We start from the raw sequence: 53,215 nt of genomic DNA, 5'->3' as shown, positions 1-53,215 counted from the left end.
CACGGCGGCCTTCGCGGCCGCTGGTGCCGCTGGTGCCGCTGCTGCCGCCGGCGCGCTGGCGGCAGTGGCGCCGCGCCACTCCTTCACGCCGCCGTGGCCGGCGCAGGCGCCCTGCTTGGTGGCGCCGAAGTAATTGCTGCCGTCCTTGCAGATGCCAGTGGGCGCCTGCGCCGCCKGCGCGGTCTGCGCGCGCGCCAGCAGCGGCACGCCGACGCACACGGCGGCGGCCAGCAGCATGGGCAGGCCCAGGCGCATGAACAAGGCTTGCCCKGGGGGGCGKGCGGAGACAGCGACTGCGGACTTCGTGGCTTTCGTKGCGGGCATGACGGGCTCCTGCAGTGACAATGCCATTGGGAACATCGAAAACGACAACCAGAAACAACCAGAACGAAACGACCGCGGCCGCGATCGGGGAGACGGCGGCGCCGGGCACGCGCAGCCGCCATCTGCCCGGCAGGCAATACTCCACTCAACGGCCCGTGGCACGCTTGCGTTGACGCCGGGCCGATGTGGTGCCGGCTGCCCCCGCCGCAAGGCGCGCCGTTTGTGCAATGCGCTACAGTGTCAGGCATGTCCGGCCGCGGCCGGAGGCTCACCACGCTCCTGCGATGACGCTACTGAACAGACCGTCGACAACGATCGCCATGCGGCTGCTGGCGGCATGGTGGCTGACGCTGGCCGGTGCCTKGCTCGCGCCAGCGGCGAGCGCMGCCCCCGGCCTGGCCGCGCTGCAAGCGGCCGTGACGGCCGCGCCGGCCTCGCAGCCCGCGGCCAGCGAGCCACTCGCGCAGTCGCTCGACCAGGTCATCACGACGCTGCAGAGCGACAAGGACCGCAAGGCGCTGGTCGAGCAGTTGCAGACGCTGCGCAAGGGGGTGGGCGCCAGCGATGCGTCGGCGCCGAAGCCCGGCCTGCTGGGCGCGCTGGCGGAGGCGGTCGACCATCTCGACAACAAGCTGCGCAAGGACATGGGCCCATGGCACTACTGGCGCTGGCGCGCCGAATTCGCCGTCGAAGAGTGGCGCATGGCGCTCACGGTCAATGGCAGCCGGCCCGCCTCGCAGTCGCTCAGGGAATTCGGCGCGGTGCTGGCAGCGTGGTTCCTGGCCGGCTGGCTGCTGTGGGAGACCGGCAAGCGCGTGCGCCACCGGCTGGTGCAGCACACCCCGCGCGCCGAACTGCCGGCGGTGCCATCCTGGATGGACGTKGGGCTCTACATGCTGCGCCGGGTGATTCCGTGGGTGCTGGCCCTGGGCCTGGCCATGCTGCTCTCGGTMAGCGTCTTCAACCGCTCGCCGGCAAGCATGGCCGGCATGGTGATCGCCTATTCGGTGGCGGCCGGCGCGGTGCTCGGCGCGGTGTGCCAGGTCATCTTCGCGCTGTTCAGCTCGGCCCATCGCGCCCGCGCGGTGCGCGAACTGCTGCGGCATTCGCGCGGCCTGCTGTTCGCCACCGGCGCACTTGCGGCGCTGGGCGACGTGGCCACCGACGCGCGCGTGGTCGCCTCGCTCGGCACCAACCTGTMGGCGCTGGTCTCCACCGTGGCCAATATCGCCGCGGCCCTGCTGATCGGCTGCTTCACGCTGCGCTTTCGCCGCCAGATCGGCCAGCTCATCACCAACCGCCCGCTTGCGTTCCGCCAGGCGTATCCGGGGGTGGCCGACCTGCTGCGCCTGATCGGGGCCACCTGGCACTTGCCGGTGCTGGCGGTGGTGGTGGCCTCGGTGGCCGGCACGCTGCTGGCCACCGGCAATGCCGACATCTTCCTGCGGCGCACCGTGGCCTCGGTGGCGCTGTTCGTCGCCGCCCTGCTGCTGACGCTGGTGAGCGGGCGCTCGCCCAAGTCTACCCGCCGCGCGCCGCGCTTTCGCGACCGCCAGCGCTCGGCCTATGTGGCGCGCTTCGGGCGCTTCGCCAAGGCGGTGGTGCKGGTGGTGATCTGGTTCGCGTACTTCGAGCTGGGCAGCCGCATCTGGGGCACCTCGCTACTGTCGATCATGGAATCATCGCCGGTGGGCCGGCGCATCGGCGAAGCGGTGTTCAGCGTGACCGCCACGGTGCTGCTGGCGTGGCTGGTCTGGCTGCTGATCGATACCGCCATCACGCAGACGCTGACGCCCGCGCACGGACGCGGGCCGGCGCCGAGCCTGCGCGCCAAGACCATCMTGCCGCTGGTGCGCAACGCCTTGTTCGTGGCGCTGCTGGTGATCACGCTGATCGTGGTGCTGGCCAACCTCGGCGTCAACGTGACGCCGCTGCTGGCCGGCGCCGGCGTGGTCGGCCTGGCGATCGGCTTCGGCGCGCAGAGCCTGGTGCAGGACCTGATCACCGGCCTGTTCATCGTGGTGGAAGACTCCATCGCCATCGGTGATTCGGTGGAGCTGCCCGACCACGCCGGCACGGTGGAGGCCATGACCATCCGCACCGTCAAGCTGCGCGACGGCAAGGGCGCGCTGCACGTGCTGCCGTACAGCCAGATCAAGGCCATCAAGAACCTGTCGCGCGGCTACGCCTTCGCGGTCTTCAATATCGGCGTGGCCTACGGCAGCGATCTCGATCGCGCCATGGAACTGATCCGCGAAACCGGCAACGAGGTCTCGCGCGATTTCCGCTATGCGCGCAACCTGCTGTCCGGGCTCGACATCCTCGGCCTGGACCGCTTCGATCCCGGCGGCTCGGTGGTGCTGGCCCAGTTCAAGACGCGGCCGCTGACGCAGGCGGAAATCACGCGCGCCTTCAATGTCCGCCTCAAGCGCAAGTTCGACCAGAACGGCATCAGCATGGCTACCCAGCGCGTGACGGTGCAGGTCGATGGCGCAGCGCCGGCGCGCGCCCAGGCTGCGCAGGCCGGCGCGGCCGCCGCCGCGCTGCCGGCKAGCGCACCCGGGAATGGCTGAGCGCCGGGCCGGGCTTCGCGTGTACGCAGAAACGGGTACGGTCCGTGCCCCATGTTACGCCGAAGATACATTTCAGCGCTGAAAAATTCATATGCATCGGGGAAACAACATTCGCAATTTGCGAAGTTATGCACCGATGCGCATAATGCCGCTACGCGGTAACGCGGGCAGCCCGGATTTCGCCATGTGCGGCGGGCCGATCCCGTCCGGTGGCGATGGCCACAGTGAAGCCGGCCGACACGAGCCAGCCGTACCAGCAAACCAAAAATAATAGCGAGTACTTGGCAGAACTGGCGCAAGCCACCGGGGAGAAACACCATGGGCGAACATCCGTCGGCGGATGAAGATCTTCACCGCCTGATCGATTCGATCTACGAGTCCGCGCTCGACGTCACGGCCATGCCGCAGGCGCTCGACCTCTTCTCGCGCTACACCGGCACCGAGAGCCCGCATTACCTGGTCTGGGACAAGGTGGCCGGGCGCGCGCGGCTCGGCGTGACCCCGCACGGCTGCTTCTCGGCGCAGGGCGCGCATATCCCCGAAGACCTGCGCGCGCTGGCCACCCTGCCGTCGCACGCACTGGCCGGCGCCCATGCCGGCGGCCCCATGGAGGACGCATCGCACTACGCGCACGGCGCCGACCTCGAACGCGGCGTACGCCTGCTCGATACCGAAGAGGTGTGCGTGCTGATGGGCGGATCGGGCGACGGCCAGTCCCCGGATATCCGCTTCGACGGCATGGAAGGCTCCGCGCACCGCCGCAGCCGCCTGGCCCGCGTGCTGCCGCACTGGGCCCGCGCCGCGCGCATGCAGCAGCGCAATGCCGAACTGAGCGGCCTGGCGGCGCTCGGCCTGGCCGGGCTCGATACGCTCGACTTCGGCGTGATGGTGCTGCAGGCCGACATGCGCGTGCGCTACGCCAATATCTGGGCGGAGGCGCTGGTGCAGGCCGACAGCCAGCTCGCGCTGGACAATGGCGTGCTCCGGCCGCGCGAGCCGGCGCTGCAAGCCACCCTGCACAAGCTGCTCGAACGCGCCATGCAGCCACACGGGCCCGAGCGCGCGGCGGGCTCCTGGATGCATATCACGTCGGGCGGCCAGCCGGTGCCCATCATCGTGTTGCCGCTGGTTTCGCGCCAGCCGGTGGAGGGCCCCTGGCAACTGCCGTTCGCCATGGTGCTGATGGGCAATTCCGAGTCGCGCTCGGTGCTGGACAGCTCGGTGCTGACCTCGCTGTTCGGCCTGTCGCGCAAGGAAAGCCTGGTCGCCATCCGGCTTGCCGCCGGCGAGACCCTCAGCGAGATCGCCGAGCACGAGTTCGTCTCCCCCCACACCGTACGCGTGCATATCCGCGACATCCTGCGCAAGACCGGCACGCATCGCCAGAGCGAGCTGGTGCGGCTGCTGCATCTGCTGCCGGGCGTGGCGCTGGAGCGGGTGGCGCCGGCGCGCGGCGCGCCGCCGGCCTGAGCCCGCGCCCGCCCCGCGCCMGCCCCCTTCCCGGTMACGGCTTCTGCCGGACATCCTCCCCCAAGGCCGCTAAGCCGCGGCTGTCTGCCTCGCCACCGCCATCAGCCGCTGGACCTGCCGGTCGTCGCTGTCGGCGGGCGTGGCCAGCGCGATGCCGATGCGCGCCGACGGACGCGGGCTGCTCAGGCGCAGGAAGCGCACGCGGCGGTTGACATAGCGCGCCGCCACGCTGGGCACCAGCGCCACGCCCAGCCCGCTTTCCACCAGGCTGATGATGGTCTGCACCTGCACCGCTTCCTGCGTCACGCGCGGCACGAAGCCGGCCTGCTGGCACAGCAGCATGGCGATGGCCTGCAGGTTKGGCACATCGGCGCTCGGATGCATGATGAAGGGCTCTGCCGCCAGCGCCTTGAGCGCCACGGTGTCCTGCTGCGCGAATTCGCTGTCGGCCGGTACCGCGGCCACGAACTCGTCGGTCTCCAGCGGCATCAGCGTGTAGCCGCCAGCCTGGAGGATCGGGAAGCGCACCAGCCCGGCATCGAGCTGGTGGCGCTCGAGCCGCTCCAGGATCGACGCCGAGGTGGATTCGTGCAGGATCAGCTCGATACCCGGATGGGCTGCCCGAAAGGCCGGGATCAGCCTGGGCAGCAGCGCATAAGTGGCCGAGCMGACAAAGCCCACCCGCAGCGCGCCGCGTTCGCCATGGGCCGCGGCCACCGCGGCCGCGCGTGCCTGCGCTGCATGGAACAGCGCGCGGCGCGCGTCGTGCAGCGCGGCCTCGCCCGCCTGCGTGAGCCGCACGCCGCGCGACGTGCGCACGAACAGCGGGGTGCCGAGCGAGTCCTCCAGCTTGCGGATCGAGATCGACAGCGGCGGTTGCGCCATGTGCAGGCGCTCGGCCGCGCGGTGGAAGTTGCCGGTCTCGGCGAGAGCGACGAACTGCTGGAGCTGGCGCAGGTCCACGGTGATATCCCAAACGTATCGGATACTAAAAATCTAATATTAGACGCAAAGCTCTCGCCTGATCTACCCTGTTGCCATCCGATGTCGCGCCGGCCGCGCAGGCCTGGCCTGCCGGGCGCCGGGAAAGACACAGAACAGATCAGGAGACCGTCCAGCATGTTGCCTCTCTCAGGCGTGCGCGTGATCGACCTTTCCACGGTCGTGATGGGCCCCTATGCCAGCCAGTGGCTGGCCGACCTGGGCGCCGAAGTGATCAAGGTGGAGCCGCCCGGGGGCGATTCCACGCGGCACACCGGCCCGGCTGCCGAGGACGGCATGTCGGCCATCTTCCTCGGCGTCAACCGCAGCAAGAAAAGCGTGGTGCTCAACCTCAAGCAGCCGGCCGCGCAGGCCGCGCTGGAGCGGCTGCTGGCAAGCGCGGACGTATTCGTGCACAGCATGCGCCCGCAGAAGCTCGCGGGACTGGGGCTGGACCCCGCTGCCGTGATGGCGCGCCATCCCCGCCTGGTCTACGTGAGCCTGCTGGGCTTTGCCGAAGACGGCCCCTACGGCGGCCGCCCGGCCTACGACGACATCATCCAGGGGCTGTCCGGCAACGCCGCCCTGATGGCGGCGCAGACCGGCACCGTGCGCTACTTCCCCACCATCGCCGCCGACAAGACCAGCGGCCTGGTGGCGGCGCTGTCGATCGCGGCGGCGCTGGCCGGGCGCGAGCGCCAGGGCGGCAAGGGCACGCTGGTGGAAGTGCCGATGTTCGAGTMGATGACGGCCTTCAACCTGGTCGAACACCTGTATGGACAGCACTTCGAGCCGCCGCGCGGCCCGACCGGCTATCCGCGCGTGCTGGCCCCGCTGCGCCGGCCTTACCAGACCGCCGACGGCCACGTCTGCATGATGCCGTACACCGATGCGCACTGGCGTGACTTCTTCACCGCCGCCGGCCGCCCGGACCTGGCGGCCGATGCGCGCTTTGCCGGCATCGCCGCGCGCACGCAGCATATCGAGACGCTCTACGAGCTGACCGGCGAGATCGTGCGCGCGCGCACCACCGGCGCGTGGCTGGCGCTGTGCGAGACCCTGCAGATCCCGGTCGCCCGCGTGAATGGGCTGGACGATCTCGTGGACGACCCGCACCTGCAGGCCACCGGATTCTTCGACACGCTGGAGGATCCGGCCATGGGCACGCTACGCTTTCCCGGCGCGCCGGTGCGCTTCGACGGCCAGCGCGCGGTGCCCGGCCTGCCCCCGCGGCTGGGCCAGCATACCCGCGGCCTGCTKGGCGAGGCAGGGCTGAGCGAAACGCAGATCGACGCGCTTGGGCAAGCCGGCGCGGCATACTGCGCGCCGGCCGCCGAGGCCTGAGAATCCGGCGCCCGGATCATGGCAGAGACCCTGAACGCAAGCCCGGAAGCGGTGCCGGACAGCACAGTTCCATCTTCCGCTCCATCCACTCMTAACATAAAGGATGCCGGCCACACGGGCCGGCCATCACCAGGAGACGCCGTGCCGCATACCCACTACCCCCGCCTCGGCCAGGGCTTTTACTGGCAGGACATCAAGGAAGGCCAGACCTTCGAGACCTTCCGCCGCACCGTGACCGAGACCGACCTGGTCAACTTCATCTCGGTCACCGGCATGCTGGAAGCCATCTTCATCGAAAAGGGCTACGAGGGCAGCGCCATCCAGGGACGGCCGGTGCCGGCCGCGCTCACCTATGCGCTGATCGAGGGCTTCATCCTGCAGACCATGATCCAGGGCACCGGACTGGCCATGCTCGAGCTGACCCAGAAGATCCTGGCGCCTGTGGTGGTGGGCGACACGATCTGGGCCACGGTMACGGTGGGCGACATCCGCCCCACCTCGCGCAGCGGGCGCGCGGTGGTGGACTCGGCCATCGAGGTATTCAACCAGCGCAACGAGCTGGTCATGAAGTACACCGCCAGGCGCCTGCTGGCGGGGCGATAGCGGCCAAACCGGAGGAGACAGAGTGAAAAAACAAGACAAAGAAACGAGCAATTGCACCGGCACCGGCACCGGCACCGGCATCGGCGGCAAGCCGGCACGTCCCGCGCGCGGCCTGCCGCCGCTCCTGCCGGTCCTCCTGGCGCTTGGCCTGGCCGCCGGGCCGGCCTGCGCGGCAACGGACTACCCCGCGCACCCGGTCAGGCTGGTGGTGCCGTTCCCGCCGGGCGGGCCGACCGACCTGGTGTCGCGCGTCATCGCCAKGAAGATGTCGGACGAACTGGGCCAGCAGGTGCTGGTGGACAACCGGCCGGGCGCCAACGGCAATATCGCCGCCGAGCTGGTCGCCAAGTCGCCGGCGGACGGCTACACGGTGCTCTACAACACCTCGTCGATCGCGCTGAGCCCGGCGCTGTACAAGAAGCTGTCCTACGACGTGAAGCGCGACTTCGCCCCGGTGGCGATGACGGCGATGGTGCCACTGGTGCTCGAAGTCAACGCGCAGGTACCGGCCGCCAACCTCGGCGAGTTCATCCACTACCTGAAAGCCAACCCGGGCAAGCTGACCTATGGCTCGGCCGGCAACGGCAACGTGACCCACCTCGCCGCCTTCCTGTTCCTGCAGGCCAACGGGCTGTCGGCKGTGCACGCGCCGTACAAGGGCAGCGCGCCGGCGCTGACCGACCTGGCCGGCGGCCAGGTGCAGTTCATGACCGACACCATCAACTCCTCGCTGCCGTTCATCCGCGACAAGCGCATGAAGGCGCTGGCGGTGACCAGCATGTCGCGCAGCTCGCAGTTGCCCGACGTGCCGACCGTGGCCGAGACCGTGATGCCGGGCTTCGAAGTGGGCGCGTGGCAGGGCATGCTGGTGCCGGCCAGGACCCCGGCCGAGGTGGTGCGCAAGCTCAACGCCGCCACGCAGCAGGCCCTGGCCGCGCCCGATGTGCGCGCCAGCCTGGCGGCGCAGGGCGCCGAGCCGCGCGGCAGCAGCCCGGACGCCTACGGCCGCTACCTGGCCCAGGAGATCGACCGCTGGCAGAAGGTGGTGAAGGATTMCGGCGTGACGCTGGACTGACCCGCCGCCTGGCCAGCCGCCAGCCRCATCCCCGGAGATTCGCTTTGACTTCCCTGATCGACACGTTCCAGCTTACCGCCCTGCCCGCGGCCGCCGCCGCCTTCCGGCAAGAGGTGAAGGCGTTCCTGACTGAGCACCTGCCCCCGCTGCCACCCGAGACGCGGGCGCGCTCGTGGATGGGCTTCAACGCCGATTTCAGCCGTGCGCTGGCGCGGCGAGGCTGGGTGGGCATCACGCTGCCCGCGCAATACGGCGGCGCCGGGCTCGACCCGTTCTCGCGCTTCGTGCTGGTGGAGGAGCTGCTGGCCTGCGGCGCGCCGGTCTCTGCACACTGGATTGCCGACCGCCAGAGCGGGCCGCTGATCCTGCGCTACGGCAGCGATGCGCAGAAGCGTTTCTACCTGCCCCGCATCTGCCGCGGCGAGGCCTTCTTCTGCATCGGCATGAGCGAGCCCAATGCCGGCTCGGACCTGGCCAGCGTGGCTACGCGCGCGCTGCCGCAGGAGGATGGCACGTGGCGCCTGAACGGACGCAAGATCTGGACGACCAATGCCGACCGCTGCCATTACATGCTGGCGCTGGTGCGCACCTCGGGCAGCGCGGAAGACCGCCAGCGCGGCCTGTCGCAGGTCATCGTGGACCTGTCCGCCCCGGGCGTGACGGTGCGGCCCATCCACGACCTGGCAGGCGACGCGCATTTCTCGGAGGTCAGCTTCGACGACGTGCTGTTGCCGGCCGGCGCGCTGGTCGGCAAGGAAGGCAGCGGCTGGGAGCAGGTCAATGCCGAGCTGGCCTTCGAGCGTAGCGGACCCGAGCGCCTGTACTCCAGCGTGGTGCTGCTCGATACCTGGATCGCCGCGCTGCGGCGCGCGCCGGCCGCCCGGCGCGACACCGTCACCATCGGCCGGCTGGCCGCGCGGCTGGCCGTGCTGCGCACCATGTCGCTGGCGGTCACCGCGCGGCTGGCGGCGGGCGAAAGCCCGGTGGTGGAAGCCGCGCTGGTCAAGGACCTCGGCACCGGATTCGAGCAGTCCATCCCCGCGCTGGCGGAAGCCGCCCTCGGCGACGACCCGCACCTGGCCGCCGACGCCGAGCTGTACCGCACCCTGGCCTACGTCAGCCAGGTGGCACCGTCCTATTCGCTGCGCGGCGGCACGCGCGAKATCCTGCGCGGCATGATCGCCCGGGGCCTTGGCCTGCGCTGATACGGAGTTCCCACATGCATAACGCTTATTCCGACGCGCTCGAAGCCCTGCTGCGCGACTGTTGTACCCCCGCCGTGGTGCGCGCCGTGGAACGCGGCGGCGATCCGCAGCCGCTCTGGCAGGCGCTGCAGGAAAGTGGCTTCGCCGATTGCCTGCTGCCCGAGGAGGCCGGCAGCGCCGGCCTGCCGCTGGCGGAACTGGCGCCGGTGCTGTTCGCGCTGGGACGCCACGCGCTGCCGCTGCCGCTGGGCCAGACCCTGTTCGCACGCGCGCTGCTGCACGCCGCGGGGCGCGCGGTGCCCGCCGGCCCGATTKCGCTGGCGAGCTTCGACGGCGATGAGGCGCAGACCACGCTGGTCGCCGGCGGCGCGCCGGCGGCGTGGTTCCTGGTGCAGKAAGGCGCGCGCTGCGTACTGCTGCCGCGCGCGCAGGCGCAAGTGCGCGCCACCGGCGCCCATGCCGACCTGACCGTGATCCTGCCGCGACCCGCGCCGCAAGGGCCGGACGCCTTCATGCTGCCGGCCGGCGCCCTGCGCGAGATCGGCGCCTGCGTGCACGCCGCGCAGATGGCCGGCGCGATGTCCCATGTGTTCGACATCACGCTGCGATACGCCAACGACCGCCAGCAGTTCGGCCGCGCCATCGGCAAGTTCCAGGCSATCCAGCATCAGATCAGCGTCATGGCCGAGCATGTCGGCGCCGCGCGCATGGCCGCGCAACTGGCCTGCGCGGGCGGCGGACAGGACAATGCGTGGCGACCGGACCCGCTGCGCGCCGCCATCGGCAAGCTCAACGCCAGCGAAGCCGTCACGCCGGTGGCCGCCATCGCCCATGCCGTGCACGGCGCGATCGGCATCACCGAGGAATACGACCTGCAGCTCTACACCCGCCGCCTGCATGCCTGGCGGCTGGCGGACGGCACGGAAACCTACTGGGGCCGGGTGGTCGGAGAGGCGGTGTGCGCCGCCCCCGGCGATGGCGTGGTCGCGCTCGCGCGGCGCTGGAGCACGGACGCAGCCTAGCTCGCAACCGCCATGGGCCCGCGCGGCCAAGGTGCGCGAAAATGCCCGCCGGAGGCCGCGMCCAGGCGCATCCTGCCCGGCGGCGCCGGCCCGGCGCCAGTCCGGGAAAGCCGGGCCTGCGTGTGTCCTTTCCCATCGCCCGCATGGCCAAGACCGCAGAATCAGAGTACCTCCTACACTACAGTGAGATTCGAGGAAGTAACGCAGTGCGCCGGCCGATGAAAGGATAAGTCGCCGGCATCCTTGCGGTGCCCGCTCCGGCGACGTTGTTCCGATCCACCCGAGATTCGGTGTCTGCCCGCAACCGGGATACGGAGGCTGATGTGTCGACAATCCAAGCAAGCCTTGCCGGCGCCGCGTATTGCCGCCGCTGGCGGTCTGCCGCCATTGCGCTGCTTAGCCCGATCGTGGCCGCGATGGCTTTCCTGCTGGCGCCGCAAGCGCGCGCCCAGACGCCTTCGCCGGCGCCGGAATGGCAGTATTCGGTCGGCATCCCGCTGGAAAAGATGTTCGAGCCGGAAACGCCGACATGGGCGGTGCGCATCGGCGCGGCCGCCATCTATCGCCCGCGCTATGACGGCGCCTCGAACTACTACGTGCTGGGCGGTCCCTCCCTGGACGTGCGCTATCGCGACCTGTTCTTCGCATCCACCGGCGAGGGCATCGGTGTCAACCTCGTCAGCACGCCAAACTGGCGTGCCGGCCTGGCCATCTCCTACAACATCGGCCGGCGCGAGGCTGACGATCACGATCACCTGCGCGGCATGGGCAACATCAACTTTGCGCCCGAGGCCAAGGTGTTCGTCGACTACGTGGTTTCGAAGGAATTCCMGCTGGTGATCCGCGCCAATATCCGGCGCGCCATGGGCGGGGCCGACGGCTGGACCGGCGACGTCGGCGCCTATCTGCCGCTGCCGGGCAGCTCCGAGAAGTTCTATTGGTTCATCGGGCCTACCATGAGCTTCGCGGACTCGCGCTACATGAACACCTGGTTCGGCGTCAGCGCAGAGCAGTCGGCGCGCTCCGGCTATGCCCAGCATCAAGCCGGCGCGGGCATCAAGTCCTATGGCGCCGGCCTGAGCGCGATGTGGTTCTTCCACAAGCACTGGTTCATCACGAGCGACGTCAGCGTGTCGCAGCTGGTGGGCAGCGCCGCCAGCAGTCCGGTCGTGCAGCGCGCCACCAGCTTCTCGGGAGATATGTCGTTCAACTATCAGTTCTGAGCACTCCGGGGCGTTCCGGGCGCCCGCGCCGGCTTTCGCCGGCATTGCCACGCGGCGCAGGTCGCGCTGGCGGGGCCGGGCGGGCCCGGCCCGCCCGTGCGATGCTCAGGCCGCCTTGCGGTGCCTGCGTTCGGGCTTGCACTCGTACTTGGATTCGCGCCGGCCGTCTTCGTAGGCCACCTCCAGCCGCACCGTGAAGCCCCACAGCCGCGTCACGTGGCGGATCACCTCGTCGAAGTTCTGCGCCAGCGGACGGCGGTCGTTCTGCAGGTGCCGCAGCGTCAGCGAGCGGTCGCCGCCGACATCCACATTGGTAATCTGGATGTTCGGCTCCATGTTCGACAGGTCGTACTGGTTKGCCAGCAGCTGCCGGATATTGCGATAGCCCTCGTCGTTATGGATGGCGGTCACGCGCAGCTTGCCTTCGCGGTCGTCGTCGAGCACCGAGAACAGCTTGAGCTCGCGGATCACGCGTGGCGACAGGAACTGCAGCAGGAAGCTCTCGTCCTTGAAGTTGCGCATGGCGAAGTCGAGCGTCTTGCGCCAGTCGCTGCCGGCGAACTCCGGCGCCCAGCGGTAATCTTCCTCGGTCGGGTTCTCGCACATGCGGCGCAGGTCCTGGAATATCAGGAAACCGACCGTGTACGGATTCAGGCCGCTGTAGTACGGGCTGTTGTACGGCGGCTGGTAGATCACGTTGGTATGCGCCTGCAGCAACTCMATCATGAAGGCGTCGTTGACCAGGCCCTCCTCGTAGAGCTGGTGCAGGATGGTGTAGTGCCAGAACGTGGCCCAGCCTTCGTTCATGACCTTGGTCTGGCGCTGCGGGTAGAAGTACTGCGCGATCTTGCGCACGATGCGCACGATCTCGCGCTGCCAGGGTGCGAGCTTCGGCGCATTCTTCTCGATGAAGTACAGCAGGTTCTCCTGCGGCTCTGGCGGAAAGGACGGTTCCCGCTCAAAGGCGTCGTCGTCTTCGAGCGCGTGCGCGCGGTGCTTCGGCAGCGTGCGCCACAGATCGTTGACCTGCGTCTGCAGGTAGCTTTCGCGCTCGTTCTGGCGCGCCTGCTCTTCGGTGATGGAGAGCTTCTTGGGCCGCTTGTAGCGGTCCACGCCGTAGTTCTGCAGGGCGTGGCAGGAATCCAGCAGCAGCTCCACCTCCTGCTCGCCATAGCGCTGCTCGCACTCGGCCACGTAGTTCTTGGCSAACAGCAGGTAATCGATGATGGCGTCCGCATTGGTCCAGGTGCGGAACAGGTAGTTGCCCTTGAAGAAAGAGTTGTGGCCATAGCAGGCGTGCGCGATGGTCAGCGCCTGCATGGGCATGGTGTTCTCTTCCATCAGGTAGGCGATGCACGGATTCGAGTTGATGACGATCTCGTACGCCAGCCCCATGTGGCCGCGCTGGTAGCTGCGCTCCGATGCGAGGAAATGCTTGCCGTAGGACCAGTGGCTGTAGCCAACCGGCAGGCCGGACGATGCGTAGGCATCGAGCATCTGTTCGRCGGTGATGATTTCTACCTGGTTGGGATAAGTATCCAGGCCGAAGTCGCCTGCGATGCGGGCKATTTCGCGGTCATAGCGGTTGATCAGCTCGAAGGTCCACTCCGAGCCGGTAGACAGATATGCCATTTACGACCCCCGTTGCGGGTGAAGGGTGCGCCCGCGTCTTGCTCAACTGGAACCAGTGCCGCTGCCCGCAGGGCGGGAGACGGGCACGTTCGCCGCCGGCATGCTCCGCGTCAGCGGCTCGCAGGCCAGGCCGCCTTCTTCTGGAACAGGTCGTGCAGCACGGGATAGATCTCCTCCGCCCCGATGATGCGCTGCATGGCGAAGTTCTCGTACCGGTCCCTGACCATCAGATACTCTTCCCAGAGATTCTGCGGTTCCTCCGAAGCCACCTCCACATAGGCGTAGTACTGCACCAGTGGCAGGATGGACTCGCGCAGCAGGCGCCCGCACAACTCCGAATCGCCCGCCCAGTTGTCGCCGTCGGATGCCTGCGCCACGTAGATATTCCACTGGCTGGCCGGATAGCGGTCGTGGATCACCTCGACCATCAGCTTGAGCGCGCTGGATACAACCGTACCACCGGATTCGCGCGAATGGAAGAAGTCCTCCTCGTTGACTTCCTTGGCCACCGTGTGATGGCGGATGAACACCACGTCGATGCGCTCGTAGTTGCGCTTGAGGAAAAGGTACAAGAGCATGAAGAAGCGCTTGGCGAGATCCTTGCGGCTCTCGTCCATCGAGCCGGACACGTCCATCAGGCAGAACATGACCGCCTGCGCCTGCGGCCGCTTCTTCAGCACGCGGTTGTTGTAGCGCAGGTCGAGCTTCTCGATGAAGGGCACGCGCTCCACGCAGGCGCGCAGGTGACGCATCTCCTTCATCATCTCGAGCGCGCGCGCCGAGTACGGCCCGTCCTGTTCCAGTACCTCGCCGTACTCCCGCTCGAGCACGTCGAGCTTTTTCTGGTAAGGGCTGGACAGCGCGATGCGGCGCCCGAGCGAGCTGCGCATGGTGCGCAGGATGGAAAGGTTGGAAGGCGTGCCGTCGATGGAAAAGCCGGCGCGCACCTTGCGGACCTCGGCGATCTTGGCAAGGTGGCGCTTGGCCATGTCCGGCAGCGCCATGTCCTCGAAGAAGAAATTGAGGAAATCCTCGCGCGACAGGGTGAAGACGAAATCGTCCTCGCCCTCGCCCGAGTCGCTGGCCTTCGAGCCGCCCCCGCCGCCGCCTTGCTGCTGGCGGTCGAAGCTGTCCCCCCGGATGAACTTCTTGTTGCCCGGGTGGATCCACTCCCGCCGGCCGCCCTGGCCGTGGTGGAAGGCGGGTTCGGAGATGTCCTTGACCGGAATGGACACCTGGCCGCTCTGCTCGATGTCCATGATCTTCCGGCCGGACACCGCCTTCGCTACCGCCTGGCGTATCTGTTCGCGGTAGCGTTTGATGAAGCGTTGCTGGTTGACGGCACTCTTGTTGCCGCCGTTCTCGCGCCGATCGATGACCGTGGCCATATGCATGCCCTCTTGGAGAGGCCTCGTCCAGGCGCCGTTACGATGATTTTCTGACGCGCAAATACCACTCCACAAGTAGGCGGACCTGCTTCGCCGTGTAGCCCTTCTCAACCATGCGGTTGACGAAGTTCGCGTGCTTGTCCTGGTCCTCGCGGGAGGACTTGGCGTTGAACGAGATCACGGGCAGCAAGTCTTCGGTGGTGGAGAACATGCGCTTCTCKATCACCATGCGCAGCTTCTCGTAGCTGGTCCACGCAGGATTCTTCCCCGCGTTGTTGGCCCGCGCGCGCAGCACGAAGTTGACGATCTCGTTGCGGAAGTCCTTGGGATTGGATATCCCCGCGGGCTTCTCCACTTTCTCGAGTTCGTCGTTCAGTGCGTTGCGGTCGAGAATCTCTCCGGTATTCGGGTCGCGATATTCCTGGTCCTGTATCCAGAGGTCGGCGAACACCACGTAGCGATCAAAGATGTTCTGTCCATACTCKGAATACGACTCGAGGTAGGCGGTCTGGATCTCCTTGCCGATGAACTCCACKAACGGCGTGGTCAGGTACTCCTTGATGTACGACAGCAGCTTGGCTTCCTGTTCCGGCGGGAACTGCTCGCGCTCGATCTGCTGTTCGAGCACGTAGAGCAGGTGCACCGGATTGGCGGCCACCTCGGTGTTGTCGAAGTTGAAGACCTTGGACAGGACCTTGAACGCGAAGCGCGTGGACAGGCCGTTCATGCCTTCGTCGATGCCGGCGTAGTCGCGGTACTCCTGGTACGACTTTGCCTTCGGGTCGACGTCCTTCAGGCTTTCGCCGTCATACACCCGCATCTTGGAGAAGATGTTCGAATTCTCCGGCTCCTTGATGCGCGTGAGCACGGCGAACTGCCCCATCATCTTCAGGGTGTTGGGCGCGCACGGCGCGGCCGACAGCGAACTGCTGCGCAGCAGCTTGTCGTAGATCTTCACCTCGTCCGACACGCGCAGGCAATACGGCACCTTTACGATGTAGATACGGTCGAGGAAAGCCTCGTTGTTCTTGTCGGCCTTGAAGGTCTGCCACTCGGCTTCGTTCGAGTGCGCCAGGATGACGCCGTCGAACGGGATCGCGCCGAAGCCCTCGGTACCCTTGTAGTTGCCTTCCTGCGTCGCGGTCAGCAGCGGGTGCAGGACCTTGATGGGCGCCTTGAACATTTCCACGAACTCGAGCAGCCCGCGGTTGGCCAGGCACAGCCCGCCGGAATACGAGTAAGCGTCCGGATMATCCTGCGGGAAATCCTCGAGCTTGCGGATATCGACCTTGCCGACCAGCGAGGAGATGTCCTGGTTGTTCTCGTCGCCCGGCTCCGTCTTGGAGATGGCGATCTGCGAAAGCACGGAGGGCCGCAGCTTGACCACGMGGAAGCGCGTGATGTCGCCGTTGAACTCGTGCAGGCGCTTGACCGCCCAGGGCGAGGCGATGGTGTTGATATAGCGTACGGGAATGCCGTAGTCCTCTTCCAGGATCTTGCCGTCTTCCTCGGGCGAGAACAGCCCGAGCGGAGATTCATGGATGGGCGAGCCCTGCAAGGCGTAGATGGGAATCTGCTCCATCAAGGCCTTGAGTTTCTCCGCCAGCGAGGACTTGCCCCCGCCGGGAGGGCCGAGCAGGTAGAGGATCTGCTTGCGTTCCTCGAGGCCTTGCGCGGCATGCTTGAAGAAGGCGACGATCTGCTCGATCGTGTCCTCCATGCCGTAGAACTCGCGGAAGGCCGGATAGATCCTAATGACCTTGTTGAAGAACAGGCGGGACAGCCGCGGGTCGTGGTGGGTATCCACCAGTTCGGGCTGGCCGATGGCGGCGAGCATGCGCTCGGCCGCGGTCGCGTAGGCGGAAGGATCCTTCTTGCAGATATCCAGATACTCCTGGATGCTGTATTCCTCTTCCTTGCGAGCTTCGAAGCGTGTGGCGAAGTGGCCGAAAATGTCCATACCTCACTCCCGTCAGATTCCCGTCCGAGGCGAAGGCACAACCGCTACATCCAAAGATCCCGCGCCAGCGATTTGCGGCTCCGCCACCCCGGCTTGGCGGTGCTGGCCATGTTGCGAGGCCTTTACTTCATCATAGTCAAATAACGGCGAAGGCTGAGAGCCGGTTGACGAACTTTGCAACTGCGTCTGCAACTGGTTTTGCAAGCGCGCAACAGAGGTTTCGACTCACCGTACCGCTGCTCCAGGCCCCACTCGCGACGGGCATTTGGACCATGTCTTGTGACACACATTACACCTTTCCCGCTCTCCATGCACAGTTGGTTTTGTAACCAGAGGCACGCTCCAGAACCTGCAAGCCGCGCCACACGGGGCATTGCGGGCAGGCCTACAGCCAACGTCCTACGACGTCGGCATGAGGGCCTTGCGCAACCTCCGCGCGCATGCGCGCGCCGCACTGCGCATGTGGCCACACAGGTGGCCACACAAGCCGCCACATCGGCGGCCACATGCGCGCGTCACAGCGTGCGCGCCACCAGCTCCTTCATGATCTCGTTGGAGCCGCCGTAGATCTTGCTCACGCGTGCGTTGGCGTACATTCGCGCGATCGGGTACTCCAGCATGTAGCCGTAGCCGCCATGCAGCTGCAGGCATTCGTCGATGATTTCGCAGTTCTTCTGCGAGCACCACCACTTGGCCATGGCCGCGGTGGGCGCATCGAGTTCGCCCGCGAGCAGGCGCATCATGCAATCGTCGACGAAGGTCGCGGCAATGGTTGCCTCGGTCTTGCACTCCGCCAGCTTGAAGCGCGTGTTCTGCATATCGATCAGCGGTTTTCCGAACACCTGGCGCTCGCGCACATACTCCGTCGTCAGCTCGATGGCGCGCTGCATGCTCGCCACCGCGCCGAGCGCGATGATCATGCGTTCCTGCGGCAACTGCTGCATCAACTGATAGAAGCCCTGTCCCTCCTCTGCACCAAGCAGGTTTTCCACCGGCACGCAGACATCGTCGAAGAACAGCTCCGCGGTGTCCTGCCCTTTCTGTCCGATTTTTTCCAGGATGCGGCCGCGCCTGAAGCCTGCCAGGTCACGGGTCTCGACCATGATGAGCGAGACCCCGCGCGAGCCGGCTTCGGCATCGGTCTTGGCCACTACGCAGATCAGGTCGGCGTGGTAGCCGTTCGTAATAAAGGTCTTTGCACCGTTGATGCGATAGATGTCTCCGTTCTGGTTCTTTTCACGCACCGCGCGGGTGCGTACTGACTTGAGGTCGGACCCCGCGCCGGGCTCCGACATGGCGATGGCGGCCACCATGGCGCCAGAAGCCATCTGCGGCAGCCATTTGCGCTTCTGCGCCTCGGTGCCGTAGTTGAGCAAGTAATGGGCCACGATGCCGCTGTGCACGCCATTGCCAAGGCTGGTGGCAATGGCACGGGCCATTTCGTTACAGATTACGGCCTCGTGAGCAAAGTTCCCGCCGCCGCCGCCGTACTCCTCGGGAATGCTGGCGCACAGCAGGCCGACTTCCCCGGCCCGGTTCCAGACCTCGCGGTCGATATAGCCGCGCTCGGCCCAGCGCGCTTCGTTCGGCACCAGCTCGCGCTCGACGAAACGCCGCACGGTGTCCTGAAACATCGTCAGCTCTTCGTTCATCCAGGGCACCTTGCGTGCCGCCATCGCCGTATTCTTGTCCGTGGCTTTCATATTGGTCTTCGTCTCCGAGGGGGATTGGTTCTTCGGCGCGCAGTAATGCGTCGCCATACCTTCTGCGGGCGGTCAGTCCGGCCAGCGATAACGCGGGGGCTGTTTCTCCAGGAATCGCGTGGCGGCCTCCTTGCGGTAGTCGGTGGCGAACGCAATGCCCTGGCCGTCCGCCTCCATCTCCAGCATGCTGTGCAGGTCCTGGTTGAGCGAGGCGTTGAGCGCCTTCTTGGTCAGCGCCACCGCCACCGGCGATGCCTCGGTGAAAGCCGAGGCCAGCGCCAGCGCGCGCGCCTGTAGTGCATCCTCGGGCACGATCTCCATCACGATGCCCTGCTCCAGTGCCGCCTGCGCACTGAGTTCGCGCATCGAGAACATCAGCGCCTTGGCACGCTGCAGGCCGATCATGCGCGGCAGCGTGTAGAACACGCCGCAATCCGGGATCAGGCCCAGCCGCAGGAACGGCAGCCCGAAGCGCGCGCGCGGCGTGGCCAGGATGATGTCGGCCACCAGGGCCAGGCTGAAGCCGGCGCCGTAGGCCGCGCCGTCCACCGCGGCGATGACCGGGCGGTCGAGGTGGATCAGGTCTTCCAGCCAGGGATGGATCGCCGCCAGGCGCTGGCGGCCCTGGTCGGCACTGATGTCGCCCTGCATCGAACTGATGTCGCCGCCCGAGCAGAAGTCCGTGCCCGCGCCGGTGAGGATCAGGGCGCGCACGCTGCTGTCCTGGCGGAGCTGGTGGACCACGTCGCCGATTTCGCGGCGCATGGTGCCGTTAAGCGCGTTCTTGCGCTTCGGGTAGTCCAGGGTCAGGGTGGCAATGCCGTCAGCGACGGCGTAGCGGATGGTCTCMATGGCGGATTCCTTCAGTATCAGACAAGCGATGATGTATCGGATAAGGCGCCCGACGACGGCGCCCGCAGACTTGGCGCGGCCGCTCAGTMGAGCTGGATGTGCGCGTCCTGGACAATGCGCGCCCACTTGGGCGTATMGGTGGCGATCACCGAAGCCAGCTCCTCGGCCGACGATCCCACCGGCTGCAGGCCCATCGCCGCCAGCTTCTGCGAGATCTCGGGCAGGCGCACGATGCGCCCGATCTCGGCCGACATCTTGTTCACCACGTCGCGCGGCGTCTTGGCCGGCAGGAACACGGAGAACCAGCCGCTCGGCTCGAAGCCGGCAAAGCCTGCCTCKGCAAAAGTGGGCACCGCGGGGATGGATTTGTAGCGCTGCGCGCCGGTGATGGCCAGGATCTTGAATTTGCCGCTATTTAAATAGCTGTTCGCGGACGTCACATCGACGAAAGCCGAATCCACCTGCCCGCCCAGCACGTCGCTCATCAGTGGCGCGGCGCCCTTGTACGGGATATGCGCCAGGTCCAGCCCGGCCTGCATCTTGAGCAGTTMGCCGTGCAGGTGCGAGGAAGTGCCGTTGCCGTAGGAACCGTAGCTGAGCTTGCCGGGGCTGGCCTTGGCCAGGGCCACGAACTCCGCCAGGGTGCTGGCCGGYACCCGGTTGGGCACCACGAACAGGTCGGACGACCGCGCCAGCAGCGAGACGGGCTGGAAATCGCGCGCCACGTCGTACGGAATGCGCTTGTACAGGCTCGGAGACTGGATCATGGCGGTGATGCCGAGCAGCACCGTGTAGCCATCCGGAGCCGCCTTGGCGACGATATCGTTGCCCAGCATGCCGCTGGCGCCGGGCTTGTTGTCCACCACCACGGGCTGGCCCCAGGCTTCGGTCAGGCGCTGGCCGATCATGCGCGCCACKGTGTCGGTGCCGCCGCCGGCCGGATACGGCACCACCATGCGGAGGGGCCTGGCCGGGTAGTTGCCCTGCGCCAGCACCGGCAGTTGCCATCCGCCCAGCAGCGCACCGCCACCGAGTGCCGCCGCCTGGCCCAGCCAGGTTCGCCGAGTTGCCTTCATCGTTGTCTCCCCCATTCGTTTCGGTGATCTCTTGTCTTTGCCATGCTTGCCGTACTTGCCGTGCCTGCCTTGTTCCGCCTCAGTCCGGGCCGGAGGCGCCCACGCCCGCGGCGGCGGCCGTGCCGCCTTGCGCTTGTTCCTGCTCCTGCAGCGCCCGCCACTGGATCTTGCCGGTGGCGGACTTGGGCAGCGCATCGACGAAGCTGACGATGCGCGGCACCTTGTAGGCGGCGAGCCGCTCGCGGCACCACGCCATGATCTGTTCGGCGCTGGCCTCGGGCGTGCCGCGCGCGGCGGCCTTGAGCGCGACTACCGCCTTGACCGTCTCGCCGCGGCGCTCGTCGCGCGCGGCGATCACGCAGGCCTCGTGGATGGCCGGATGGCCGTAGAGCAGGTTCTCCACTTCGGCCGGCCAGACCTTGAAGCCGGAGGCGTTGATCATGCGCTTGAGCCGGTCGCGCATGAAGAAATAGCCGTCCGCGTCCATGAAGCCCAGGTCGCCGGTACGCAGGAAGCGCTTGCCCCCGATCTCGATGAACGATTCGGCGTTGGCCTGCGGGTTGCGCCAGTAGCCCAGCATGATCTGCGCGCCGTGCGTGATGATCTCGCCCACTTCGCCCTGCGGCAGCTCGGCCAGCGTATGCGGGTCGATCACGCGCGCGTCCACGCCGAAGGTGGCGATGCCCAGGCATTCGCGCTTGGGCCGGTGGCGCGGGTTGGACAGCAGGAAGGCCGCGCTCTCGGTCAGGCCATAGGCCTCGACATAGGGCAGTCCGAAGCGCTCCTGCAGCATGGTCGCCACCGCGTCGGGCATGGCCGCGCCGCCGCCGCCCAGGTAGGCAAGGCTGGAAAGATCACGCTGCGCGATGTCGGGCTGCGCGAAGAAGTCCACCAGCATGGCCGGCGGCGCGCCCCAGGTGGTGACCTGGTAGCGCTCGATCAGCTCTGCTGCCAGCGCGCGGTCCCAGCGCGGCAGCAGGACGATGGTGGCGCCCAGGTAGAGCGGGGCATGGATGCCGTTCTGCATGCCAAGCAGGTGGAACATCGGCGCCACCGACAGGGTCACGCTGTCGGGACTGGCGCTGCGCCACAGCTGCGAGCCCACGGCCGCGCTCATCAGCGTGCCGTGCGTATGCATGCAGCCCTTCGGGTGGCCGGTGGTGCCGGAGGTATAGGCCAGCATGCACAGGGTGTCGTAGCCGGCCTCGTCMGCGCGCGGGCGATGGCCCGCGGCGTCGGCCTGCATCCATTGCGCGAGCGTGGCGCCGGCGGGCGCGGATGCCGGCAGCGGCGCGCGCTCGTGAAGCCATGCGGGCACCAGCGGGCCGGCGTCGCCGAGCAGGTCGCCGTACTGGTGCACGATCAGATGCGGCAGGCGGGCGCCATGCAACGGTGCGATGCGCGGATACAGCTCGGCCGCGACGAACGCCGCCACCGCCCCACTGTCTTCCACCACATGCTCGAGCTCCGCGGTCAGCCACATCGGATTGGCCGGCACCACCACCGCCCCGGCGCGCAGGATGGCGTAGTAGGCCACGATGAACTGCGGGCAGTTCTGGCTGAACAGCACCACGCGCTCGCCCGCGGCCACKCCGCAGGCGTGCTGCAGGTAGCCCGCCATGCGCTCGATCTGCGCCTGCAGGCTGGCGTAGGTGATGGCGTTGCCGAAATACTGGATCGCGGTMTTGTCCGGATAGCGCCGCGCGGCAACCTCCACGTTGTAGGCCAGGCTGGTGCGCGGCACCCGTACCTGGCCGGGCATGCCGGGCGGCCAGAAGGCAGAGCGGTAGGCGGGAGCGGAGGAAGCGTGCGTGGGAACGGAATCGGCTGGGGTCATCGGAAGACGGGTAAGGGTAAGGCGCCGGCCGCCGCCGGCACGGCGCTAGTCAAGGCGGATATTGCGGGTGCGGATCACCTTGCCCCAGCGGGCATAGTCGCTGCGCATGGTGTCGGCGAAGGCGTCCGGCGTGCTGCCCGAAAGCACCACGCCCATGTCGTTCATGCGCCCGCGCACGGCGGGCAACGCCAGCACGCGGTTGACGTCGGCGGAGAACTTCTCCACCACCGGGCGCGGGGCGGCCGCGGGCAGCAGCAGCCCGAACCAGCCCATCGAATCCATGCCCGCGATGCCGCATTCGCGGAAGGTGGGCACGTCGGGCAGTTGTGGCGCGCGCGCCGGGCCGGTCACCGCCAGCGCGCGCAGGCGGCCCGAGGCCATATGCGGGCGCGCGCCCATCACCGAGATGATGGCCGCCGGCACCTGGCCGCCGAGCAGGTCGTTCAGCTCGGGCGCCTCGCCCTTGTATGAGACATGGGTCATGTCCAGCCCGGCTGCTTCGTTGAAGACCTCGCCGTAGAGATGGCCGCTCGAGCCGGTGCCGAAGGAGCCGTAGTTGAACTGCCGCGGCCTGGACTTCACCAGCGCGATGAACTCGGCCAGCGTGGTGGCCTGCACCGAGTTGTGCACAGCGAACACCAGGCTGGTGGTGCCGAGCTGCGACACCGGGGCGAAATCGCGCACCGGGTCGAACGGCGCCTTGGTGTAGAGGCTGGGCGCCTGGACCAGCGTGGTGATGGTCAGCAGCGCGGTATGGCCATCCGGGTMGGCCTTGGCCACGGCATCCGCGCCGATCATGCCGCTGGCGCCCGGGCGGTTCTCCACCACAATGGGCTTCTGCCACAGCTTGCCGAGCGACTCGCCGACGGCACGCGCCAGCACGTCGGTGGCGCCGCCAGCCGGGTAAGGCACCACCAGGCGGACCGGCTTGGACGGGAAAGCCTGGGCGCGCGCCGGCGCCAGGCCCAGCCCGAGACCGCCGGCGGCGAGGGCGCCGGCGCCGATCTGCTGCAATGCCTTGCGGCGTGTTTGCTGCATCGCTGCTCCTGAATGACGTGCACGGAAATGCGTCCGCGGGGGACGGCGGGAAGGGCGCCGGAGGATGGCGCGCGGCCGATGCTCAGATTGCGCGATGCTGCGCTGCGTGGACAATGACCATTCGGCCCAAAATGATTGGCCGAATCGCTCAGGCAAAAGCCTGCCTTTGGTAAATCCGGATTGTCGGCGCCCGTGGCGTCAGGCTTACTGGCGCCATAGCCGGCAGAGATCCGGCATCGCCAGACGGGTCCGCTTCAGCGGCCATGCCGCGGCGCAACAAAGCGCGCGCATGCCGAAACCGACGGCAACGAGGACGAGGAGACCATGCATATCGTCGCATCCGGCGCGGGCACACCCGCGCCGCTACCCGTTTCGTTCGCGGCACGCCCACGGCTCGACGCCGCCGGGAAGCCCGCGCCGATCGCGCAGCCCACCCGGCATGCCGGCGCGCGGCCCGCCGCGCGCCACACCCATACCATTTCCGTGCTGCAGCTCCAGCAGATCCTGCTGGGCGCGCGCCGCCTCGGCTGCGATATCGACGCCCTGCTGCGTCGCGCCGGGATCTCCCCCGCCCTGCTGCAGTCGGCCAGCGCGCGCGTGACCGAGGACCAGTTCGCCGCGCTGATGCGCAGCATGCGCCGCGTCACCCGCGACGAATTCTGGGGCCTGCTGAACCGGCCGCTCAAGCCGGGCGTGTTCGCCCAGTCATGCCGCGCGCTCATCCATTGCGCCACGCTCGAAGACGCGCTGCGCGTCGGCCTGCAGCAATACCGGCTGCACCTGGATGATTTCGTACCGCGCCTGCAGCAGCACGCCGGCATCGCCACCCTGCTGCTGGTGCCGCGCGCGCCCGCCACGGCGTGCCGCCTGTATGCCGAATCGACCTTCGCCTTCCAGGCCTATGGCGTGGCCAACTGGCTGGTGGCCCAGCGCATCCCGCTGACCGGCGTGGACCTGGCCGCCCCCGCCCCGGAGCGCGGCGGCAGGCCCGCAAAGCGCACCGACACGGAACGCGTGTTCAACACACAGGTCCGCTATGGCCAGCCACATACCGCGCTGCATTTCGACGCCGGCTGGCTGCGCCTGCCGGTGGTGCAGGACGCCGCCAGCTTGCAGGCCTTCCTGCAGGACACGCCGCGCAACCTGCTGACCCGCTACCGCGACGACTCCTGCCTGGCCGAGCGCATCCGCCGGCACCTGCGCTGCCATCTCGACGGCGAACTGCCTTCGCTGGAACAAATGGCCGAAACCCTGCGGCTGACCCCGCAAACCCTGCGCCGCCGGCTGCGCGACGAGGGCCGGGGCTACCAGAGCATCAAGGACAGCCTGCGGCGCGATGCGGCCATCGGCTTCCTGGAGCACACCGACCTGCCACTGCAGCAGGTGGCGCTACGGGTGGGGTTTTCGGAGCCGAGCACGTTCCACCGGGCGTTCAAGAAGTGGACGGGCGTGGCGCCCGGGGAGTATMGGCAGCGGCAGATGATGGGGTGCGCGGCGTAGGGGTTGGCGTTGCTCGGGGAGTGTTAGCTGTGCCTGGCCAGGCTGGGGCATTGCCGTGCCGCGCTGGCATCGACACCGGTCGATTGCCGCATTCAAGTTACGCGACTCGGGACATTGATTGACTTCCTCGCGCTGGCTGCGCCAGAATTCACCCGTCATCACACAATGGTGACCGGGCGTGGAAACCCGAAGAAATGAAAGACGGACAGCCGCATTTGTGGCTTTTTTGTGTCCGATGCGTTCGCGCGCGCCTACAATCCCGAGGCGGGCCGGGCGAGGCAGCCTTCGGGCTGGCCGGTTGCTTTCATTCCCCGGTATTTCCACCCTCGCTGCGGGCCCGCCACCCTCACGTGGAAATGAGCGGCGGGCCTTTCGATGGAATGAAAGGAGCCTGAAATGCCGAACACCGCCGCTCGCTCAGAGCAATCCACCGTTAATCCCGCGACACCGGCCTTGGCTATTTCCCGCCAATCACCCTTGATCGCCGAACTGATCGAACTCACCTTTCCCGCCGACACACCGGACAAGCTCCGAGTGCAGGAGCTCGCTTACCAACTGGACGAACTCCGAGACAGTATTCACGGCGCGGCGGCAGATGGCTGCGATACCTTGTTGCGCGTCAGCGCCGCCCTGGGCGCAGTGCTGCAATTATTGGATGGCGACAACGCTTCCTCCTTGGAGGCTCATGGCATCCATTGCCTGCTAGCACCGCTTAAGCAGCAACTGGACGGTGCCGTGAGCCGAGTACAGGGGATGATCTAGAAATTGAGGCGGAGTGAKGTTTACGTGATCGCTCACGCCGGCGCTCTCGTCGATCCCTCCCCTGCTTGCGGGAGAGGGATCGACGATCTTTATTAAGAAAAAATCAAAATCAACATCTAAATCAAAGTCAACATCTAAATCAAAGTCAACATCTAAATCAAAGTCAACATCTAAATCAAAGTCAACGTCAACGGCTTTCGCTCCCCCGGAGCGACCTACTTTCTTTTCCCCGAAAAGAAAGTAGGCAAAGAAAGCGGGCTGCCTGGCCGGCAGGGGCAGAAACGTTGGGGTTTCCTGTTATGGTGGTTTCGTCGTGGGGCCTGCGGTTCTGCTGGCATCCTGCCGTTACCGGTTTTGGCGGCCACTATMCAGCAAGCGACGCTGGATTCGTGGTGGCGCTGCATGATGGCGTTGGTCCAGGTGATTCAAGCTGCTGCCGCGACCGGGGCGGATGGGCACGACATGGGAACGGCACTGGTTTCGTGGTGGGCGCGGTGGCTCCCGCGCGGGAGTACCCGCCGACACCCGCGCCCCGGTCCACCACGCCCACCACGAAACCAAGAGGGTGCTATGTCGTGGTCGCTTAAGCCGGTAACGGCAGATGGCCGGACAGGCAGTGTGCTCGCCATCATAGGTCTGACCCCGAAACCAACACCGCTAGCAAGATCGTGGCCGCCCGCACCGGTAACGGCAGGATGCCAGCAGAACCACGGTCCCCACGACGAAACCACMGACAACCAGCAACCCCAATGTTTCTGCCCCTTGATTTTGACGTCGAATTTGAAGTCGAAGTTGACTTTAAAGTTGAAGTTGACTTTAAAAAGGCCTTTGACTTTTAAGTTAAAACCTCAAAGCCATTTCCCCCTCATATCACCCCCTTCCCCCGCAACCCCTCGATCCGCTCCGCCGACATCCCCAAAATATCGCCAAGCACACTATCCGTATGCTCGCCCAGCCGCGGCGCAGCCGCGTCGTAGCGCACCGGCGTGGCCGACAGCCGCAGCGGGCTTTTCACCGTGGGACATACGCCGCCATCGCTGCGCACCATGTCGACCTGCAGTTCGCGGTACCTGACCTGCGGGTCTTCCAGCACCTGGGCGTAGTCGTTGATGGGGCCGCACGGAATGCCTTCGCGCTCCAGCGCTTCCACCCAGTGCGCGGTGCCGCGCGTGCGCATATGCGCTTCGAGCAGGGGCACCAGCACGGCGCGGTTGACGATGCGCCCCGGCCCCGTGACGAAGCGTTCGTCCTGTGCCAGGTCCGGGCGCGCCACGCCGCGGCAGTATCCCTGCCACTGGCCGTCATTGCCGGCTGCCACGATCATGTAGCCGTCGGCKGTGGCGAACACGTGGTACGGCACCATGTTGGCGTGCGCATTGCCGAAGCGGCCCGGCACCTTGCCGGTGACGCGCTGGGAGATGATGGGCGTGGCGCCCACCGCCACCACGGCGTCGAGCAGCGCCATGTCGATGCGCTGGCCTTCGCCGGTACGCTCGGCGTGGCGCAGTGCGGCCAGAACCGCCACGGTGGCGTACATGCCGGTGAACATGTCCACCACCGCCACACCGACCTTCTGCGGACCGCCGCCGGGCAGGTCGTCGCGCTCGCCGGTGATGCTCATCAGGCCGCCGATGCCCTGGAAGATGAAGTCGTAGCCGGGCTTGTGCGCGCTCGGGCCTTCCTGGCCATAGCCGGTGATGGAGCAGTAGACCAGCGCCGGGTTGATCGCCTTGAGGCTCTCGTAGTCCAGGCCGTAGCGCTTGAGGTCGCCGACCTTGTAGTTCTCGAGCACGATATGCGACTTGGCGGCCAGTTCGCGCACGATGKCCTGCCCTTCTGGGCTGGCGATATCGAGCGTGACCGAGCGCTTGCCGCGGTTCGCGCCGGCGTAATAGGTAGCGTCGCGCGAGGGCTTGCCGTCGCCATCGGGCAGCCAGGGCGGGCCCCAGGAGCGGGTGTCGTCGCCCACACCGGGGCGCTCCACCTTGATCACCTCGGCACCGAGGTCGGCCAGGTTCTGCGCGCACCACGGCCCGGCCAGGATGCGGGACAGGTCCAGCACGCGCACGCCGTCGAGCGCGCTTTTCATTGCGCCTTTCATTGCGTCGTTCATCGCGTCCTTCATCGGGGTCGTGCTCATGCGCGGACCTCCGCTACGCCATGGCTGAGCACGGTGACGTCGCGCGCCTGGATGCGCGCGTCGAACAGCACGCGGTGCGCGCCATCGCGCTCGCCGTCGCGCCACATGCGCACCTCCAGCGTCTCGCCGGGGAAGACCGGGCGCGAGAAACGCACGCCGAGTTCGAGCAGGCGGTCGCCGTCGCCGCMGGCGAAGGTGTCCACCAGCGCGCGGGCGGCCACGCCGTACGTGCACAGTCCATGCAGGATCGGCTTGTCGAAGCCGGCCGCGCGCGCCACTTGGGGATCTGCATGCAGCGGGTTGGGGTCTGCGTTGAGGCGGTACAGCAGGGCCGCCTGCGGCAGGATCGCCAGGCTGTGCACCGCGTCGGGCGCGCGCGCCGGCGCGGCCGGCAGCGCCTCGGGCGCGGCATCGCCCTGGCCGAAGCCGCCGTCGGCGCGGCAGAAGGTGGTGTGCGTGACCGTGGCCAGCTCCGCGCTGCTGGCGTCATCGACCAGCGTGCGCTCCACGATCACCAGCGCGCCCTTGTCGGCGCCCTTGTCGATCACGTKGCTGACGCGGGCACGCGCCCGCACCGTGCCCGAAGGCGGCAGCGGACGATGCAGGCGCAGGCGCTGCTCGCCGTGCACGATGCGCACCCAGTCGATGCCGCTCTTCGGGTCCTGCATCCAGAAGCCGGGGTAGGCCAGCACCACGGCCTGCGTCGGGAAAGCCTTGAGCTKCGCCTCGTAGACGTAGCGCAGCTGGCGCGGATCGGTCGGCTGTTCGCCCAGGCCGAGGCMCAGCGCGTACAGGATGGAGTCCTTCTCGCCGTAGGTCTGCACGACCTCCGGGAAGTCCCAATGCTTGATGCGGTTGTAGTCGAGCGGCATGGCTTCAGATCGGGTCCCAGTTGATCACGTCGGGCGAGCGTTCGAGCTTGAAGAAGCTGCCGCGCATGGCGGGGATGGCGATCTCGGCGATCGATTCCGGGGTCCAGCCCTCGCTCATGTGCACCGAGCGCACCGGACGCGGCTGGCTCATCAGGATGATCTCGTTGGCGCGCACGGCGAAGATCTGCGCGTTGACTTCATGCGCGGCATMGCTGGCGAGGAAGGCCGCCATCGGCGCGACCTTGTTGGCCTCCATCTTCTGCAGCTTGGCCACGCGCGCCTTTTCTTCCGGCGTCTCGGACGGGATCGAGCTGGTCATGCGGCTCCACGCGAACGGCGCGATGCAGTTCGAGCGCACATTGAAGCGCGCCATGTCCAGCGCGATCGACTTGGACAGCGCGGCGATGCCGAGCTTGGCCGCCGAGTAGTTGGCCTGGCCGAGGTTGCCGATCAGCCCCGAGGTGGAGGTCATGTGGACATAGGCACCGCTTTCCTGGTCCTTGAAGTGATTGGCGGYGGCGCGGCTGACGAAGAAGGTGCCGTTGAGGTGCACGTCGATCACCGAGCGCCATTCTTCCTCGTTCATCTTGAAGAACATGCGGTCGCGCAGGTTGCCGGCGTTGTTGACCACGGCATCGATGCGGCCGAAGTTGTCCAGTGCGCATTGCACGATGGCGTTGGCGCCCTGCCAGCTCGACACGCTGTCGGTATTGGCCACGGCGGTGCCGCCGGCCGCGCGGATCTCGTCGACCACGCGCTGCGCGGGGCCGGCGTCGCCGCCTTCGCCGGTAAGCGACACGCCGATGTCGTTGACCACCACCTTCGCGCCCGCCTTGGCCAGTTCCAGCGCGACGCCGCGCCCGATGCCGCCACCCGCGCCGGTCACCAGCGCTACCTTGCCTGCCATCAATCCACTCATGCTTTCTACTCCTGTCTACACGTTACATACGATCATTCGAAAATTCGCGGGCGCGCGCCCTCACTCGAGCCGCGCGCCGGATTCCTTCACTACCTTGCTCCAGCGCGTGATCTCCGCATCGATATGCGCACCCAGCGCGGCGGGCGTGGAGCCCACCGGCTCGTAGCCGTTGGCGGCGAGATTGGCGCGCAGGTCGGGCTGGGTCAGCACCGAGGCGATTTCCTTGCTGAGGCGATCGACGATGGCCGGCGGCGTGCCGGCCGGCGCCAGTACCGCGTACCAGCCGTTGATGTCGAAGCCGGGCACGCCGGCTTCGTTCAGCGTGGGTACCTCCGGCGCCAGCGTGGCGCGCTTGCCGCTGGTCACGGCCAGCGCGTGCAGCCGGCCGCTGCGGATATGCGGCATCGAGGTGGAAATGCTGTCGAAGGTCAGCATCACCTCGCCGGCCAACATGGCGTTGACGACCTGGGCGCTGCCCTTGTACGGCACATGGGTCATCTTCACGCCGGCCTGGCTGTCGAACAGTTCGCCGGCCAGGTGACCGGTATTGCCGTTGCCGGCCGAGGCAAAGGTCAGCTTGCCGGGCTCGGCCCTGGCCTGCGCGATCAGCTCGGGCACCGTCTTCGCCTTCAGCGACGGGCTGCCGGCCAGGATCAGCGGCAGGTTGGCCACCAGCGAGACCGGCGCGAAATCCTTGCGGGTGTCGTACGGCAGCTTGGGGTAGAGGCTGGCATTGATGGCATGCGCGGCCAGCACCACGATCAGCGTGTTGCCGTCGGGCTTGGCGCGCGCCAGTTGCTGGGTGGCGATGGTGCCGCCCGCGCCGGGCCGGTAGTMGAGCACCACCGGCTGGCCCAGCCGCTCCTGCAGCTTGGCCGCCACCGGGCGCGCCAGCAGGTCGGCGCTGCCGCCCGGCGGGTAAGGGATCAGCAACTGGATCGGCTTGCTGGGCCAGGTATCGGCCAGCGCCGCTGCGCTGGCGCACAGCAGGCCTGCCGTCAGCGGCGCGGCCAGCGCGGCAAGGAGCCACGATCTGCGGGGGCGTGCCGGTAGTGCTTCCATGCCTTGTCTCCTGGATCTGCCTTGTTCTGGCGGGTTCTGTGTGGTTCCGTGTGGTTCCGTGCGGTTCCGCGTGCTTCTGTCCTGCGCCTGCCTGCCCGTGCGAACGCACGGCATTGCGCGCCTCACTGCAGGGGGATGCCGGTGTCCTTGACCACCTTTGCCCAGCGCTGGCGCTCCGCATTGATGAAATTGCCGAAGTGCTCGGGCGTGTCGCCGCCCGGCACGCCGCCGAGTTCGGCCAGGCGTGTCTTGATCTCGGGCTCGGCCAGGATGGCGGCCACCGTCTTCTGCAGGCGCGACACCACCGCCGGCGGCGTGCCGGCCGGCGCCACCAGGCCGAACCATGCGGTGACCTGGAAATCGTCGAGCCCGGCTTCCTTCATGGTGGGCACGTCGGGCAGCTCGGCCACGCGCGTGGCGCTGGTCACGGCCAGCGCGCGCAGCTTGCCGGACTGGATCTGCGGCAGCGAGCTGGGCAGGTTGTCCACCATCATGGTCACCTGCCCGGCKACCAGGTCGGCCACGGCGGGGGCGGCACCCTTGTACGGCACGTGGATAATGTCGATGCCAGTGCGCTTCTTGAACAGCTCGCCCGACAGGTGCACCGACTGCCCGGTGCCCGACGAGGCAAAGGACAGCTTGCCCGGCTCCGCCTTGGCCAGCGCCACCAGCTCGGCCACCGAGCGCGCCGGCACCTTGGCGTTGACCACCAGCACATTGGGCACCGACACCACCATGGTCACCGGCGCGAAATCCTCGGCACGGTAGGGAAGTTGCCGGTACAGGCCGTAGTTGATGGCATTGGGCCCGATATTGCCCATCATCAGCGTGTAGCCGTCGGGGGCGGACTGGCGCAGCGCCTGCACGCCGATGATGCCGGCGCCGCCGGCGCGGTTATCCACCACCACCGGCTGGCCGAGCACTTCGCCCAGCCGCTTGCCCACCAGGCGCGAAGCGATATCGGTCGTGCCGCCCGCCGCCGCGGGCACGATCAGGCGCACCGGCTTGTCGGGGTAGGCGGCAAAGGCGCTGGCCGCCGGGCCCGCCGCGAAGCCAAGTACGGTGGCCGTGGCCGCCAGCATGCGGGCGCTGTAGCGCAAGGTATCCATATGTCTCCTCCTGGGTGGCCCCGCGGCGGCGCGCGGGACTATCCGGTAACCGCCCGCGCAATACGGGCGATCCGGCCATTTTGGTTCTATTGCCACGCCGAATACGATAAATTGACGGCGGAGACATGGCTATTCACGATTCACAAAAGAGGCCTTTGGCCCAGCAAAACACAATGCATTACGACCTGACCGACCTGCGCCTCTTCCTCAACGTCGGCGAAACCGAGAATCTGACCCGCGCCGCCGAGCGCAGCTTTCTCTCGCTGCCCGCCGCCAGCACGCGCATCAAGCAGCTCGAAGAAGCCTTCCAGACCCAGTTGCTGATCCGCCAGGTCAAGGGCGTGCGCCTGACCCCGGCCGGCGACGCGCTGCTGTCTCACGCGMGCGAGGTGTTCCGCGAGCTCGAATGCCTGCACGCGGACCTGCGCCCCTACGCCAAGGGGGTCAAGGGCCGCGTGCGACTGCTGGCCAACACCACCGCCACCAACTCCTTCCTGGCCACGGCGCTGTCGCGCTTCCTGGCGGAGAACCCGGACGTGGATATCGAGCTCGAAGAACAGCTCTCGCAAGCCATCGTCTCCTCGATCGGCGCKGGCGCGGCCGATCTCGGCATCGTGGCCGGCGAAGTCGCCACCAACGACCTGGAAGTGATGCAGTTGTGCAGCGACGAGCTGATCGTGATCGCGCCGGTCAATCACCCGCTGCCGCAGTTCACCCGCCTGCGTTTCGCCGACCTGCTCGATACCTGCCGCTTCGTCGGGCTCAACCAGTTCAGCGCCATCCAGTCCTTCCTGGACCGCATCGCCAGTGGCATGGGCAAGCGCATCAGCCTGCGCATCCAGCTCGGCAGTTTCGACGCGGTGTGCCRCATGGTGGAAGCCGGCGCGGGCATCGCCATCGTGCCCAACAGCTGCGCGCGGCGCTATGCCAGCCGCAAGGTGCTGCGCTTTATCCCGCTGGAGGATGAATGGGCCAAGCGCGACCTGCGGCTGGTGCGCCGCCCCGGGCGCGAGCTGCCGCAGTTCGCCGAGACCCTGGTGCAGTATCTGAAGGACGCGGCGCAGGAGCCGGTGTAAGGGATCGCGCCCCCGGTCGTTCCGGCGCCGMGTTCACGAGGCGCGCGGCCGCCCGCGCAGCAGGCCTCAAGCCCCMGTCATCAGAGCGTCAGCCTCAGCCTTMCCGTCAGCGCCCCCGGCAACAGACTCGAATCGGTCTGCCGCTCGCCATACGTGCCGCTCGACACGCGCAACTGGCGCTCGCGGGTGAGCGCTTCGAGATGGTCCCCCAGGAATCCGTAGATGCTGTCGTCGAAGCGCATCGTGCCCAGCGGCGCCTGGATGCGGCCGTCTTCCACCCAAAAGGTGGCGAAGCGGGTCATGCCGGTCATGCGCCCGGCCGGCGCGTCTGACCAGTTGAGATACCAGAGATTGCCGATATAGAGCCCGGTGCCGAGCGCGGCCAGCGCATCGGCCTGCGCCAGCGTGCCGGCCCCGAGCGCGAGCGCATGCGGCGCCTCGCCGGCATCCGCGCAATTGACCTCCAGGCCGTACTCGCGCGCACTGCGCGGGTAGACCAGCCGCGCCACCGGCAGGCMGGCGCGCACCAGCGCGGCGTCGCTGCGCGGAATGCCCTCGGGGCCGAAGGCCGGGGCCAGCGCGCCGCTGGCGCGCTCGTCCATGTCGACCATCCCGCTCAGCTGCGCCGCCCCGTCGTAGAGGCGCTGCAACGGGCTTTCTTTCTGCGCCAGCGAGCGCGCGGAAAAACCGCCCCAGCTCAGCATGCCCAGCACTTCGTCCAGCGCCGCGGGCGCCAGGTAAGCGCGGTAGTCGCCAGGGGCAAGCGTGCGTGCCGGCTTGCCGAGGTGCTCCAGCTGGGCGCGCGCCGCGGCGAAGCGGCCGGCGAATTCATCGTCGTCCCAGCGGTTGCCGGCATAGTCGGCCTTGACCGCCTGGCCGTTGGCGTGGAACAGGCTCCAGTCGAAGTGAAAGGCCTGCGCGGCGTGCCAGCCGAAGGCGCCGAAGCTGCTGGCGAAGCCGCGGTAGAGGGGACCGGCGGCGTAGATGCCGACCAGGTCCAGCCCGCGCGCCGCCTCGTCGATCCGGGCCAGCACATGGCCCGTGTCCGGCGGCGCGGCCTCGTCGGCGAAGCTGCGCTGCCAGGGCTCGCGCTCCAGCGTCAGGTAGGGATCGGGCTGCAACTGGGCGAGCGCTTCGCGCAACTGGCGCAGGCCCTCGGCCAGGCGCGCGCGGTCGGCCGCCGGATCGCCGGATAGCGCGATCCAGCTCTTGGCGTGGCGCTCGTCGCGGATCAGCCGCAGGCACGCGGTGGCCTGCGTCACGCGCCCGGCCTGGCGCACCTTTGCCCGGTTGAAGCGGATGAATTCCGAGGACTCCGCGCTGTACCACAGCGTGAACGCCTCGCCCGGCGCCAGCGCGGCGCGCATGTCGTCGGCCAGCGCCGCGAACATGGATTGCGGGGATTGCACCTCTCTCATCACGCGGCTCCCCCGAAGACTTCGACCTGCCGGAACACGCAGGCCGGCGAGGCATGCCCCACTCGCACGATCTGGTTGGGCTCGCCCTTGCCGCAATATGGCGTGCCGTGGACCTCGAAGGTGCCGGCATCGCCGACCGCGGCGAGGCTGCGCCAGAAATTGGCCGAGACGCCGCGGTAGTTGGGATTCTTGACCACGCCCCTGAGCTCGCCGTCCTCGATCAGGCGGCCCCACTCGCAACCGAACTGGAACTTGTTGCGCGCGTCGTCGATGGACCAGGAGCGGTTGGTGGCCATCAGCACGCCGCGCTCGATGCCGCCCACCAGCTGGGCCAGCGTACGGTCGCCGGGTTCGAGGTTGAGATTGGCCATGCGGTCGATGGGCGGGCGGTTCCAGCCGCTGGCGCGGCTGTTGGCCACGCCCGGCAGGCCGCTGCGGAACTGCGAGAGCGCGCCGCCCAGCGGGCGCTGCAGGATGCCGTCGCGAATCAGGAAAGCCTTGCTTGCCGGCTGGCCGTCGTCGTCGTGCCCGTAGCTGCCCAGCTCCTCCGGAATGCCCGGATCGAAGCTGATGTTGAGCAGCGGCGAGCCGTACTGGTAATGGCCGAAGTCCTCCAGCCTGATAAAGCTGGTGCCGGCGTAGTTGCGCTCGTCACCGAGAATGCGGTCCAGCTCCAGCGGGTGGCCGACCGATTCGTGGATCTGCAGCATCATCTGGTCAGGCATCAGCAGCAGGTCGGTGAGACCGGTGGGGGCATTGGGCGCCAGCAGCAACTGCAGGGCCTCGTCCGCCACGCGTGGCGCGGCACCGGCAAAGCCGAGCCGCCCGACCACCTCGAAGCCGCCCTGCTGGCCGCTGCCGAAGCCGCCGAAGGTGCGCGTCTGGCTGTCGCTGCCGTCGAAGGCGGTTACGCTGATGCCGGGATAGACGAAGCGCTGTGCCTGCMATTGCTCGGCACCGGCGCTGTTCAGATAGAGCTGCTCCTGGAACTGGTGCGAGAGGTAGGCCACGTGGTTGACGATGCGCGCGTCCGCGGGCACGCCGGCACTCACCTCGGCCAGCAGCGCGAAGCGTTCGGCCAGGCCGGGAAAGGCGCCGTCCGCGCCCGGCGACGCGTAGCGCGCGCTGCCTTGCGGCGCCGGCAGGCCGCGCATGTCCACCAGCCCGTGCGCGGCGATGCGCTGCGCCAGCTCGCCCGCGCTGTCGAGCGCCCGCTGCAGGCCGGCAGCGCTGATATCGCTGGTGGCGGCATACGCCTCCACGCCGCCCAGGCGCACCGTCAGCATCGCGCCCACGTCGCGCGTCAGCGAAGGCGGCTCGGCCACGCCGCGCCGCAGCGTGCAAACCTCGCCGCTCTCCCGGATCAGGCGCAGCGAGTGAAACTCGGCGCGGGTGGCAAGGCCGGCGAAATCCTGCCTGACGCGTTCGAACACGATGGGCTCCTGGAGAACGATTGCGGGAACAGGCGGCAAGCGGTGCCGGCAATGCGCGCGCAATACGCACCCTGCCTTGCCACCAGCCTCGCCGCCCCGCAGCGGATCTTACCGCGCCGCCACGCCCGCCGCCGCCAGGTTCAGTCCGCCTGCACGCCCGCCGCCTTGATGATCGGCGACCATTTCTCGATCTCGGCCTGCAGCCAGGTGCGCAGGCCTTCCGGCGTCTGCTTGTCCTCGGGCACKATCTCCGCGCCCAGATCAGCCAGGCGGGCGGCCACCGCGGGGTCCCTGAGACCGGCGCGCAGCGCCACGTTGAGCCGGTCGATCACGGCCGGCGGCGTGCCGCGTGGCGCGTAGACGCCGTGCCAGACCTTGACCTCGAAGCCCTTGAGTCCGCCTTCGGCGAGCGTGGGCGCGCCCGGCAGCGACTTGATGCGCTGGGTGGTGGTCACGCCGTAGAGCTTGACCTTGTCGGCCTTGATATGCGGCAGGGTCTGGGTAGTCTGGTCGCACAGGATGTCGACCTGGCCGCCCAGCAAGGCCGTCATCGCGGGTGCCGTGCCCTGGCAGGGAATGGCGGTCAGGTCCACGCCGATGGCCTTCTGGAACAGCATCCCGCACAACTGCGAGACCGCGCCCAGGCCGGCATTGGCCAGGTTGAGCTTGCCCTGGTTCTGGCGGATGTAGGCCACCAGATCAGGCATGGTCTTGGGCGGCAGGTMGTGGCGGCCCAGCAGGGTCATCGGTACGTCGGCCACCTGCCCGACGAAACTGAAATCCGTCAGCGGCTTGTAGGACAGCTTGCTGTATAGCGCCGGCGCGGTGGCCATGCCGTTGTGATGGATCAGGATGGTGTAGCCGTCCGGCGCGGCCTTGGCCACGTAGGCGGCGGAGACGGTGCCACCGGCGCCGAGCCGGTTTTCCACCACCACGCTCTGGCCCAGGTTCTTCGACATCGCCGCCGCCAGCGTGCGCGCCACCACGTCGGTCGGGCCGCCCGCGGCGAACGGTACCACCATCGTGACCGGCCTGGCGGGATAGGCGTCGGCGGCGCGCGCTCCGGACGGCAGCGCCAGTGCCGCCGCCGTGCCCAGCGCGGCGAGCGCCATCCAGCGCCAGGGCGCCTGCCCGGCTGTCCTTGCTTGCCTGCCGCCGGTCTGCTGCCTTTGTCGCGACCCCTGCGCCTTGTAGCTTGCCATTGTCTCTGCCTCCATCGTGTTGAGGTATCCGGCCGGTCCTTCCGGCGCGTTCGCGGACTGGTCGTCCTTCGCCGCGCCGGTCCGGGGACGGCCGCGCCGGCCTTTCTTGTTTGTGCAGCAAGCGTGGCGGCAAAGCGGCGCAACGGCAATACGGATTTCCCTAAGGGTGGGCAAGGCCGCCCGGAAGGGAGCCGGAGTCTCTGGATGTGGCAGCAAGCGCGCCGCGAGGGGTGGTGCCGGCGCCTCTCCAGTCCCGGTCGCCGCCCCGGTCCGGTCCCGCGCCGATGCCGCACCGCTTTGCGCGCTCCCCGCCGGGCGCGCTTCCGGGGGCGCTAAGCCGCTCTTTCGCAAATCCGAATTTCGGCGCGGGAGGGGCTCGGGAATAATGGCCGCAAGCTAAATCCAATAACGGGGCCTTTTTCATGTTCGCAGAGCAGACGCACGACCAGCCGTATCCCGATATCCGTGAAGCCGTGCGTGCGCTATGCACGGGTTTCGATTCCGCCTACTGGCAGCGCGTGGAAGAACAGAACGCCTTCCCGGAAGAATTCGTGCAGGCGCTGACCAAGGCCGGCTGGCTGTCGGCCCTGATTCCCGAGGAATTCGGCGGCTCCGGCCTGCCGCTGACCGCGGCCTCCGTGATCATGGAGGAAATCAACCGCAATGGCGGCAATTCCGGCGCCTGCCACGGCCAGATGTACGTGATGGGCTGCCTCTTGCGCCACGGCTCGGAAGCGCAGAAGCAGCGCTGGCTGCCCGGCATCGCCTCGGGCGAGCTGCGCATGCAGTCGATGGSCGTGACCGAGCCGACCACCGGCACCGACACCACCAAGCTCAAGACCACCGCCGAGAAGAAGGGCGACCGCTACGTCATCAACGGCCAGAAGGTGTGGATCTCGCGCGTGCAGCACTCCGACCTGATGCTGCTGCTGGCGCGCACCACGCCGCTGGACCAGGTCAAGCGCAAGTCCGAGGGCCTGTCGGTGTTCGTGGTGGACCTGCGTGAAGCCATCGGCAAGGGGCTGACCGTGCGCCCCATCCGCAATATGGTCAACCACGAGACCAACGAGCTGTTCTTCGACAACCTGGAGATCCCGGCCGAGAACCTGATCGGCGAGGAAGGCAAGGGGCTCAAGTACATCCTCGACGGCCTCAACGCCGAGCGCATCCTGATCGCCGCCGAGTGCATCGGCGACGGCTACTGGTTCATCGAGCGCGCCAGCAACTATGCGCGCGACCGCATCGTGTTCGACCGCCCGATCGGCCAGAACCAGGGCGTGCAGTTCCCGATCGCGCGCGCCTACGTCAACGTGGAGGCCGCCAGCCTGATGCGCTACAAGGCAGCTGCCCTGTTCGACGCCGGCAAGGCCTGCGGCAAGGAAGCCAATATCTCCAAGCTGCTGGCCGCCGATGCCTCCTGGGAAGCGGCCAACGTCTGCCTGCAGACCCACGGCGGCTTCGGCTTTGCCGCCGAGTACGACATCGAGCGCAAGTTCCGCGAAACCCGCCTGTACCAGGTCGCGCCGATCTCKACCAACCTGATCCTGTCCTATGTGGCCGAGCACGTGCTCGAGCTGCCGCGTTCGTTCTGAGGGCCGCGCACATGTTCGCATCGCACCCGGGCATCCGCCCGCTCGACGGCATCCGCGTGGTCTCGCTCGAGCACGCCGTGGCCGCGCCCTTCGCCACGCGCCAGCTGGCCGATCTCGGCGCACGCGTGATCAAGGTGGAGCGCCCCGGCGTGGGCGATTTCGCGCGCGGCTACGACGAGACCGTCAACGGCCAGGCCTCGCACTTCGTCTGGCTCAACCGCGGCAAGGAAAGCCTCACGCTCGATCTCAAGGACGAGGAAGCGCAGACCGTGCTGCACCGCTTGCTGGMCGACGCCGACGTGCTGGTGCAGAATCTCGCCCCCGGCGCCGCCGCGCGCATGGGGCTGGATTTCGATACGCTGCATGCCCGCTACGACAAGCTGATYGTGTGCGACATCTCCGGCTACGGCGATGCCGGCCCCTACCGCGACAAGAAAGCCTACGACCTGCTGATCCAGGCCGCGGCCGGCCTGATCGGCATCACCGGCAGCGCCGACGAACCCTCGCGCGCCGGCATCTCCATCGCCGACATCGCGGCCGGCATGTACGCCTACACCGGCATCCTCTCCGCGCTGCYGCAGCGCGGGTGCACCGGCACCGGCCTGCGCGTGGAGGTCACCATGCTCGAAGCGCTGACCGAGTGGATGAACTACGCGCTGTACTTCGGCCACTACGGCGGCAAGGCGCCGGCCCGCTTCGGTGCCTCGCATCCGGCCATCGCGCCCTACGGCGTGCATCGCACCGGCGACGGCGGCAGCGTGATCTTCGGCCTGCAGAACGAACGCGAATGGCAGGCCTTCTGCGAAAAGGTGCTGGGCCAGCCCGAACTGCTCAAGGACGCGCGCTTCTCCTCCAACTCGGGGCGCGTGAAGAACCGGGCCGAGCTGACCGCGCTGATCGAGACCCGCTTCGCGCCGATGACGGTGACGCAGGTGGAAGCGCTGCTCGACCAGGCGCAGATCGCCAACGCGCCGATGAACGATATCGAGGCCGTCTGGAATCATCCGCAGCTCGCCGCGCGCGGACGCTGGCGGGAAGTGAGCAGCCCGGGCGGGATGATCGGGGCGTTGTTGCCGCCGGCCAACCTGTCTGGCGTGGAGCCGGTGATGGGGGATGTGCCGGCGCTTGGCGCGCATAGTGGAGATATTCTTTMTGAGCTGGGGTATTCGGAGGGGAGGATTGCTGAATTGAGGGAGCGGAAGGTGGTTTGAATTTGGGTATGCGCGTGGAAGTCTGCTTGCGACTGTGGGCCTGGCGGCTTGGGCTTGGTAGCCCGTTCGCACACATGTAAGTGTCACTTTTCTTTTCTCGAAAAGAAAAGTAACCAAAAGAAAGCGATTCTTGCAGAAGGCTGGGCGCTCAGACTTCAGCTTTGATGGTGGTTTCGTGGTGGGGGCGTTGGCTTCGATCAGGCTGCTGACGCTACCGGCGCGGACCATGGCGACACCACTGGAGGTGTCCGATTCGCGGCGCCGCTGCATGATGGCGGTGGCCCGGGTGATTCAAGCTGCTGCCGCGACCGGCGCGAATGGACACGTCATAGAGGCGGCACTGGTTTCGTGGTGGGTGCGGTGGCTCCCGTGTGAGAGTACCGCAGACACCAGCCGCCCACCACGAAAACACGAGGGTCCTATGTCGTGGCCGCCCGAGCCGGAAACGGCAGAATTCCAGCACAACCACGAACCCCACGACGAAACCGACAGCCTCCGCAACCCTGTTCGGCTCTGCCCCTGCCGGCCAGGCAGTCCGCTTTCTTTGCCTACTTTCTTTTCGGAAAAAAGAAGGCAGGTCGCTCCGGGGGAGCGAAAGCCTTTGACTTTGAAGTTGACTTTGAATTTGAAGCMCTTGACTTTGAAGCACCAGCCTCCACCAGAAGCTGCGAGCCCCAAGCGAGGAACTGCAGGACAAACGAACCAGAGCAAGAAGATGACCCAGCAATCCGACACGAACAATTATCCGACCCGCCAGCTCTGCGACTTCCTGGCCCGCTTCACCCTGGCCGACGTGCCGGCGGAGGTCGTGGAAAAGACCAAGGACCTMTTCCTCGACTGGATMGCCTCTGCGATCGCCGGCAAGKATGCGCCCGCGGTGCGCAAGCTGCAGGAGTTCGTCGCGGCGATGGGCCCGCAGCAGGGCCCGTCCGAGGTCTTCGTGGACCGCCGCCGCACCTCGCCGTACTTTGCCGCGCTGATCAACGGCGCSTCTTCGCAYGTGGTGGAGCAGGACGACGTGCAYAACGGCTCSGTGCTGCACCCGGCYGCSGTGGTGTTCCCGGCGGTGATCGCCGCCGCGCAGGCGGAGGGCAAGAGCGGCGCGGACGTGCTGCTGGCGTCCATCGCMGGCTACGAGGCCGGCATCCGCATTGGCGAATTCATGGGCCGCTCGCACTACCGCGTGTTCCATACCACCGGCACGGTGGGCACGCTGGCGGCGGCCGCGGCGGTGGCCAAGCTCTACGGCATGGACGCCGAAGGCATCAACCAGGCACTGGGTTCGGCCGGCACGCAAGCCGCCGGCCTGTGGGAATTCCTGCGCGACGCGGCGGATTCCAAGCAGTTGCACACGGCCAAGGCCGCGGCGGACGGGCTGATGTCGGCCTGGATCGCGCGCGCTGGCTTCACCGGCGCGAAGCGCATCCTGGAAGGCGCGCAGGGCATGGCGGCGGGCATGTCGAGCGATGCCAACCCGGCGGCGCTCACCGATGGCCTGGGCACGCGCTGGGCCACCGCCGAGACCTCGTTCAAGTTCTTCGCCTCGTGCCGCCACACGCACCCGGCGGCCGACGCGCTCAAGGCGCTGATGCTGCGCGACCAGGTCCGCGCGGACCAGATCGCCGCCGTGACCGCGCATGTGCACCAGGGCGCGATCGACGTGCTCGGCCCGGTCACCGATCCCAGGACCATCCACCAGGCCAAGTTCTCGATGGGCACGGTGCTTGGGCTGGTCGCGGTGCACGCGCACGCCGGCCTCGGCGAGTTCGAGGACCATGCGCTGCAGGATGCGCAGGTGGCGGCCTTCCGCGACAAGGTGGAGATGGAACTCGACGACGAGATCAACGCCGCCTATCCGCGCCAGTGGATCGGCCGCGTCACCGTCAGGACCACCGACGGCCGCACGCTKGGCGCGCGCGTGGACGTGCCCAAGGGAGACCCCGGCAACACGCTGTCGCGTCCGGAACTGGAAGCCAAGGCGGTGCAGCTGGGCGCCTTCCGCCACGGCGGCAGCGAAGCCGAGATGCGCGCCATCATCGCCCGCGTATGGGCGCTGGAGAAACAGGCCAACGTCAACGACTGGCTGCCCGGCGCGCGCTAACGTTCGAGAGCCATCATGTCCACTGCATCCAACGCTTCCACCGCCATCACCTACCTGTTCGTGCCGGGCGACCGGCCCGAACGCTTCGACAAGGCCGCGGCGGCCGCGCCCGATGCGCTGATCCTCGATCTCGAGGATGCCGTGCACCCGGACGCCAAGCCCGCCGCGCGCACCGCCATCGCCGCCTGGCTGCTCGCGCGCGGCGCGCAGTCGCAGGCTTATGTGCGCATCAACGACACCAGTTCGCCGGCCTTCGCGGCCGACATGGACTGGCTGCGCGCGCTGCCGCCCGACGCGCCGCTGGCCGGCCTGCTGGTGCCCAAGGCCGAGGACGCGGTCGCGCTCGGCGAGATCGCCCAGGCGCTGGCCCAGGTCAATCCGCAGGGCCGCGTGGTGGCGATCATCGAAAGCGCGCGCGGCCTGCATGACATCGATGCGGTGGCCAGCGCGCCGGGCGTGTCGCGCCTGGCCTTCGGCTCGCTCGATTTCGCCGTGGACCTGGGCTGCGCCCACACCCGCGAGGCGCTGCTGATGGCGCGCTCGCGCATCGTGCTGGCCTCGCGCGTGGCCGGCCTGCCGCCGCCCGTGGACGGCGTCACCACCGCGCTCAAGGACGAAGCCGTGCTGGCCGACGACGTGGCCCACGCGCGCGCGCTGGGCTTTGCCGCCAAGCTGTGCATCCACCCGGCCCAGCTCGCCGCCGTGCGCACGGGCTTCCTGCCCACCGCGCAACAGCTCGACTGGGCGCAGCGCGTGCTGGCCGCCACCGCCGGCGGCAGCCATGCCGTGCAGGTCGACGGCAAGATGGTCGACCGCCCCGTTATCGAACAAGCCCGGCGCATCCTCGCGCTCGCCGGCCACCCCGAAGCCCAGCAAGCCAACCCGTCATGACCCAGCTCGAACACCTGCGTACCTGGATCGGCCGCAGTGAAAGCCGCACCGAGACCCTTGCTCCCGAACCCGTGACCGGGCTCGCCGCCACCCTCGACCTGGACGGCGACGCGCTCGTGCGCGGCCCGCTGCCGCCCCTGTGGCACTGGCTGTATTTCCTGCCGCGCGCGCCGCAGCGCGAGCTGGGCCAGGATGGCCATCCCGCGCTCGGCGGCTTCATGCCGCCGATGCCGCTGCCGCGCCGCATGTGGGCCGGCGGCGAACTCGAGTTCAAGCGCCCGCTACGCGTGGGCGATACCGTCACGCGCACCTCCACCGTGCGCAACGTGGAATACAAGACGGGCCGCAGCGGCGAGCTGTGGTTCGTCACCGTGGAGCACGTGCTGAGCGTCGACGGCGAAGTCGCGCTGAACGAGCGCCACGACCTGGTCTATCGCGCCATGCCCGAGCCCGGCGAGCCGCTGCCGCCGCGACCGCGCCTCGCGCACCAGGCAAAGTGGCAGCGCCAGCTGCACGCAGATCCGGTCATGCTGTTCCGCTTCTCGGCGCTCACCTTCAACGGCCATCGCATCCACTACGACCACGACTACGTGCGCGACGTGGAAGGCTATCCCGGCCTGGTGGTGCACGGCCCGCTGCAGGCCGTGCTCGCGCTCGACCTGGTGGCGCGCGAAATGCCGGCGGACAGGGTGCGCCGCTTCGGCTTCCGCGGGCTGGCGCCGCTGTTCGACCACGACACCGTGACGGTGGGCGGCGTGCCCGATGCGGCCACGCCGGGCAAGATCGTGCTCTGGACTGGCGACGATGCCGGCGGCCAGTCGATGGAGGCGTGGGCCGTGGTGGAGAACTGACGGACACGTGCTGTACAGGCAKGACGCCGGTACCCACGCAGAAAACAACAACGGGAGCTGGCGGGGAAAACAACAAAGGAGACTTCCCATGCACGCATTCCGCAGCGGCCGGCGCATCGCCTGCGCCGCCGTTCACGCCATCGTTGCCCTGTGCGGGGTCACCGCCGCGCAGGCGCAGCAGAGTCCCGGCTACCCCACCCGCCCGGTCACCCTGATCGTGCCCTACGCGCCGGGCGGCACCACCGACGTGGTGGTGCGCCGGTTCGCCGCGGCGCTGCAGAAATCGCTGGGCCAGAGCGTGGTGGTGGAAAACAAGCCCGGCGGGGCCGGCACCATKGGCGCGCTCGCGCTGCGCCAGGCCAGGCCGGATGGCTACACCTTGTCGATGATGCCGGTGACGGTGTTCCGCCAGCCCTTCATCCAGAAGACCGCCTTCGATCCGGCGCGCGATTTCACCTACCTGTCCCGCATCACCGGCTACACCTTCGGCGTGGTGGTGCGTGCCGACTCGCCATGGAAGAGCTGGCCTGATTTCCTTGCTGCCGCGCGGGCCCGCCCGGGCAACGTCAGCTACGGCTCGCCCGGCCAGTTCAGCTCGCCGCACATCACCATGATCGAGCTGACGACCAGGGAGAACCTCACGGTCAACCACGTGCCGTTCAAGGGCGATGCCGACTGCCTCAACTCACTCATGGGGAACCATGTACAGCTCTGCGCGGCAGGCAGTGCCGCCGGCACCCTGGTCGATGCCGGCAAGCTGCGCTGGCTCAACCTGTGGACCGCGCAACGCTCGCCACGCTGGCCGGACGCGCCCACGCTGCGCGAGCTCGGCTACGACATGGTCTCCAACTCGCCCTATGGCGTGGCCGGCCCGAAGGGAATGGACCCTCAGGTGGTGCGCATCCTGCAGGACGCGCTGCGCCGCGCGGCCGAAGACCCGCTGCACCTCGCCGCGCTCAAGCAGCAGGACCAGGACCTGATGTACCTGGACAGTGCCGGCTACACACGCTTTGCCATGCAGCAGATCGCGCAGGAAAAGGCGCTGGTCGAGCGACTTGGCATCAAGGCAGAATGACTATGCGCAGACACCCGACACAACCTCGTTGCGCAGCGACTGCGACAGCCMGGCCACTGCGCCGCAAATGCCTCGCCGCGCTCTGCGCGCTGGCAGCGCCGGCGCTTGGCCTGGCGCCGGCCGGCACCGCCTGGGGGCAGCAAGACTTCCCGACCCAGCCGTTGCGCCTGGTCGTGCCCTATGCCGCGGGCGGTCCCACCGACGCCTTCGCCCGCGTGCTCGCCGAGCATTGGGGGCAGAAGCTCGGCAAGCCGATGGTGGTGGAAAATCGTACCGGCGCGGGCACCGTGGTAGGCACGGACTATGTGGCGAAGGCCAGGCCGGATGGCTACACGGTGCTGCTGACCACGGTGGCGCACGCCGTCAACGACAGCATCGTGCCGCACCTGCCGTACCGCACCACGCGGGACTTCACGCCGGTGGGACTGGCCGCGAGGGCGCCCCTGGTGCTGCTGGTCACGCAGGCATTCCCGGCGCGCAACCTGGCGGAATTCGTCGCCTACGTGAAGCAGCATCCCGGCATGGTGAACTACGGCTCGGCCGGCAATGGCAGCGCGCCCCACCTTGCGTCCGTGCTGCTGGACCAGATGGCCGGCCTGCAAACCACCCACGTGCCCTATCGGGGCACGGGCCCGGCCATGACCGACCTGATCGGCGGCCAGATCGGCTACATGATCGACAGCGCCCCTACCGGCCTCGCCCAGGCCAAGGCCGGCACGGTGCGGCTGATCGCCACCACCATGAAGGCACGCCTGCCCCAGACCCCGGGCGTTCCGGCCGTGGCCGAAGCCGTGCCCGGCTACGAGGCCTACACATGGAATGGCGCCTTCGTCCCCGCCGGCACGCCGCCGGCGCGGGTGGAACAACTCAACCGCGCGCTGCGCGCGGCGCTGGCCGACCCGCAACTGCGCCAGCGCGCCTACGAGATGGGCCTGCTGCTTGAAGCCGACCCCAGCCCGCAAGCGCTCGCCGGGCACCTCGAAACGGAACTCGCCAAATGGCGCAAGGTGGCACAAGCCGCCCATATCCAGGAACCCTGAACCATGTCCATGAATCCCGGCGCGCGCGCCGATGCCGCTGCCAAAGGCACCGGCAGCACCAGCAGCACCAGCATCACCACCGACACGCCATTCGATCCGCGCAGCCACCGCATGTGCGAACAGCGCTACTTCGAGGACTTCGTCCCCGGCGAACGCTTCGTGCTGCCTTCGCGCACCATGACCGAGGCCCTCTTCGCAGCCTTCCAGCTCGCCAGCGGAGACAACCACCCGGTGCACTACGATGCCGAGTACTGCCGCGCGCACGGCATGCCGCACATGCTGGCGCACGGCTACCAGGTGCTGATCCAGACGKCGGCCGGCGCCGGCTTGTTTCCGCATATGGTGGAGGAGTCGCTCAAGGGCTTCATCGACCAGAGCAGCCGCTTCCTGCATCCCGTCTTCGTGGGGGATACCTTGTACAGCACGCTGGAGGTCGCCGAGCTGGCTCCCAACCGGAGCACCGGCGTGCTGACGCTGCGCTCCACCGTGCACAACCAGCATGGCGTGCTGGTGCTGGACGGCACGCAGCGCTATCTGTTGCGCAAGCGGGCGCCGGCGGGTTGATCGTGCCGGGTGGCGGGTAGCCGCCCACATGCTTGTTCCCTTCTCCCGCTTGCGGGAGCGGGGAGCCAAGGTTCGCCACCCTCGCCCCTTCGTCCCGTCCCCCTTTCTCCCCTTCTCCAATACGGGCCTTGTSGGCAAAAAAAAATCGCGGCCCGTGCGAGCCGCGATTTCTACCTGCGAAGCCTGCGCACTCAGCGCATCGTCATTCCACCTGGATCTTCGCCGTCTTGACCACGCCGCCCCACAAGGCCAGTTCCTTCTGGATGCGGTCGGCCAGCGGCTTGGGACCGGTGATGTTCAGGTCGTATCCGCCCTGCGTCATGCGCTGCTGGAACGCACGATCGTCACCGATCGCCTTCTGCGCCTTGACCAGCTTGTCCACCACGTCGGCGGGCAGCTTCTGCGGGCCCACCAGCGCGTACCAGCCGGTGAGATCGTAGTTCTTCATGCCGGACTCGATCATGGTTGGCACATTGGGCAGCGCGGCGTTGCGGCCCTTGGACGTCACCGCCAGCGCGCGCACCTTKCCGCCCTGGATGTGACCGATGGCGGTGCCGGTGATGTCGAACATGAAGGTCACCTTGCCACCGACCACGTCGGCCATGGCCGGCGAATTGCCCTTGTACGGCACGTGCAGCATCTTTACGCCGCCCATCTGCGCCAGCAGCTCGGCCGACAGGTGATTGGACGCGCCCACGCCGGCCGAGCCGAAGCTGACACCGTCCGGGTGCTTGCGCGCATAGTCCACCAGCTCGCCCACGTCCTTGGCGGGGAATTCCTTGTTGATCAGCAGGACGTTCGTGTAGTCGGTGATCAGGCCGATGTAGCTGAAGTCCTTGGTCKGGTTGAAGTTCACCGACTTCTGGATCAGCGGCGTCATGGTCATGGTGGGGCTGGCCACGAAGTACAGCGTATAGCCGTCCGGCGCCGCCCGGGCCGTCAGGTCGGCGGCGATGGCGCCGCTGGCGCCGGCGCGGTTGTCCACCACCACCGGCTGCTTGAGCGCGCGGCCCAGGTAATCGGCATAGATGCGCGCAGCGGTATCGACCGGGCCGCCAGGCGCGTAGCCCACGATCAGCTTCACCGGGCGCGCCGGGTAGGCGTCGGCCCATGCGGCGCCTTGCACCGCGGCCAGCAGCAGGCCGGCCATCATCCATCGTTTCATTTGCATCTCCTCCTTATTGTGTTTGTCGCCGGGCCGCGCCATGCGCGCTCCGGTACACGTGCGCTTCGACCCGTGGCGAAGCGCTGCCGGGCGTCAGGCAGCCGCGGCGCTGCCATCCACCAGCGCGCGCAGCGGCTGCTTKAGCAACTTGCCGCTGGCGGTGGTGGGGATGGTTTCGATCACGCGGATCTGCGCGGGGCGCTTGTACGGCGCCAGGCTTTCGCGCAGGTAGGCTTCCAGCRCGGGCATGTCGATGCGGGCACCGGGCTGGGTTTCGATGAAGGCCACCACGTCTTCGTTGCCGTCGGCCGCCTGGCGCCCGACCACGGCGGACTGGCGCACGCCGGGGAAGGCATTGATGACGGACTCCACCTCGATCGGATACACATTGAAGCCCGRKCGGATGATCAGGTCCTTCGAACGGCCGACGATGAACAGCGCGCCATCCGGAGCGAGGAAGCCAAGATCGCCGGTATTGAGCCAGCCGCCCGGCAACAGCGCCTCCGCGGTCTGTTCTTCGTTGCGGAAGTAGCCGCGCATCACGCCGGGACCGCGCACGCGGATCTGGCCACGCTCGCCGGGGGGCATCGGCTGGCCCTGCTCGCTGGTGATGGCGATCTCCACGCCCTCGACGATATAGCCGGCCGAGCAGTCGGTGCGCGGTGCATCCTTGCGCGTGATGAACAAGGAGCCGGCGTACTCGGTGATGCCGTAGCCGTGGTGCAGCGGCTGGCCGAACCACGCCTCGGTGTCGCTCTTGAGGGTGGGGTCCAGCGGCGCACCGCCGGTATAGAGGTAGCGCAGGCGCGGGAACGCGGTGGCGCCGTTCTTGCCGGTCCTGGCCGACGACTCGCGCGCCAGCGCCATGATGCGCGTGAACATGGTCGGCACGCCCTGCAGCATGGTGAGGCCGGGCGACTCCAGCGCCGTGAACACGTCGGCCGCGTCGAAGCGCGGGCGCATCACCAGGCTGGCGCCGGCGTAGAGCGTGGCCATCAGCACCGTGGCAATGCCGAAGATGTGCGACAGCGGCAGCGCGCCATAGGCGATATCGTCCGGGCCCAGGTCGCGCGAGGTCGCCGAGATGCGCGCGAAGATGGTGAGGCCGGCATGCGGCACCATCACGCCCTTGGGGGCGCCGGTGGTGCCGGAAGTGTAGATCAGCGTGGCGATGTCGCGCGCCTGTGCGGCATCCACGCGCTGCGGCGCCCGCGCGGCGCGCAGCACGGCGAAGCGCGGATCGAGCGCGGCGCAGTCCGAGGGCTGCGCGCCGAGCCGTGCGGCGTGCGCGGCTGCTACGTCGGACACGTGGTTGGTGAAGAAGGTCAGCAGCGGCTCGGCATGGTCACGGATGCCGTCGATCTCGCGCGGGGAAAGCCGCGCGTTGACCTGGATCGGCCACGCGTGCAGCGCGCTGCAGGCAAACAGCATCACCACCATCTCGGTGCAGTTCTCGCCCACCACCATCACGCGGTCGCCCTGGCCCACGCCCTGCGCGGCCAGCCAGTCGCGCGCGGTGGCGATGCGCTGCCACAGCGCGCCATAGCTCAGGATCCCGTCGCTCTCGTACAGGCAGGGCGAATCAGGCGAGCGCTCGGCCCAGTGTTTCGGGATGTCGTGGATGAACTCGGGGCGGAAGGAAGACATGATGCGGGCGATGTAATGCGGATGAAGCTGACGAAAGGGAAGCCGGTGCCCGAAGGACACCGGCTGCGGACAAGCTTATTGGTCGAGGTGGATGCCGGCCGACTTGATCAGGCCATCCCACTTCTGGTACTGACTGCGCATATATGAGCCGAACTGCGCCGGCGTGGACGGAAACGGCACCGTGCCCTGCGCCGCGAGGCGCGCGGCCAGCTCGGGCTGCGCCAGCGCGGCCACGATCTCGGCGTTGAGGCGGTCGACCACGGCCGGCGGCGTATTGGCCGGCGCGGCCACGCCGAACCAGGCGGTCAGCTCGTAGCCGGGCACGCCCGCGGCGGCCAGCGTTGGCACGCCCGGCAACTGGTCCGAAGGTTTCGCGGTGGTCACGCCKAGCGCGCGCACGCGGCCGTCGCGCACATAGGGCAGCGCGGTGGAAATGCTGTCGAACATCATGGTCAGGCGCCCGCCGATCAGGTCGGTCATGGCCGGGGCGCTGCCCTTGTACGGCACGTGGTCGATGCGCACGCCCGCCATGTGGGTAAACAGCTCGCCCGCCAGGTGCGAGGACGAGCCGTTGCCGAACGAGCCGTAGCTCAGCTTGCCGGGCTCGCGCTTGGCCAGCGCGATCAGTTCGGCCACGTTGCGCGCGGGCACCGACGGATGCACCACCAGCACATTGGGCAGGTAGGCCACCGAGGCTACCGGCGCAAAATMCTTGAGCGGGTCGTAGCCCGGCTTGTCGTACAGGCTCTTGTTCACGGCCAGCGAACCGAACGTGCCGAAAAACAGCGTATAGCCGTCGGCCGGCGCGCGCGCCACCGACACCGCGGCGATATTGCCGCCCGCGCCGGGGCGGTTCTCGATCACCACCGGCTGGCCCAGCCGCACCGACAGCGCATGGCTGACCTCGCGTGCCAGCAGGTCGGTGGCGCCGCCCGGCGGGAAGGGCACGACCAGGCGCACCGGCTTGTCCGGATAAGCCGCGAACGCGCTTGCGGTGGCCGCCAGCAAGCCGCAGAGCGCGAGCAGCCTGGTGCAACGTGTGGTCCAGCGTGACATTCGCCTGTCTCCTCGGCGTTAATTGTGATGTTGCTGCGATGGAACAGCGCCAGTGTGAGTCAGGCGCCGCAGGGGCGCCATTTGGATTTGTTTAAGGCCGTGTTCGGGACGGCGGGGAGCAGCGCCGGCATGACGCAGGAGGTGCGCGCCCTGGTGCAAACCCTTGGCGGCGCGCGGCCCGGCGCGGCCGAACGCTTCCGGCAGGCCGAAGAGCGGCTTTGCCATTGCGGAACCAGCGAATCCCCTGCCCCCCATAGAATCGGAGCACCGTATCGCGGAGGCGACCGTGGTCCGTGGCGCATGTGCGCGMGGCCCGCGGCCGGCCTTCCCAACCGAGGGGACAAGCAGATGGATTTGCGTTTCAACGCCGCGGAGCAATCGTTCCGCGAAGAGGTTCGGAGTTTCGTGCAGGCCAGCCTGCCGGCGGATATCCGCGACAAGGTGCTGGCGCACCAGCGCGTGGAGAAAGACGACTACGTGCGCTGGCACCGCGTGCTGCACGCGCAAGGCTGGGGCGCGCCGACCTGGCCCAGGCAATGGGGCGGCACCGGCTGGACCCCGCTGCAGCGCCTGATCTTCGAGATCGAGACCTTCCGCGCCGGCGCGCCGCGCCTGCTGCCGTTCGGCCTCACCATGATCGGCCCGGTGCTGATGAAGTACGCCAGCCCCGAGCACCAGGAACGCTTCCTGCCGCGCATCCCCACGGTGGAAGACTTCTGGTGCCAGGGCTATTCCGAGCCCGGCTCCGGCTCCGACCTGGCTTCGCTCAAGACGCGCGCCGTGCGCAAGGGAGACCGCTACATCGTCAACGGCCAGAAGACCTGGACCACGATGGCGCATTTCGCCGACTGGATCTTCTGCCTGGTGCGCACCGACTCCGAGGTCAAGCCGCAGGAAGGCATCTCCATGCTGCTGATCGACATGAAGACGCCGGGCGTGACGGTTCGCCCCATCGTCACGCTCGACGGCGGCCACGACGTCAACGAAGTGTGGTTCGAGGACGTGGAAGTGCCGGCCGCCAACCTGCTCGGCGAAGAGAACCGCGGCTGGACCTACGCCAAGTACCTGCTCGGCCACGAGCGCACCGGCATCGCCGGCATCGGCCACTGCAACCGCGAACTGCGCCAGCTCAAGCACTACGCGGCGCAGTCCACCGACGGCGCCGGCCGGCCGCTGATCGACGACGTGCGCATGCGCGACAAGATCGCCCGCATCGAGATGGACATCATGGCGCTGGAAATGCTGCTGCTGCGCGTGGCCACGCAGTCCGCCGGCCAGCCCGGCCCCGAGGCCTCCATCGTCAAGATCCGCGGCTCCGAAATCCAGCAGGACCTGGCCATGCTGCAGATGGAAGTGGCCGGCCCCAGCGCGTGGCCGTACTCGCCTCGCTGGCTCGAAGCGGGCGAGACGCCTGCGGACATGCCGCAGCACGCACCGGACTGGGCCGCGCCCGCCGCCTCCACGTACTTCGACATGCGCAAGACCTCCATCTACGGCGGCGCCACCGAAGTACAGAAGAACATCATCTCCAAGATGATCCTGGGTTTCTGAACGCCGGGACAGAAGGAACAAGCACAGCCATGGACTTCAATTACAGCGAAGAGCAGCAGATGCTGGCGGACAGCCTGCGCCGCTTCATCGATACCGAATACACCTTCGCCAAGCGCCGCGCCAGCGCGCGCGACGGCGCCAGCCTCGACCGTGCCACCTGGGCCCAACTGGCCGAGATGGGCGTGCTCGGCCTGACCGTGCCAGCCGAGTACGGCGGCTTCGGCGAAAGCGCAGCCAGCCAGCTGGTGGTGCAGCGCGAACTCGGCCGCGGCCTGGTGCTCGAGCCGGTCACGCCCGCCGCGGTCATCTCCACCGCCGTGCTGGCAGCCTACGGCAGCGCGGCGCAGAAGGAAGAATGGCTACCCGCCATCGCCAGCGGCGAGCGCATCGTCACCCTCGCCTACCTGGAGCCCACCACCCGCTACCGCCCCGAAAGCGCGCGCGCGGCCGCCGAGCGCAAGGGCGACGGCTACCAGCTCAACGGCACCAAGACACTCGCCTGGCACGGCGAAGCCGCCGATGCCTTCCTGGTCAGCGCGCGCATCGCCGGCAGCAACGAACTGTCGCTCTTCCTGGTGCCGAAGGACGCGCCCGGCCTGACCGTGCGCGGCTACCCCACCATGGACGGCCTGCGCGCCGCCGACCTCACGCTGCAGAACGCCACGGTCGGCGCCGATGCGCTGGTAGGCAGCGAAGGCAACGGCCTGGCCGCGCTCACGCACGGCATCGACCACGGCATCGCCGCGCTATGCGCCGAAGCCGCCGGCGCGATGGAAAGGCTGATCGAGATCACCGGCGAATACCTGCGCACGCGCCAGCAGTTCGGCAAGCCGCTCGCCGCGTTCCAGGCCCTGCAGCACCGCATGGCCGACATGCTGGTGCAGAAGGAACTGGCGTTGTCGATGGCCTATGTCGCCGCGCAAGCGCTCGACGAAACCGATCCCGCGCAGCGCCGCCGCATGCTCAGCGGCGCCAAGGTGGTGGTCGCCAAGGCCGGCCGCTTCGTCGGCCAGCAGGCGGTGCAACTACATGGCGGGATGGGGATGACGGATGAACTTGAGGTTGGGGATTACTTCAAGCGGCTGACGATGATCGACCCGCTGCTGGGGGATAGCGATTTTCATGTGCAGCGGTATGGGGAGGTGATGGTKGGGTAGGTTGAGCAATCGGCGCTTGCGCCTGCGCTCGCTCGGCAATGCGTGTCTTTTTGCTCTGCCGGGCGGKCCGGTCTGCATGCGCCAGTTCAGTCCTCCGGCCAGTTGCTATCGCCTTCGGTCGGGGACTTCGGATACCGAATAAGATGGCTCTCCCGATCGCTCTCCCCAACGGTCATTCAGCCGCCAGGATCTGGATGATCCTCACTGGGAATGACGAGCAAGGTCGGTACAGTCGCGCCGTCCCCATAGTGGTCGGCGTAGCAGCGCTTACCGTTGTCGCAGGTCAGTGTCCAGTCTTTGTAGTCCTTGAAAACCGGCCGGTAGACACCAGGATCCGCAGCAGCCGCCAAAATGGAGAGTAAGGCCAGTGGGCCGACGAGCAGTAGGCGATGAGGTAGTTTCACAGTCACACACCATTGGAGGGACTTACATTTTCTATCTGAGATGACCTGGCGCAGAAACAATCGATTTTCCGCCTCGTGTAATTCAGTTAGTCCGCCTTATCAGTTCTCCGT

At 67.8% G+C, this 53,215-nt stretch carries 42 protein-coding genes; 21 read left to right on the top strand and 21 right to left on the bottom strand.

What is annotated here, in order from left to right; all coding sequences use genetic code 11:
* Positions 1-324: DUF3761 domain-containing protein (locus AC1DKV_RS27235; RefSeq protein WP_477138383.1), on the bottom strand; the 324-nt coding region annotated here is incomplete at its 3' end.
* Positions 325-608: 284 nt separating this feature from the next.
* On the opposite strand from AC1DKV_RS27235, the gene AC1DKV_RS27230 reads away from it, so the two are divergent.
* Positions 609-2,897, top strand: a complete 2,289-nt coding sequence (locus tag AC1DKV_RS27230) for a mechanosensitive ion channel family protein (RefSeq protein ID WP_477138382.1) — start codon at positions 609-611, stop codon at positions 2,895-2,897.
* A gap of 318 nt (positions 2,898-3,215) precedes the next feature.
* Positions 3,216-4,367: a helix-turn-helix transcriptional regulator gene (locus AC1DKV_RS27225; protein ID WP_441622267.1), complete on the top strand. Its 1,152-nt coding sequence runs from the start codon at positions 3,216-3,218 to the stop codon at positions 4,365-4,367.
* A 69-nt stretch (positions 4,368-4,436) separates the two neighbouring features.
* On the opposite strand, the gene AC1DKV_RS27220 is transcribed toward AC1DKV_RS27225, so the two are convergent.
* Positions 4,437-5,330, bottom strand: coding sequence for a LysR family transcriptional regulator (locus AC1DKV_RS27220; protein WP_477138381.1), 894 nt, complete (start codon positions 5,328-5,330; stop codon positions 4,437-4,439).
* Between the two features lie 156 nt (positions 5,331-5,486).
* On the opposite strand from AC1DKV_RS27220, the gene AC1DKV_RS27215 reads away from it, so the two are divergent.
* The 6 genes from AC1DKV_RS27215 (at position 5,487) to AC1DKV_RS27190 (ending at position 11,820) form a co-directional block, all read left to right on the top strand.
* Positions 5,487-6,692 carry a CaiB/BaiF CoA transferase family protein gene (locus AC1DKV_RS27215; protein WP_477138380.1) on the top strand — a complete coding sequence of 402 codons (1,206 nt, stop codon included), beginning with the start codon at positions 5,487-5,489 and terminating at the stop codon, positions 6,690-6,692.
* 141 nt (positions 6,693-6,833) lie between these two features.
* The gene (locus AC1DKV_RS27210) at positions 6,834-7,295 is read left to right on the top strand and encodes a MaoC family dehydratase (protein ID WP_441622261.1); all 462 of its coding nucleotides are present in this window, start codon (positions 6,834-6,836) and stop codon (positions 7,293-7,295) included.
* A 79-nt stretch (positions 7,296-7,374) separates the two neighbouring features.
* Positions 7,375-8,370 carry a tripartite tricarboxylate transporter substrate binding protein gene (locus AC1DKV_RS27205; protein WP_477138388.1) on the top strand — a complete coding sequence of 332 codons (996 nt, stop codon included), beginning with the start codon at positions 7,375-7,377 and terminating at the stop codon, positions 8,368-8,370.
* 44 nt (positions 8,371-8,414) lie between these two features.
* A complete protein-coding gene (locus tag AC1DKV_RS27200; protein ID WP_477138379.1) occupies positions 8,415-9,575 on the top strand; it encodes an acyl-CoA dehydrogenase family protein in 1,161 nt (386 codons plus the stop codon).
* Positions 9,576-9,589: 14 nt separating this feature from the next.
* Positions 9,590-10,597, top strand: a complete 1,008-nt coding sequence (locus tag AC1DKV_RS27195) for an acyl-CoA dehydrogenase family protein (protein WP_477138378.1) — start codon at positions 9,590-9,592, stop codon at positions 10,595-10,597.
* A 323-nt stretch (positions 10,598-10,920) separates the two neighbouring features.
* Positions 10,921-11,820: a MipA/OmpV family protein gene (locus AC1DKV_RS27190; protein WP_477138377.1), complete on the top strand. Its 900-nt coding sequence runs from the start codon at positions 10,921-10,923 to the stop codon at positions 11,818-11,820.
* 105 nt (positions 11,821-11,925) lie between these two features.
* Here the strand turns inward: AC1DKV_RS27190 and AC1DKV_RS27185 are convergent, their stop codons facing one another.
* The 8 genes from AC1DKV_RS27185 to AC1DKV_RS27150 all read right to left on the bottom strand — a co-directional run bounded on the left by AC1DKV_RS27185 (position 11,926) and on the right by AC1DKV_RS27150 (position 23,306).
* Complete coding sequence (locus tag AC1DKV_RS27185) at positions 11,926-13,452, bottom strand: SpoVR family protein (RefSeq protein ID WP_477138376.1); 1,527 nt, start codon at positions 13,450-13,452, stop codon at positions 11,926-11,928.
* 110 nt (positions 13,453-13,562) lie between these two features.
* On the bottom strand, positions 13,563-14,840 hold the full coding sequence (locus AC1DKV_RS27180; RefSeq protein WP_441622251.1) for a YeaH/YhbH family protein: 1,278 nt from the start codon (positions 14,838-14,840) through the stop codon (positions 13,563-13,565).
* A gap of 37 nt (positions 14,841-14,877) precedes the next feature.
* A complete protein-coding gene (locus tag AC1DKV_RS27175; RefSeq protein ID WP_477138375.1) occupies positions 14,878-16,800 on the bottom strand; it encodes a PrkA family serine protein kinase in 1,923 nt (640 codons plus the stop codon).
* Positions 16,801-17,315: 515 nt separating this feature from the next.
* Positions 17,316-18,476 (bottom strand): acyl-CoA dehydrogenase family protein, encoded by a 1,161-nt coding sequence (locus tag AC1DKV_RS27170; protein ID WP_441622279.1) that lies wholly within the window; start codon positions 18,474-18,476, stop codon positions 17,316-17,318.
* A 99-nt stretch (positions 18,477-18,575) separates the two neighbouring features.
* A complete protein-coding gene (locus tag AC1DKV_RS27165) occupies positions 18,576-19,355 on the bottom strand; it encodes an enoyl-CoA hydratase/isomerase family protein (RefSeq protein ID WP_441622247.1) in 780 nt (259 codons plus the stop codon).
* A gap of 83 nt (positions 19,356-19,438) precedes the next feature.
* On the bottom strand, positions 19,439-20,431 hold the full coding sequence (locus AC1DKV_RS27160) for a tripartite tricarboxylate transporter substrate binding protein (protein WP_477138374.1): 993 nt from the start codon (positions 20,429-20,431) through the stop codon (positions 19,439-19,441).
* Positions 20,432-20,510: 79 nt separating this feature from the next.
* Positions 20,511-22,268, bottom strand: a complete 1,758-nt coding sequence (locus AC1DKV_RS27155; protein WP_477138373.1) for a long-chain fatty acid--CoA ligase — start codon at positions 22,266-22,268, stop codon at positions 20,511-20,513.
* Positions 22,269-22,313: 45 nt separating this feature from the next.
* Positions 22,314-23,306 carry a tripartite tricarboxylate transporter substrate binding protein gene (locus AC1DKV_RS27150; protein ID WP_477138372.1) on the bottom strand — a complete coding sequence of 331 codons (993 nt, stop codon included), beginning with the start codon at positions 23,304-23,306 and terminating at the stop codon, positions 22,314-22,316.
* Between the two features lie 324 nt (positions 23,307-23,630).
* Here AC1DKV_RS27150 and AC1DKV_RS27145 point away from each other — a divergent pair, with 324 nt between their 5' ends.
* Positions 23,631-24,806: an AraC family transcriptional regulator gene (locus AC1DKV_RS27145; protein ID WP_441650071.1), complete on the top strand. Its 1,176-nt coding sequence runs from the start codon at positions 23,631-23,633 to the stop codon at positions 24,804-24,806.
* Between the two features lie 396 nt (positions 24,807-25,202).
* Positions 25,203-25,568, top strand: a complete 366-nt coding sequence (locus tag AC1DKV_RS27140; protein ID WP_441650070.1) for a DUF1484 family protein — start codon at positions 25,203-25,205, stop codon at positions 25,566-25,568.
* A gap of 865 nt (positions 25,569-26,433) precedes the next feature.
* Here the strand turns inward: AC1DKV_RS27140 and AC1DKV_RS27135 are convergent.
* The 5 genes from AC1DKV_RS27135 to AC1DKV_RS27115 form a co-directional block, all read right to left on the bottom strand.
* The gene (locus AC1DKV_RS27135; RefSeq protein WP_477138387.1) at positions 26,434-27,669 is read right to left on the bottom strand and encodes a CaiB/BaiF CoA transferase family protein; all 1,236 of its coding nucleotides are present in this window, start codon (positions 27,667-27,669) and stop codon (positions 26,434-26,436) included.
* A 35-nt stretch (positions 27,670-27,704) separates the two neighbouring features.
* Positions 27,705-28,580 (bottom strand): MaoC/PaaZ C-terminal domain-containing protein, encoded by an 876-nt coding sequence (locus AC1DKV_RS27130; RefSeq protein ID WP_477138371.1) that lies wholly within the window; start codon positions 28,578-28,580, stop codon positions 27,705-27,707.
* 4 nt (positions 28,581-28,584) lie between these two features.
* A complete protein-coding gene (locus AC1DKV_RS27125; RefSeq protein ID WP_477138370.1) occupies positions 28,585-29,499 on the bottom strand; it encodes an SDR family NAD(P)-dependent oxidoreductase in 915 nt (304 codons plus the stop codon).
* Positions 29,500-29,559: 60 nt separating this feature from the next.
* Complete coding sequence (locus tag AC1DKV_RS27120) at positions 29,560-30,561, bottom strand: tripartite tricarboxylate transporter substrate binding protein (RefSeq protein ID WP_477138369.1); 1,002 nt, start codon at positions 30,559-30,561, stop codon at positions 29,560-29,562.
* A gap of 122 nt (positions 30,562-30,683) precedes the next feature.
* Positions 30,684-31,643, bottom strand: coding sequence for a Bug family tripartite tricarboxylate transporter substrate binding protein (locus tag AC1DKV_RS27115; protein WP_441622275.1), 960 nt, complete (start codon positions 31,641-31,643; stop codon positions 30,684-30,686).
* A 200-nt stretch (positions 31,644-31,843) separates the two neighbouring features.
* Between AC1DKV_RS27115 and AC1DKV_RS27110 the strand changes: the two genes are divergently transcribed.
* Complete coding sequence (locus AC1DKV_RS27110; RefSeq protein WP_477138368.1) at positions 31,844-32,746, top strand: LysR family transcriptional regulator; 903 nt, start codon at positions 31,844-31,846, stop codon at positions 32,744-32,746.
* An 80-nt stretch (positions 32,747-32,826) separates the two neighbouring features.
* Here the strand turns inward: AC1DKV_RS27110 and AC1DKV_RS27105 are convergent, their stop codons facing one another.
* The 3 genes from AC1DKV_RS27105 to AC1DKV_RS27095 all read right to left on the bottom strand — a co-directional run bounded on the left by AC1DKV_RS27105 (position 32,827) and on the right by AC1DKV_RS27095 (position 36,709).
* Entirely contained in the window at positions 32,827-34,164 is a 1,338-nt protein-coding gene (locus tag AC1DKV_RS27105; RefSeq protein WP_477138367.1) for a metallopeptidase TldD-related protein, read from the bottom strand.
* Positions 34,164-35,600, bottom strand: a complete 1,437-nt coding sequence (locus AC1DKV_RS27100; RefSeq protein WP_477138386.1) for a TldD/PmbA family protein — start codon at positions 35,598-35,600, stop codon at positions 34,164-34,166. Before AC1DKV_RS27100 ends, AC1DKV_RS27105 begins: the two co-directional genes overlap by 1 nt.
* Before the next feature lie 137 nt (positions 35,601-35,737).
* Complete coding sequence (locus AC1DKV_RS27095; protein WP_477138385.1) at positions 35,738-36,709, bottom strand: tripartite tricarboxylate transporter substrate-binding protein; 972 nt, start codon at positions 36,707-36,709, stop codon at positions 35,738-35,740.
* A gap of 512 nt (positions 36,710-37,221) precedes the next feature.
* On the opposite strand from AC1DKV_RS27095, the gene AC1DKV_RS27090 reads away from it, so the two are divergent.
* The 8 genes from AC1DKV_RS27090 (at position 37,222) to AC1DKV_RS27055 (ending at position 46,124) form a co-directional block, all read left to right on the top strand.
* A complete protein-coding gene (locus AC1DKV_RS27090; RefSeq protein WP_477138366.1) occupies positions 37,222-38,391 on the top strand; it encodes an acyl-CoA dehydrogenase family protein in 1,170 nt (389 codons plus the stop codon).
* 11 nt (positions 38,392-38,402) lie between these two features.
* A complete protein-coding gene (locus tag AC1DKV_RS27085) occupies positions 38,403-39,602 on the top strand; it encodes a CaiB/BaiF CoA transferase family protein (RefSeq protein WP_477138365.1) in 1,200 nt (399 codons plus the stop codon).
* Between the two features lie 715 nt (positions 39,603-40,317).
* Positions 40,318-41,703 carry an MmgE/PrpD family protein gene (locus tag AC1DKV_RS27080; protein WP_477138364.1) on the top strand — a complete coding sequence of 462 codons (1,386 nt, stop codon included), beginning with the start codon at positions 40,318-40,320 and terminating at the stop codon, positions 41,701-41,703.
* Between the two features lie 15 nt (positions 41,704-41,718).
* On the top strand, positions 41,719-42,594 hold the full coding sequence (locus AC1DKV_RS27075) for an HpcH/HpaI aldolase/citrate lyase family protein (RefSeq protein ID WP_441650064.1): 876 nt from the start codon (positions 41,719-41,721) through the stop codon (positions 42,592-42,594).
* Positions 42,591-43,445 (top strand): HTD2 family dehydratase, encoded by an 855-nt coding sequence (locus AC1DKV_RS27070; protein WP_441650063.1) that lies wholly within the window; start codon positions 42,591-42,593, stop codon positions 43,443-43,445. The genes AC1DKV_RS27075 and AC1DKV_RS27070 overlap by 4 nt, the downstream gene beginning before the upstream one ends.
* Positions 43,446-43,533: 88 nt before the next feature.
* Complete coding sequence (locus AC1DKV_RS27065) at positions 43,534-44,520, top strand: tripartite tricarboxylate transporter substrate binding protein (RefSeq protein ID WP_477138363.1); 987 nt, start codon at positions 43,534-43,536, stop codon at positions 44,518-44,520.
* Positions 44,521-44,522: 2 nt separating this feature from the next.
* The gene (locus AC1DKV_RS27060) at positions 44,523-45,560 is read left to right on the top strand and encodes a tripartite tricarboxylate transporter substrate binding protein (RefSeq protein ID WP_477138362.1); all 1,038 of its coding nucleotides are present in this window, start codon (positions 44,523-44,525) and stop codon (positions 45,558-45,560) included.
* Between the two features lie 111 nt (positions 45,561-45,671).
* On the top strand, positions 45,672-46,124 hold the full coding sequence (locus AC1DKV_RS27055; protein WP_477138384.1) for a MaoC family dehydratase: 453 nt from the start codon (positions 45,672-45,674) through the stop codon (positions 46,122-46,124).
* Positions 46,125-46,326: 202 nt separating this feature from the next.
* Here AC1DKV_RS27055 and AC1DKV_RS27050 read toward each other — a convergent pair whose 3' ends face one another.
* The 3 genes from AC1DKV_RS27050 to AC1DKV_RS27040 all read right to left on the bottom strand — a co-directional run bounded on the left by AC1DKV_RS27050 (position 46,327) and on the right by AC1DKV_RS27040 (position 49,992).
* On the bottom strand, positions 46,327-47,289 hold the full coding sequence (locus AC1DKV_RS27050) for a Bug family tripartite tricarboxylate transporter substrate binding protein (protein WP_477138361.1): 963 nt from the start codon (positions 47,287-47,289) through the stop codon (positions 46,327-46,329).
* Positions 47,290-47,382: 93 nt separating this feature from the next.
* Entirely contained in the window at positions 47,383-48,936 is a 1,554-nt protein-coding gene (locus AC1DKV_RS27045) for a class I adenylate-forming enzyme family protein (RefSeq protein ID WP_477138360.1), read from the bottom strand.
* A gap of 75 nt (positions 48,937-49,011) precedes the next feature.
* Positions 49,012-49,992 carry a Bug family tripartite tricarboxylate transporter substrate binding protein gene (locus AC1DKV_RS27040; protein ID WP_477138359.1) on the bottom strand — a complete coding sequence of 327 codons (981 nt, stop codon included), beginning with the start codon at positions 49,990-49,992 and terminating at the stop codon, positions 49,012-49,014.
* 348 nt (positions 49,993-50,340) lie between these two features.
* On the opposite strand from AC1DKV_RS27040, the gene AC1DKV_RS27035 reads away from it, so the two are divergent.
* Both AC1DKV_RS27035 and AC1DKV_RS27030 read left to right on the top strand, forming a co-directional pair.
* On the top strand, positions 50,341-51,543 hold the full coding sequence (locus AC1DKV_RS27035) for an acyl-CoA dehydrogenase family protein (RefSeq protein WP_441622203.1): 1,203 nt from the start codon (positions 50,341-50,343) through the stop codon (positions 51,541-51,543).
* Between the two features lie 29 nt (positions 51,544-51,572).
* Entirely contained in the window at positions 51,573-52,700 is a 1,128-nt protein-coding gene (locus AC1DKV_RS27030; RefSeq protein WP_441622201.1) for an acyl-CoA dehydrogenase family protein, read from the top strand.
* Positions 52,701-53,215 lie beyond the last annotated feature (515 nt).

This window comes from Cupriavidus sp. 05T41 (genome assembly GCF_056396525.1).
The sequence above is the reverse complement of the archived record's forward strand: the minus strand, read 5'-3'. Positions and strand labels throughout refer to the sequence as shown.

What these genes read in the sequence shown, in the direction of transcription:
- AC1DKV_RS27225 (WP_441622267.1), top strand. Translation starts at nt 3,216, where the DNA reads ATGGGCGAACATCCGTCGGCGGATGAAGATCTTCACCGCCTGATCGAT.
- AC1DKV_RS27180 (WP_441622251.1), bottom strand. Translation starts at nt 14,840, where the DNA reads ATGGCCACGGTCATCGATCGGCGCGAGAACGGCGGCAACAAGAGTGCC.
- AC1DKV_RS27170 (WP_441622279.1), bottom strand. Translation starts at nt 18,476, where the DNA reads ATGGCGGCACGCAAGGTGCCCTGGATGAACGAAGAGCTGACGATGTTT.
- AC1DKV_RS27140 (WP_441650070.1), top strand. Translation starts at nt 25,203, where the DNA reads ATGCCGAACACCGCCGCTCGCTCAGAGCAATCCACCGTTAATCCCGCG.
- AC1DKV_RS27075 (WP_441650064.1), top strand. Translation starts at nt 41,719, where the DNA reads ATGTCCACTGCATCCAACGCTTCCACCGCCATCACCTACCTGTTCGTG.
- AC1DKV_RS27070 (WP_441650063.1), top strand. Translation starts at nt 42,591, where the DNA reads ATGACCCAGCTCGAACACCTGCGTACCTGGATCGGCCGCAGTGAAAGC.
- AC1DKV_RS27035 (WP_441622203.1), top strand. Translation starts at nt 50,341, where the DNA reads ATGGATTTGCGTTTCAACGCCGCGGAGCAATCGTTCCGCGAAGAGGTT.